Source organism: Pseudomonas putida, from assembly GCF_022627325.1.
GTDB lineage: Bacteria > Pseudomonadota > Gammaproteobacteria > Pseudomonadales > Pseudomonadaceae > Aquipseudomonas > Aquipseudomonas putida_X.
This window is the reverse complement of sequence record NZ_JAETZZ010000005.1, coordinates 1-57671: the sequence shown is the minus strand read 5'-3', so window position 1 is coordinate 57671 and position 57671 is coordinate 1. Positions and strand designations below refer to the sequence as shown.

General features: G+C 66.0%; 28 protein-coding genes (1 of these 28 running past the window's edge). 16 read left to right on the top strand and 12 right to left on the bottom strand.

Features of this window, described 5'->3' with window-relative positions; translation table 11 throughout:
• Positions 1-1106 carry the 5' portion of a cupin-like domain-containing protein gene (locus JNA92_RS09625; protein ID WP_241804472.1) on the bottom strand. It extends 25 nt beyond the left edge of the window, so the window shows 1106 of its 1131 coding nt (coding positions 1-1106); its start codon is at positions 1104-1106; its stop codon lies beyond the left edge, outside the window.
• 180 nt (positions 1107-1286) lie between these two features.
• Here JNA92_RS09625 and JNA92_RS09620 point away from each other — a divergent pair, with 180 nt between their 5' ends.
• The 3 genes from JNA92_RS09620 (at position 1287) to JNA92_RS09610 (ending at position 17546) form a co-directional block, all read left to right on the top strand.
• Entirely contained in the window at positions 1287-11501 is a 10215-nt protein-coding gene (locus JNA92_RS09620; protein ID WP_241804471.1) for a non-ribosomal peptide synthetase, read from the top strand.
• The gene (locus JNA92_RS09615) at positions 11498-14584 is read left to right on the top strand and encodes an amino acid adenylation domain-containing protein (protein ID WP_241804470.1); all 3087 of its coding nucleotides are present in this window, start codon (positions 11498-11500) and stop codon (positions 14582-14584) included. The genes JNA92_RS09620 and JNA92_RS09615 overlap by 4 nt, the downstream gene beginning before the upstream one ends.
• Positions 14585-15014: 430 nt before the next feature.
• The gene (locus JNA92_RS09610; protein ID WP_241804469.1) at positions 15015-17546 is read left to right on the top strand and encodes a TonB-dependent siderophore receptor; all 2532 of its coding nucleotides are present in this window, start codon (positions 15015-15017) and stop codon (positions 17544-17546) included.
• A gap of 167 nt (positions 17547-17713) precedes the next feature.
• On the opposite strand, the gene JNA92_RS09605 is transcribed toward JNA92_RS09610, so the two are convergent.
• The 7 genes from JNA92_RS09605 to pvdM all read right to left on the bottom strand — a co-directional run bounded on the left by JNA92_RS09605 (position 17714) and on the right by pvdM (position 39071).
• On the bottom strand, positions 17714-18661 hold the full coding sequence (locus tag JNA92_RS09605; protein ID WP_241804468.1) for an alpha/beta hydrolase: 948 nt from the start codon (positions 18659-18661) through the stop codon (positions 17714-17716).
• A gap of 60 nt (positions 18662-18721) precedes the next feature.
• Entirely contained in the window at positions 18722-27283 is an 8562-nt protein-coding gene (locus JNA92_RS09600) for a non-ribosomal peptide synthetase (protein ID WP_241804466.1), read from the bottom strand.
• Positions 27283-33693, bottom strand: coding sequence for a non-ribosomal peptide synthetase (locus JNA92_RS09595; RefSeq protein WP_241804465.1), 6411 nt, complete (start codon positions 33691-33693; stop codon positions 27283-27285). The genes JNA92_RS09600 and JNA92_RS09595 overlap by 1 nt, the downstream gene beginning before the upstream one ends.
• A 119-nt stretch (positions 33694-33812) precedes the next feature.
• A complete protein-coding gene (locus tag JNA92_RS09590) occupies positions 33813-35468 on the bottom strand; it encodes a cyclic peptide export ABC transporter (protein WP_241804464.1) in 1656 nt (551 codons plus the stop codon).
• A 74-nt stretch (positions 35469-35542) separates the two neighbouring features.
• Positions 35543-36424: a formylglycine-generating enzyme family protein gene (locus JNA92_RS09585; protein ID WP_241804463.1), complete on the bottom strand. Its 882-nt coding sequence runs from the start codon at positions 36422-36424 to the stop codon at positions 35543-35545.
• A 12-nt stretch (positions 36425-36436) separates the two neighbouring features.
• Positions 36437-37708, bottom strand: a complete 1272-nt coding sequence (locus JNA92_RS09580; RefSeq protein WP_241804461.1) for an aminotransferase class V-fold PLP-dependent enzyme — start codon at positions 37706-37708, stop codon at positions 36437-36439.
• A gap of 16 nt (positions 37709-37724) precedes the next feature.
• Entirely contained in the window at positions 37725-39071 is a 1347-nt protein-coding gene (gene pvdM / locus JNA92_RS09575; protein WP_241804459.1) for a pyoverdine-tailoring dipeptidase-like protein PvdM, read from the bottom strand.
• 214 nt (positions 39072-39285) lie between these two features.
• Between pvdM and JNA92_RS09570 the strand changes: the two genes are divergently transcribed.
• Complete coding sequence (locus tag JNA92_RS09570; RefSeq protein ID WP_241804458.1) at positions 39286-40914, top strand: twin-arginine translocation signal domain-containing protein; 1629 nt, start codon at positions 39286-39288, stop codon at positions 40912-40914.
• A 30-nt stretch (positions 40915-40944) separates the two neighbouring features.
• Here the strand turns inward: JNA92_RS09570 and JNA92_RS09565 are convergent, their stop codons facing one another.
• The 3 genes from JNA92_RS09565 to JNA92_RS09555 are packed head-to-tail and all read right to left on the bottom strand — an operon-like array spanning position 40945 to position 45495.
• The gene (locus tag JNA92_RS09565; protein WP_241804456.1) at positions 40945-42348 is read right to left on the bottom strand and encodes an efflux transporter outer membrane subunit; all 1404 of its coding nucleotides are present in this window, start codon (positions 42346-42348) and stop codon (positions 40945-40947) included.
• A gap of 3 nt (positions 42349-42351) precedes the next feature.
• Positions 42352-44316, bottom strand: coding sequence for a MacB family efflux pump subunit (locus tag JNA92_RS09560; RefSeq protein WP_241804455.1), 1965 nt, complete (start codon positions 44314-44316; stop codon positions 42352-42354).
• On the bottom strand, positions 44317-45495 hold the full coding sequence (locus JNA92_RS09555; protein ID WP_241804454.1) for an efflux RND transporter periplasmic adaptor subunit: 1179 nt from the start codon (positions 45493-45495) through the stop codon (positions 44317-44319). It abuts the gene before it with no gap.
• Positions 45496-45699: 204 nt separating this feature from the next.
• Here JNA92_RS09555 and JNA92_RS09550 point away from each other — a divergent pair, with 204 nt between their 5' ends.
• The 3 genes from JNA92_RS09550 (at position 45700) to JNA92_RS09540 (ending at position 48224) form a co-directional block, all read left to right on the top strand.
• Positions 45700-46176, top strand: a complete 477-nt coding sequence (locus tag JNA92_RS09550; RefSeq protein WP_241804453.1) for a sigma-70 family RNA polymerase sigma factor — start codon at positions 45700-45702, stop codon at positions 46174-46176.
• A gap of 171 nt (positions 46177-46347) precedes the next feature.
• Positions 46348-46827, top strand: coding sequence for a histidine kinase (locus JNA92_RS09545; RefSeq protein ID WP_241804452.1), 480 nt, complete (start codon positions 46348-46350; stop codon positions 46825-46827).
• Positions 46828-46898: 71 nt separating this feature from the next.
• A complete protein-coding gene (locus JNA92_RS09540) occupies positions 46899-48224 on the top strand; it encodes an MFS transporter (RefSeq protein ID WP_241804451.1) in 1326 nt (441 codons plus the stop codon).
• A gap of 90 nt (positions 48225-48314) precedes the next feature.
• Here the strand turns inward: JNA92_RS09540 and JNA92_RS09535 are convergent, their stop codons facing one another.
• Complete coding sequence (locus JNA92_RS09535; protein ID WP_241804450.1) at positions 48315-49979, bottom strand: electron transfer flavoprotein-ubiquinone oxidoreductase; 1665 nt, start codon at positions 49977-49979, stop codon at positions 48315-48317.
• Positions 49980-50535: 556 nt separating this feature from the next.
• Between JNA92_RS09535 and JNA92_RS09530 the strand changes: the two genes are divergently transcribed.
• From JNA92_RS09530 to JNA92_RS09490, 9 genes are all read left to right on the top strand, one after another.
• The gene (locus JNA92_RS09530; protein ID WP_241804449.1) at positions 50536-51285 is read left to right on the top strand and encodes an electron transfer flavoprotein subunit beta/FixA family protein; all 750 of its coding nucleotides are present in this window, start codon (positions 50536-50538) and stop codon (positions 51283-51285) included.
• Positions 51286-52230: an electron transfer flavoprotein subunit alpha/FixB family protein gene (locus JNA92_RS09525; RefSeq protein WP_241804448.1), complete on the top strand. Its 945-nt coding sequence runs from the start codon at positions 51286-51288 to the stop codon at positions 52228-52230. It abuts the gene before it with no gap.
• Between the two features lie 76 nt (positions 52231-52306).
• Positions 52307-53128, top strand: a complete 822-nt coding sequence (locus tag JNA92_RS09520; protein WP_241804447.1) for a substrate-binding periplasmic protein — start codon at positions 52307-52309, stop codon at positions 53126-53128.
• Positions 53129-53137: 9 nt separating this feature from the next.
• Positions 53138-53491, top strand: coding sequence for a DUF4398 domain-containing protein (locus JNA92_RS09515; RefSeq protein WP_241804446.1), 354 nt, complete (start codon positions 53138-53140; stop codon positions 53489-53491).
• Positions 53488-54300 carry an OmpA family protein gene (locus JNA92_RS09510; protein ID WP_241804445.1) on the top strand — a complete coding sequence of 271 codons (813 nt, stop codon included), beginning with the start codon at positions 53488-53490 and terminating at the stop codon, positions 54298-54300. Before JNA92_RS09515 ends, JNA92_RS09510 begins: the two co-directional genes overlap by 4 nt.
• A 184-nt stretch (positions 54301-54484) precedes the next feature.
• Complete coding sequence (locus JNA92_RS09505) at positions 54485-55927, top strand: PLP-dependent aminotransferase family protein (protein WP_241804444.1); 1443 nt, start codon at positions 54485-54487, stop codon at positions 55925-55927.
• 63 nt (positions 55928-55990) lie between these two features.
• Positions 55991-56446 (top strand): hypothetical protein, encoded by a 456-nt coding sequence (locus tag JNA92_RS09500; RefSeq protein WP_241804443.1) that lies wholly within the window; start codon positions 55991-55993, stop codon positions 56444-56446.
• Between the two features lie 121 nt (positions 56447-56567).
• Positions 56568-56822, top strand: a complete 255-nt coding sequence (locus tag JNA92_RS09495) for a YkgJ family cysteine cluster protein (protein ID WP_241804442.1) — start codon at positions 56568-56570, stop codon at positions 56820-56822.
• A gap of 34 nt (positions 56823-56856) precedes the next feature.
• Positions 56857-57462 (top strand): START domain-containing protein, encoded by a 606-nt coding sequence (locus tag JNA92_RS09490; protein WP_241804685.1) that lies wholly within the window; start codon positions 56857-56859, stop codon positions 57460-57462.
• Positions 57463-57671 lie beyond the last annotated feature (209 nt).

Genomic DNA, 57671 nt, shown 5'->3' with positions numbered 1-57671 from the left:
CAGAAGTTCACAGACAGCGATGTCGATACCGACTCCACCTGGTGGAACCAGCCTTCTGGTAGAAACAACAGATCCCCGGCCTGCAGCAGCACCCGCAGGAAGGTAACCCCGCGCGCTTCGGGGAAGCGCTGATAATCCGGTGCATCGGGGTTGAAGTCGCAGCCGTCCAGGCCTCCCTTGGGCGAGGTCGACCAGGTGCCCAGGGCCGGGCGATGGTGGGGCGCCGCCAGGATGAACGACTTGTCCCCCCACACCTGGGCGAACAGGTTGTCGGCATCGTCGCGGTGCAACGGCGTGAGGGTGCCTTTGGGGCCGATCCAGATGCGCGGTGCGATGTACAGCGAGCGCTCGAAGTAGGGCGGGTACTGGATCAGCTCGAGCAACTGCGCAGGCACGATGTTGTTGCCCATGTAAGCCGGTGGCTCGCCGTTGCTGTCACGCGGCTGCGGGTTGTCCAGGGCGTTGATGAAATCTGCCATGGACGTGGCGCGAAAGTCGCGCTCGGTGGAGAAGGTCTTCTTCACGTAGTCGCCATGACGGGTGATGCCCTGCAGTTCGGCGAAGTGCTCCAGCGAAGCCTGGCGGTCGAGGTTGAACAGCTTCCACTCACGCAGGGCGTCACTGATCACCACCGGTGTGCCGTACGGCAAATAGTGGCGCTGGAAACGCTCCACATCCAGTTGCGCGGCGGGGATTCGTTCTACTTCGGTCAACTGCGGCAGGCTGGCCGACACACGTTCGCTGTAGCGCGGTGGCGTGACATGGCGCTGGTTCATGTCAGTCTTCTGCGCCGTCACGCCCTTGCGCGCCAGGTCGATGATTTGCGGCAGCAGCGTGGCCAGGCCGAGGTTGCCGCCGATTTTCAGCCGGCCGCCGGCAAACAGCTCCTCGACGTTGGCGCTGCCGGCCATGATGCCCAGCAGGTCCTGCTGGGTGACTTCGATGGTGACATCCGGCGTTGCATGCCGGCCGGCTTCGGTGCGCGGCCGGGTACCGGCTTCACACCAGTAGGCCTGCTGCGGGCCGAAGATGAATTGGAAGATGCCTTCGACGCCTACGGCACCGGCATTGGCGAACAGCTTGTTCAGCAAAGGTTGCAGTTCCACGGCGCAGCCTCTTCGTGGGGGAGGGGTGTGAGAACGGAACGAAGGGCGGGTGGCGAAATTTAGCGCGCCGCCCAGCGCTGGCCAGGGGGTTGGCGGTGGTAATTTTTTGCAGGTTGTATCCGTTTCGTAGGGATAGCCGGGCACTGCCCGTGGTACCCCACTCGTACGGAAAGCAAGCTGATGAATCTTGAAAAGTCCCTGCAACTGGCCCGCCGTTTCATTGAATTGCCGCTGGAAAAGCGCCGCCTGTTCCTTGAAACCCTGGCCAGAGAGGGCATCGACTTTTCCCAGTTCCCGATTCCGGCCGCAGTGGCGGCCCAGGACCGGCTTGCACCGTCGTTCGCCCAGCAACGCATGTGGGTGCTCTGGCAGCTGGACCCGCAGGGCGGTGCCTATAACCTGCCAGGTGCGGTCCGCCTCAAGGGGGCGCTCGATGAGGCGGCCCTGCAGCAGGCGTTCACGTGCCTGCTCGAACGCCACCAGACCCTGACCTGCGTGTTCCAGCAGCAGGCCGACGAGCGCCTGTGCCAGGTGCACCGCCCGGCCGCGCCGCAGATCCAGCGTCTGGACCTGCGCGAGCTTGGCGAAGACGCCCGCCAGGGCCGGGTACAAGCCGAGATCGAGGCCGAGTCGCTGCGCCCCTTCGACCTGGAGCATGGCCCGTTGCTGCGCATCCGCCTGCTGCAATTGGCTGAGCAGGAACACGTGCTGCTGCTCACGCTGCACCACATCGTCGCTGACGGTTGGTCGATGAACGTGCTGATCGACGAATTCAGCCACTGCTATGACGCCTGCGCCGCTGGCACCCAGCCGCAACTGCCGGCGCTGCCGATCCAGTATGTCGATTACGCGCTCTGGCAGCGGCGCTGGCTCGAAGCTGGCGAGCTCGAACGCCAGCTGGGGTACTGGCAAGCCACCTTGGGTGATGAGCAGCCGGTGCTGGAGTTGCCGCTCGACCGCCCACGCCCGGCCTCGCCAAGTTTTGCAGGCAGCCGCCAGGAACTGGTGGTGGACTCGGCGCTCGCTCAGCAACTGCGTAGTTTTGCGGCGCGGCAAAACCTGACGCTGTTCATGGTGCTGCTCGGTGCTTTCGGCGTGCTGCTGCAGCGCTACACCGGCCAGTGCGACCTGCGCATCGGCAGCCCGGTGGCCAACCGCAACCGTGCTGAAGTCGAGGGGCTGATCGGCCTGTTCGTCAACACCCTGGTATTGCGCCTGCAGCCGGATACCCAAACTGACGCACTGGCCTATCTGCAGGCCGTGCGGCAGACCGTGCTGGGCGCCCAGGCCCACCAGGACCTGCCGTTCGAGCGCCTGGTCGATGCGTTGAAGGTGGAGCGCAACCTGAGCCACGCGCCGTTGTTCCAGGTGATGTACAACCACCAGCCGCAGGTCGCCGACCTGGCAGCGGTCACGTTGGGCTCTGGCCTGGAGCTGTCCGCACTGGAGTGGCGCAGCCGCACCACCCAGTTCGATCTGAGCCTGGACACGTACGAGCAGGGTGGCGTGCTGCGCGCTGCGTTCACGTACGCGACCGACCTGTTCGAGGCAGCGACCATCGAACGCATGGCGGGGCACTGGCTCACCGTGCTGCGTGAGTTGGTGGCGGACCCTGCACGGTCGCTGTGGCAACTGCCCATGCTCGACCAGGCCACCCGCCACCGGGTGCTGCAGGACTGGAACGCCACAGCTGCCAGCTACCCGCTGCAGCCTGGCGTGCATGAGTTGATCGAGGCTCAGGTGCAGCGCACCCCGCACGCGCCGGCATTGCTGTTCGACGATAGCCTGCTCAGCTATGCCGAGCTCGATGCCCGGGCCAATCGCCTGGCCCACTACCTGCGCGGCCAGGGGGTGGGCGCCGACAGCCTGGTCGGTGTCGCGGCGCAGCGCAGCATCGAGATGGTCGTAGCCTTGCTGGGGATCCTCAAGGCCGGTGGCGCCTACGTGCCACTGGACCCGGAGTACCCTGAGGAACGCCTGGCCTACATGATCGAAGACAGCGGTATTGGCCTGCTGCTGACCCAGCAGGCGCTGCTCGACAGCCTGCCGCTGCCGCACGGTGTGCAGTGCGTGGCGCTCGATACCCTGGTGCTGGACGCCATGCCGGACAGCACCCCTGGGCTCAAGGTAGAGCCGACGCAGTTGGCCTATGTCATTTACACCTCGGGCTCCACGGGGCGCCCCAAGGGCGCGGGCAACAGCCACCAGGCGCTGACCAACCGCCTGTGCTGGATGCAACAGGCTTATGGCCTGGACGCCAGCGATACGGTGCTGCAGAAAACCCCGTTCAGCTTCGACGTGTCGGTGTGGGAGTTCTTCTGGCCGTTGATGACCGGCGCCCGTCTGGCCATCGCGGCGCCGGGCGAGCACCGCGACCCGCAACGCCTGATCTGCGCCATCGAGCGCTACCGGGTGACCACCCTGCACTTCGTGCCGTCGATGCTGCAGGCCTTCATTCACGAGCCCGGTGTGCAGGCCTGCAGCACCGTCTCGCGCATCGTCTGCAGCGGCGAAGCGTTGCCGGTGGATGCCCAGCGCCAGGTGTTCGCGCGCTTGCCGGCAGCAAGCCTCTACAACCTGTATGGCCCCACCGAGGCTGCCATCGATGTCACCCACTGGACCTGCGTCGAAGAGGGCAGGGACAGCGTGCCTATCGGCCAGCCGATCGCCAATATCCGCACCTATGTCCTCGACGCCGGTCTTGAACCCGTCCCGGTCGGCGTGGCCGGTGAGTTGTACCTGGGCGGGGTGGGCCTGGCGCGCGGCTACCACCGCCGTCCCGGGCTGACCGCCGAGCGTTTCGTCGCAGCCCCGTTCGTCAGCGGCGAGCGCCTCTACCGTACGGGTGACCGGGTGCGCCAGCGTGGCGACGGTGTGATCGAGTACCTGGGGCGGTTCGATCACCAGGTGAAAATCCGCGGGTTGCGCATCGAGTTGGGTGAGATCGAAGCGCGCCTGGCCGAGCATGCGCTGGTGCGCGAGTGTGTGGTGCTGGCCTTCGATGGCCGCCGCTTGGTCGCCTATTTGGTGCTCAATGCCACGCCTGAGGGCTGGCAAGGGCAGCTCAAGGACTGGCTGCTGCAAAGCCTGCCCGAATTCATGGTGCCCAGCCAGCTGCTGCCACTGGATGGCCTGCCGCTGACACCCAACGGCAAGCTCGATCGCAAGGCCCTGCCCCAGCCCGAGGCCGGGGCACAGGGTGACCATGTTGCCCCTCAGAGCGCGGCCGAACGCGAGCTGGCCAAGGTCTGGAGCGAGGTGCTGGGCACCGCGCAGGTGGGCCTGGATGACAACTTCTTCGAACTCGGCGGCGATTCGATTATTGCCATCCAGGTCGTCAGCCGCGCCCGTCAGGCTGGGCTGGCGCTCAGTCCGCGCGACCTGTTCCAGCACCAGACGCTGCGCGCCCTGGCCCAGGCTGCGGGCAGCGTGGACAGCCGTCAGGCCGACCAGCGCCCGGCTGAGGGCGAGGCACGCCTGACCCCGGTGCAGCTGCAGTTTTTCGACACGCCCATGCCGGTGCGCCAACACTGGAACCAGGCCGTGCTGCTGGTGCCCCGTGAGCCGCTGCAAGCGGCGCAGGTGCAGCAGGCCCTGGCTCAGGTGGTGGCGCAGCACGACGCCTTGCGCCTGCGCTTCACCCAGGCCGATGGCCAATGGCAGCAGCACCACGCGCCGGCCTCTGTTGGCGTGCCGCAGCTCTGGCAGCGCCAGGCAGACAACGAGCAAGCGCTGGCTGCCTTGTGCGATGAGGCCCAGCGCAGCCTGCAGCTCGATCAGGGGCCATTGCTGGCGGCGATGCTGGTGGCCATGGCCGATGGCAGCCAGCGCCTGCTGCTGGTGATCCACCATCTGGTGGTCGATGGTGTTTCCTGGCGCATTCTGCTCGAAGACCTGCAACGTGCCTGCCTGGGCCAGCCGCTGCCTGCCCGGACCAGCAGCTATCAGGCCTGGGCCGAGCGGCTGGCCGGGCATGCCGACGCCTGTGCGGGGCAGCTCGACTACTGGCTGGCGCTTGGCGAGGCCGGGGTGCGGGCGCTGCCACGTGACCGGGCGGTAACACAGACGCGCGTGGCCGATGAGCGCAAGGTACGGGTCAGTTTCCCGCCGGCCTTTACCCAGGCCCTGCTGCAACAGGCGCCGAGTGCCTACCGTACGCAGGTCAACGACCTGCTGCTGGCGGCCCTGGCCCGGGCCCTGTGCAACTGTAGCGGCGAGCAGCAGGTACTGGTGCAGCTCGAGGGGCATGGCCGTGAAGCGCTGTTCGACGATATCGACCTGACCCGTACCGTGGGCTGGTTCACCAGCCTGTATCCGGTCGCCCTGCGCCCGCAAGCACAGCCCGGCGCCTGCATCGCGGCCATCAAGGAACAACTGCGCGCCGTACCCCAGCGTGGCCTGGGCTACGGCGTGCTGCGTTATCTGGGCACACCGGCGCAACGCGAGCAACTGGCGCGCCAGGCGCAGCCGCGGGTGACGTTCAACTACCTGGGCCAGTTCGACAGCCAGTTCGACAAGGGCGCGCTGTGGCAGCCCGACCCTCGCGGGGCCGGGCAGGGGCAGGATAGCGATGCGCCGCTGGCCAACTGGCTGAGCGTGGAAGGGCAGGTCTACCAGGGCGAGCTGGGCATCAGTTTCGGCTACAGCCAAGCGATGTACGACGAGGTCACCATCGACGCCCTGGCCAGCGATTTCGCCACCCAGCTGCGCGCCTTGGTCGATCACTGCCTGCAACCGGGGGTCGCCAGTGCCACGCCGTCTGATTTCCCGCTGAGCGAACTGGACAGCAGCGGGCTCGCCGCTCTGGCAGTGGAGCTCGCTCAGGTGGAGGACATCCTGCCGCTGTCTCCCTTGCAACAGGGCCTGCTGTTCCATTGCCTGCATGCGGCCGCACCCGGCGACTACATCAACCAGTTGCGCCTGGACATCGACCAGCTCGACCCACAACGCTTCCAGGCGGCCTGGCAGGCGGCGCTGGACGCCCACCCGGGGCTGCGTGCCAGCTTTCACTGGCCGGTGGGCGTGCAGCAACCGGTGCAGGTGATCCGCCGCCAGGTGAAGCTGCCGTTCAGCCAACTCGACTGGCGCGACCAGGCCGCGTCGGCCGACCATCTGCACAGCCTCGCCGAGCAGCAGCGCCTGGCCATGACCGCGACGGATCAGGCGCCCTTGCTGGGCATTACCCTGGTGCGCCTGGGCGAGCAGCGCTGGCACATGATCTACACCCATCACCACCTGCTGCTCGATGGCTGGAGCCATGCCCGGTTGCTGGCTGAAGTGATGCAACGCTACAGCGGCCAGACACCCCGCCAGGCACCTGCGCACCCTCGCACCTACCTGGCCTGGCTGGCCGCGCGTGACCGCCAGCAGGACCAGTCGTTCTGGCAGGCGCAACTGCAGGGCATGCAGGCGCCGACACTGCTCGCCAGCCAGCGCCGCAGTGTTGAACCGGCTGCCTACGGCCTGTGGCAGCAACGCCTTGGCAGTGCGGCATCGGCGCAGATCAAGGCGGCGGCGCGGGCGCGCAAGGTTACCGTCAATACCTTGGTGCAGGCGGCCTGGCTGTTGCTGCTGCAACGGCACTGCCGTCAGGACACCGTTTGCGTCGGTGTGTCGGTATCGGGGCGGCCTGCTCAGGTGCCGGGCATCGAGGCGCAACTGGGGCTGTTCATCAACACCGTGCCATTGGTGGCTGCCCCGCGCCTTGAGCAGCGTCTTGATGACTGGCTGCAACAGCTGCAGGCCAGCAACCTGGCACTGCGCGAGCACGAGTACACGCCACTGGCCGACATCCAGCGCTGGGCGGGCAGAGCAGGCGAGGCACTGTTCGACACCTTGCTGGCGTTCGAGAACTACCCCGTTGCCGAGGTGCTGCAAGGTGGCGGTGACGGGCCGCGCTTCGGTGTGCCGGACAGCCACGAGCAACCCCACTACGCCCTGACCCTGTCAGTGGGCATGGGTGAGCAGTTGCAGGTCGACTATCGCGTGCGCCACGACGCCTTCAGCCTGGCCGACGTGCAGCGCCTGGCCGAGCAGTTTGGCCAGCTGCTGCAGGCGCTCGCTGGCGCGGGTAATCCATGCCTGGCTGAGCTCAGCCTGCTGGATGCCGCCAGCCGTCAGCGTTGCCAGGGGCAATGGCAGGCCGCCGACCGCAGTGTTCCGGCATGGGGTGTGCACCAGCTGATCGAGGCCCAGGCGGCGCGCAACCCGCAGGCCGTGGCCTTGGTCGCCGACGACGGCACGCTGGACTACGGCCAGCTCAACGGCTTGGCCAACGCGTGGGCGCACCAGTTGATCGCGCGGGGTATCGGCCCCGAGGACCTGGTAGGCCTGTGCAGCGAGCGAGGCCTGGCGATGGTCGTCGGCCTGCTGGCGATCCTCAAGGCCGGTGCCGGCTACGTGCCGCTGGACCCGCATTACCCGCGTCAGCGCCTGCAGGACATGCTCGACGACAGCGCCGTCAGGCTGGTGCTGGGCACCCGCACCGCCGCGCAGCCACTGGCGCTGGCAGGCGCAGCCGAGTGGTTGTGGCTGGACCAGCCGCTGGCGCCGCTGGACGCCAACCCTGTGCCGCGCGCCAGCGCCGACAACCTGCTGGGGTTGATCTACACCTCCGGCTCCACCGGGCGCCCCAAGGGTGTGGCCCTGACCCATGGCGCCATCGCCGCGCACATCGCGACCATGGTCGGCCAGTACCAGGTGACGGCGCAGGACCGCTTCGTGCACTTCGCTTCGATCAACTTCGACTGGGGCACCGAGCAGTGGTTGCTGCCGCTGAGCCAGGGCGCCTGCTGCATCGTGCGTGGCGATGATATCTGGACTGCAGCCCAGGCCTTCGAGGTGATCGAGCGCGAGCACGCCAGCGTGGTCTACTTCCCAACCCAATACGCCTGTCAGCTGGCCGAGTGGGCGCATCAGCAGGGCCGGGCACTGCCGGTGCGCTGCCTGAACGTAGCCGGGGAGGCACTGCCGCGCGAAGGCTTCGAGCGAATCCAGGCCCACCTGCAGCCCCAGCGTATCGTCAATGGTTACGGCCCTACCGAAACCGTGATCACCCCGCTGCTGTGGCAGGCCGACGGGTTGACCCGCATCGACACTGGCTATGCACCGATCGGAACACCGGTGCCGGGGCGCACCGCTTACCTGCTCGATGCTGCCTTGCAACTGCTCGACACCGGCACTGACGGCGAGCTGTATATCGGCGGCCCTTGCCTGGCGCGTGGTTACTTCGGCCAGGCGGCGCTGACCGCTGAACGCTTCGTGCCCGACCCGTACGACACGGTTGGCGGCGGCCGCCTGTACCGCACGGGTGACCTGGTGCGCCAGCAGGCCAGTGGCGAGCTGGTGTTCATCGGCCGCCTGGACCACCAGGTGAAAATCCGCGGCTTCCGCGTCGAGCCCGGCGAAGTCGAAGCCTGCCTGCTGGCGTTGCCTGAGGTGCGCGAGGCGGTGGTGATGCCGGGCGGTCAAGGTGCCGACCTGTACCTGGCGGCCTGGCTGGTACCGGTCAGCGGTTCGCACGCTGATGCCGGCCTGCGTCAGCGCATCCTCGACGCGTTGCGCGCCGCGCTGCCGCCCTACATGGTGCCGTCACGCCTGCAGCTGCTCGACAGTTTGCCGCTTAACCCCAACGGCAAGGTCGATCGCAAGGCATTGCCGGCGATCGAGGCCGACACCCCTGAAGAAGCGTTCAGTGCACCGCTGGATGCGCTCGAATGCGAGGTCGCCGAGGCCTGGGCCAGTGTGCTGGGCAGACCAGCAGTGGGCCGTTTCGAGCACTTCTTCGAGGCCGGTGGCCACTCACTCTTGGCCACCCAGGTGGTGGCGCGCCTGCACCGCGATGGCCACACCGGCGTCAGTGTGCGCGACCTGTTCAGCGCCCCGCGCTTGTGTGATTTCGCTCAGTGCCTGCGCCAGGCACAGCCGGTAAGCGATGCCGGCCCGCAACTGCGCGCCCTGGGCGACAAGGCCAGTGCACCGCTGTCGCTGGCCCAGCGCCGGTTGTGGATTGCCGAACAGTTTGCCCAGGGAAGCGGGGCGTACGGCATGCCGCTGGGCCTGCGCCTGGACGGGCCGTTGCAGCCCGAATGCCTCAAGCAGGCGTTGCAGGTGCTGGTGCAGCGCCACGAAGTGCTGCGTAGCGCGGTGGGCTGTGACGACGAAGGTGAGCCGCTGCTGCTGATCCAGGCTGCGGTAGACCTGAACCTGCCCGTGGACGACCTGAGCCCGTTGCCTGCCGCCGAGCAGCAGCTGCGCGTGCTTGAAGCGCAACTGGCCAACGTGCATCAGCCGGTGCCCCTGGACCAGGCGCCGATGCTGCGTGCACGCCTGCTGCGCTTGTCCGGTGACGCCCATGTGCTGCTGCTCAACCTGCACCACATCATTTCCGATGGTTGGTCGATGGCGCTGATGGTCAACGAACTGATCGCCAGCTACAGCGCCCTTGCCCGTGGCCAAGCGCCCGCGCTGGCGCCGCTGGCGCTGCAGTACTCCGACTATGCGCTGTGGCAGGCCGAGCGCGAGCGTGCCGGGTTGCTGCAGGCCCCGGCGCAGTGGTGGCGCACGGCGCTGCAAGGCAGCAGCGGGCGCTTGCAGTTGCCCACTGATTTGCCGCGCCCGGCCAAGGCGTCCCAGGCGGGTGAAAACCTGTATCACGACCTGCCGCCGGCTACGGTCGTGGCGGTACGTGAACGCGCCGCACAGCTGAGTGTGACGCCCTACATGCTGCTGCTGGCGGCGTTCCAACTGCTGATGCACCGCGCCAGCGGCCAGCACGATCTACTGCTGGGGGCTGATGTCGCAGGCCGGGAACACCCCGACCTCGAGGCGCTGATCGGCTTCTTCGTCAATGTGCTGCCACTGCGCTCGCAACTGGACGAACGACTGGACTTCGCCGCGTGGCTGGCGCGCACCCGCACCACCTTGCTCGATGCCAGCGAGCAGCAGGCACTGCCGTTCGACCTGATCGTCGAGGCTGCTGGCGCGCCGCGCCACCCCGGCATGAACCCACTGGTACAGGTGCTGTTCGTGATGAACGACATGCCGGTGGCGCACGGCGGCCTGGCCGACCTGAGTGTGCAGGTACTGCCGCAGGCGGGCGGCTATTCGAAATTCGACATGGCGCTGTTCATCGACCCGGTCGCGGACGGCTGGCGCGTCACCTGGCAGTACGCCACGGAGCTGTTCAAGGCAGAACGGGTCCAGGCACTGCTGCGTGGCTGGCTGGGCATCCTGGGCCAGGTGCTGGGCAACCCACACATTCAACTGAGAGAGATCACTATGTCGGTTCACAGTGAAATCGTGGCGGCGCCTGCCGCTGCCGGCGGGCAACCGAAGAAGGACAAGCTGGGCAGCTTCCTCAAGCGCGGCGCCGGCACGCCACCCCGGCCGGCCAGCGCAGTGCGCGAGGCTGCACTGGTACCGGGGCAGGCGTTTCCGTTGTTGATCGAACCGGTCGACCCTGGCGTGAGCCTGACCGACTGGGTGGTCAAGCACCGTGCCGAGGTCGAGCGCAAACTGGTGGCGCATGGCGGCATTCTGTTCCGCGGTTTCGGCTTGCAGACCCCACAGGATTTCGAAGCCTTCGCCGAGGCGGTGCAGCCCGGGCTATACGGCCAGTACGGCGACCTGCCGAAGAAGGAAGGCGGTAAGAACACCTACCGCTCCACGCCGTATCCGGAACAGAAGATGATCCTGTTCCATAACGAAAGTGCCCACCAGGACCGCTGGCCGCGCAAGCAGCTGTTTTTCTGCGAGCTGCCGTCGCCGGTGGGGGGTGCCACCCCGGTGGTCGATTGCCGGCAGATGTACCAGCGCTTGCCCGCGCCCCTGCGCCAGCGTTTCGAGGACAAAGGCCTGCTTTACGTCCGTACGTTCACCGACAAGCTGGACGTGTCCTGGCAGCATTTTTTCAAGACCGACTCGCGTGCCGATGTCGAGCGCCGTTGCCAGGCGTCGGGTATCCAGTGGCGCTGGCTGGACAACGATGAACTGCAGATCCGCACGCCTTGCCCGGCGGTGATCGAGCACCCGGTCAGTGGTGAGAAGAGTTTCTTCAATCAGGTGCAGCTGCACCACGTGTTCTGCCTGGATGCCGACGTGCGCGAGGACCTGTTGGCGCTGTATGGCCTGGAGCGCATGCCGCGTCAGGTCTACTACGGCGATGGCAGCCCGATCGAAGACGCCGACATGGCGTTGATCGGTGAGCTGTACGAGGCCTGTGCGGTGCGTTTCGACTGGCAGGCCGGTGATGTGATCCTGCTCGACAACATGCTGGCGGCACACGCCCGCGACCCGTTCCAGGGGCCACGCAAGATCGTCGTCGCCATGGGCGACATGATGCAACGTGCCGACCTTGAAGCCCTCACCTTGAACCGCACAGGAGTGCAAGCATGAACATCACCGCCGAAACGAGTGGCCTGCCGTTGTTGCCCATGCAGTCGCTCGAGCTGACTGCACTGCCTGCCCGCTGGCAGGACGCGGCGCGCTGCATCACCTTGCAGCTCGACAACGTGCCGGTGCCCGCCGCACTGCGGGCCGCCCTGCAGCAGTGGCAGGGCCAGCATGACGCGCTGCGCCTGCGCTTCGGCCAAGCCGCAGGTTATCGCGGCTTGCGTCAGTTTTTTGAGCGCGAGGCCGCGGGGGTGGAGCTGACGTGGCTGGCGGCGGGCGATAGCGCCGGCCGCCAGGCCTGGTTCGAGCGTGAGGTGGATGTGCAGGCCGGTGCGGGCGTTGCCGTGCTGGTGTGCGAACAGGCCGAGGGGCGCTGCCAGTTGGTGCTGGGTGTACTGGCAGCGCTGGTCGACACTGCCAGCCTGCCGGCGCTGGCTGCAAGCCTTGCGGCGATCTGCCAAGGCGCATTGGAAACAACCGACGATGGCGATTTCGAACAATACCTGCAGTGGCGCAGCGAGGTGGTGGTGGATGAAGACGCCAGCACTGCGCGCAGCTACTGGAACGCGCTGAACGGCAAGCCCGCGAGCGCCCAGCAACTGCCCTGGCGCCCAGCCCCAGGCAGCCCACGGGGTGAGCGCGCGCAGGCCCGCACAGACCTCGACCCGGACGTTTTGACACGCCTGGCCGGGCTTGGCCTGCCCTTGGACAGGGTGCTGCAGGCAGCCTGGTGGCTGCTGCTGGCGCGGCTCGATGGCCAGCCTGCGCAGGTGGTGAACTGGTGCCACGACAGCCGTGGCGACTACGCCTATTTCGCCGGCAGCGCCGGGGTGTACCACAAGCAGTTGCCGGTGCTGCTCGACTATCAGGCCGAGCAGCCACTGCGTACCTGGCTGCACGGCCTGGCTGCGCAGCTGGAGCAGCATGCGGCTTGGCAGGAATACTTCAGCCCCGAGCAGACGCCCGCGCTGGCGCCTGCCGCCATCGGTTTTTGCCTGACCCCCGCCTGCCCGCCGCTCGCCGGTGGTTGGCAGGTGGTGGGCATTGACGCGCCGATGGCGGGCCCCGACCTGCTGCTGCAGGTCGCCAGCGACCGCGCAGCGCCACAGGCGCTGTTGCAGTACTGGGCCGCGTGGCACAGCCCGGCACTGGCGCAGCTCCTGCTCGAACAGTACGCCACGCTGCTGGCAAGCATTGCCCAGACGCCCGACGCGAGCTTGGTCAGCCTGGGCATTGCCGGTGAACGACAGCGTCGTCTGGTGCTTGAGCGAAACGCCCAGGCCGCACTGCCAGCGGTCACCGAACTGCTGCCCGAGCGGGTCGCCCGCTGGGTGCGCGAACAGCCCCAGGCGCTGGCGATCATCGAACAAGGGCAGGGGTGGAGCTGGCAGCAGCTCGACCAGCTGGCCACGGCGTTGGCCGCCCACCTGCAGGCCCAGGGCATTGGCAATGCCAGCGTGGTCGGTCTGGCCCTGCCGCGCTCGGTGCAGTGGCTGGCGGCGGTACTGGCCTGCTGGAAGTGCGGCGCTGCGTACCTGCCGCTCGACCCACTCTGGCCCGCTGCGCGACGTGAGCAGGTCAGCCGCTTGGCCGGCGCGCAGTTGCAGGTCGATGCCACGCTGTTCGAGCAGCTCGCGGACACTTCAGCGTCGTTCGAGGCGCAAGTGCTCACGGCCGATACGGCAGCCTATGTACTGTTTACCTCAGGTTCGACCGGTGAGCCCAAGGGGGTGGTCATCGAGCATGGGCAACTGGCCGGGTACCTGCAGGCCGCTGAGCAGGCTTTGGACCTTTCGGCCTGCAGGCACTTTGCGTTCAGCGCCACGGTGGCGGCCGACCTCGGCCACACCAGCCTGTTCGGCGCCTTGCAGGTGGGCGCCACGTTGCACGTTGCCAGCGACGCCGTGATGCAGGACCCGGCAGCGTTTGCCGCGTTCGTGCGCGACGAAGGTATCGATTGCCTGAAAATCGTGCCGTCGCACCTGGCGGCGCTGCTCGACAGCGCGCAGCCTTGCCTGCCAGCGACCCTGGTCCTGGGCGGCGAAGCGCCGAGTGTGCAGTTGCTGGCGCGCATCGCACGGCTGGCGCCTCAGGCTCGGGTGTTCAACCACTATGGCCCGACCGAAGCCACGGTCGGCGTGCTGGTCCAGCCACTGCGGGCCGACGCGCCGATGGCGAGCCTGGGCCAGGTGCTGGCCGGCAACCGCGTTTACGTGCTGACGCCTGCAGGGCAACTGGCGGGCGTGGGTGAGCTGGGTGAACTGCATGTTGCCGGGCGCCAGCTGTGCCGGGGTTATCTGGGGGGCGAGCAGGGGGCGTCGCGCTTTATCGACAACCCCTTGCAAGCCGGCGAGCGCCTGTACCGCAGCGGTGATCTGGCCCGTTACCAGGCCGATGGCAGCATCCTGCTGCAGGGCCGGCAGGATCATCAGGTGAAGATCCGCGGGTTCCGTGTCGAGTTGGCCGAAGTGGAAGCGCGCCTGCTGGAGGTCGATGGGGTTGCTCAAGGTGCGGTGCTGGCGGTTGAAACCCAGCCCGGGCAGTTGGAGCTGCTGGCTTGCTACGTCGTGCACGGCGAAGGCCATGGGCTCGATGAAGCCTCGCTGCGTGCGCGGCTGGCCGAGTGCCTGCCAGCGGCCATGGTGCCAACCCAGCTGCGTCGCCTGCCGAGCCTGCCGCGCCTGGCCAACGGCAAGCTCGACCGTCGCGCGCTGCTGGAAATGCCGCAGGAGGGCGGCCAGCAGGATGCTCCGCAGGACGCATTGCAGACATTGCTGGCCCAGCGCATGGCGCAGTTGCTCGGGCGCGAAAGCATCGGTATCCACACCGACTTCTTCGCGGCCGGCGGCCATTCGCTGCTGATCATCAAGCTGGTGGCTGGGATCCGTAAGTTGCTGAACTGTGAAGTGGCGCCGGCGCTGGTCTTCGAGCACCCCACCGTGGCGGGGCTGGCCGAGGCGTTGCAGGCCAACGAGGCAAACCGCGGGCAGTTGCTCAAGATTGCCCAGGCGCGCCTGCAACTGGAGCGCATGAGCCCTGAGGAAAAAGAGCAGATGCTGGCCAAGGCGAAGAACGTCACCGCATAGCTCGATCAGCGTTCATAGGGCCGCTTTGCGGCCCAATCGCCGGCAAGCCGGCTCACACCCCCTACCGCGCAGCGCTCAAGAACGGCGGTGTGCCAGGGCAGGCCATCATGGGTTGGACTGTCTTGCTCAACGTCTAAAAGCTGGCGCGATCCCTGTGGCCGGCTTGCCGGCGATGGGCCGCAAAGCGGCCCCAATCGCTCACCTGACCGCCACCAGCCTCCAACTTGCCTCTCATGAGCGCTAGCTCCAGCACCCCGTGCCTGCGAAACCTTGAACGTAAATGAAAAAAGTTATCAGTTTTTTTAACGTTCGTGCGTCTTACCTGTAGGCCGCTGAAAACGTGTCGCTCGAACGCGTAAGGCTCTTATAGAAACGGTACGTCGAGACCGTCACCTACACACTCATAGAACATTCGGAGTCAGTCGCGCACATGAAGTCCAAACGTATGCGAAACAAGGGGGCAGCCTTGGCCGCCGGGCCATCGAAGTGGAGCCTGCGTGCCTCGGCACTGGTGCTGAGCCTGGCCATGGCCCACGCCCATGCCCAGCCGGTGGCGGTGGACATCGCAGCCCAACCGCTGGACCAGGCACTGATCGCCCTTGGCCAGCAGACCGGCCTGCAGATGGTCTACTCGCCCGACCTGGTCAGCGGCAAGCGTGCACCGAAGGTCAGCGGCACCATGGAGCCGGACCAGGCCCTGTCGCAACTGCTGGAAGGCGCAGGCCTTACGTACCGTATCGAGAACAATTCGGTCCTGCTGATCAGCACCGACACCAGTGACGTCGGCGCCGGTGCGCTGGTCATTGGCGAAACCACCATCATGGGCCAGGGCATGGGCCAGGCGACCGAGAACACTGGCTCCTACACGCCGGGCCTGACCAGCGTCGGCTCGAAAAGCCCGACCTCGTTGAAAGAAACCCCACAATCGGTGTCGGTGATCACCCGCCAGGTCATCGAAGACCGCCAGTTCACCGACATCAACGATGCGATGAAGGCCGTGCCGGGTGTGACGGTGCAGAGCAACACCTTCCGTATCCAGGACTTCTACTCGCGCGGCTTCCCGATCCAGAACATCCAGCTCGACGGTGCCGCCCCCATGGCGTTGGGTACCACCGCCGGCAGCTTCTACGCGTCGAACATTTACGACATCGCCGAGTTCGACCACGTGGAAGTACTGCGTGGCGCCAGCGCGCTGTTTGGCGGCACCGGTGACCCGGGCGGTATCATCAACCTGGTGCGCAAGCGCCCGCTGGACTTCTACCAGCTCAAGTTCACCGCCTCGGCGGGCAGCTGGGACAACTACCGCAGCGAGCTGGACGTGACCGGCCCGCTGGGCTTCGATGGCAAGCTGCGCGGCCGCATGGTGGTGGCCTATCAGGACCGCCAGTACTTCGTCGACAACCGTGCCACCGACAAGCCGTTCTTCTATGGCGTGCTTGAAGCCGATGTCACCGACGACACCATGCTCACCGCCGGCTTGCGTTTCAACAAGGTCCACGAGACCGGCACCGCCTCGGCCGTGCCACGCTACAGCGACGGTGCCGACCTTGGCCTGCCGCGCCATACCGGGCTGTCTACCACCTGGGCGTACGCGGACGGCTTTTCCCGCGAGTACTTCGCCAAGGTCGACCATCGCCTGAACGATGACTGGAAGCTCAACCTGAGCTACACCAACATCTACGACACCATCACCACCAACAACGCCACCACGCTGGGCTCGGTGAACCCGGTCACCGGCGTCGGCGTGACCCGCTACGGCACCTACAACACCCAGTGGAGCGAGCAGAACCTCTGGGACGTCAACGTCTCCGGCGACTTCAGCATGTTCGGCCTCGACCACCGCCTGGTGGTGGGGGGTGACTATCAAGAGATCGACAGCCGCTGGCGCGGCACTGGCCGCTTCACCACTGCCGGCGGCCCGGTCAATGTGTTCGACCCGGACTCCACCCCATGGGATGATCCTGGCGCCCGCCCGGCCATCAGCCGCGACTACAAACCCAACAGCCAGACTCAATATGGCTTGTACTCGAGCCTGCGCCTGCAACTGGCCGAGCCGTTGCACCTGATCGTCGGTGCCCGGGCACAGCGCTACAAGTTCGACCAGACCTACCAGACGGCAGACGCCGCCGGGACCTGGACCCAGCAGTCGCGGGTGGACATGCGCGAGCCGACCAAAGTCACCCCGTTTGGTGGCATCGTCTATGACCTGACGGACGAGTGGGCCGCTTATGCCAGCTACGCCGAGATCTTCAAGCCACAGCAGAACCTGCTGGCCGGGCCTGCGACCTCCGGCAGCACGCTGGACCCGATGACCGGCAAAACCTACGAGACCGGTGTCAAGGGCGAGCTGTTTGGCGGCGCGGTCAACACCAGTATCGCGCTGTACTACACCAAGCGTGAAGACCAGGCGGTGCAGGACCCGAACTACCCGTTGAGCCAGGTGGCATTCGGCGGTAACTGCTGTTACGTCAATGGTGGGGAAACCATCAGCAAGGGCATCGACATGGAAATTTCCGGCGAAATCCTGCCGGAATGGATGATGATGGCCAGCTACACCCTGAACATCAACAAGAACCGCGACACTGGCTCTGCGTTGAGCACGGTCACGCCCAAGCACATGGCCAAGCTGTTCACCACCTACCGCCTGCCCGGTGTGTTGAACGACTTCCGCGTCGGGGGTGGTGTGGACATCCAGAGCGCGACCAAGGTCAGCGGTACTGCTGCGACCTATGACGGCCTGGGCAACGTGGTGCAGTCGAATGTGCCTTTCGAATACCAGCAGAGCGGGTATGCGATCTGGAATGCGATGGTCGACTACCGCATCGACGAGCACTGGAATGTGACCCTCAACGGCAACAACCTGTTCGACAAGAAGTACTACCAGACCGTCGGTACCTCGACCTATGGCAACTACTACGGCGATCCGCGCAACTTCATGCTGACGGTACGCGCGACGTACTGATTTCAGCCAGCGTAATCAGGGCTGCCATGCAGCCCATCGCCGGCAAGCCGGGTCCTGCAGGTATAGCGCAAGCCTCAAGAACTGCGCGGATTCTGTGGGCCGGCTTGCCGGCGATGGGCCGCATGGCGGCCCCAGATCGCTTGCCCTACGGGCATCAGGCTTGCTGCTCAAGCCAGCACCTGCTCCAACCAGCATCCTGCAGCCGCATACACCTCGCCAGTCGCCCCGGTGATACCCGACATGCGCAGAAAATCGTGGGTCAACCCCGCCTCGATACGCAGCGTGGTCGGTGTGGCGCTCGCCTCGAGCTTGCGCGCATAGTCCAGGCCTTCATCGAACAACGGGTCGTACTGGGCCAGGTTCACATAGGCCGGCGCCATGGCTGGCAACGCCGGGTGCAGCAGGGGCGAGGCGCGCCAGTCAGTGTGCGCTTGGCTGGCGCCCAGGTAATGCTCGTAGAACCAGTCCAGCGTACCGCTCTCCAGCAGGTAACCCTCGCCATACTGCCGGTGCGAAGCGCGTCGAGTGTTGCTTTCGGCTACCGGGTAGAACAGTAGCTGCGCTTTGACTGCCATGGCCTGGGGGTGTTGCGCGGCTTCGATCGCCAGAACCGTGGCCAGCGTAGCACCCGCGCTGTCGCCGGCCAGCACCAGCGCGCTCGGCAGGCCTAGCTCGGTAGCGTTGTGCTGCAGCCAGAGGGCGGCGTCCTGGCAATCGTGCAGTGCCGTTGGGAACGGCTGCTCGGGCGCCAGCCGGTAGTGCGGAGCGAACACCGCATAGTCACCCAGGCAGGCCAGGCGCCGGCACACGCAGTCATGCGAGTCCAGGCTGCCGACCACATAACCACCGCCATGCAGGTAGAACAGGGTGGCCTTGGGCGTGACGCCCGGGCGCACATAGAGGCGGGCGGGCAACTGCGCACCCTCGCGGCAACTGAACTGCAGGGCGCGCACGTCGACATGGGCGGGAGGGTCGGGGTCGAGCAGACGCGAGGCGTTTTCGAACTCCGCCCGTGCCTGGGCGATGCTCAACTGATGCATGGGCTGGCTCTTGCCCGTCAGGCGGCCGAGTTCGGCCAGTTCCAGGAACGCTTCCAGATCGCAATCCAGGGACATTCGGGTTTCCTTCACAGTGTTGGATAAAGGCCCGGCCGCACAGGGCGGCCGGGCGCAGGTTCACAGGGTGTGTGCGGCCACCGGCTGCAGGCGCTGAAGCACGGTTTCGAGCAGTGCGCCATGGCTGACGATGGCGTAGTGATCAGCGGCCAGGCGCTGGCTGGCGTGGATCGCATGGCGCGCTTCGAAGGCCTGGCAGACGCCCGCTTCGCTGCTCTGTGCCCACCAGCAGTCCAGGCTGGCGCGTACCGCGGGCAGGGCGTGCACTTGCAGCGACAGGGCCTTGAGGGTCATGGCGACGGTAAACGCGCGCGCCAGCTCCTCGCTGCTTTGCAGGCCGTCCCTGGCCTCTGCGCCCAGGCTCTGCTCGATCAGTGCCTGCAACTGCGTGGCATCGGCATTGGCCGCTACCGGGAACAGCGGCAGGCTGTCGGCCGAGCGGCCACTGACCACGGCGAGGAAGGCGCGCAAGTCGCCACCGCAGTCTTCGTCCAGCGCCGCACCTGGCTCACCCGGTACATACGGGTCAACCAGGCCGAGCAGATCGATCTGCTGGCCCTGGCGCTCCAGCTCGCGGGCCACCAGCAGCGCCAGGGTACCGCCCAGCGACCAGCCCAGCAGGCGGTAGGGGCCGTGGGGCTGCTTCTGGCGAATGTACTGGGCGTAGTCGATGGCCATGGCGTCGAGCGACTCGTCCTGCCATTGGCGGTCGAGCAGCATGCGGTTTTGCAGGCCATAGACACTGCAAACGCCGTCCAGCCGCTGAGCCAGTGCGCGGTAGTCGAACACTGTGCCGAAGCCCGCATGCAGGCAGAACAGCGGGGCCTGGCGTTCGATTTTGCGGTTGAGCAGCAGCAGTGGGTCGAGCGCCGCCTGCTCGCCCGCCTCGGCCGGGCACAGTTCGGCGATGGTCGGGCGGGCGATCAGGTCGCGCAGCTTCAGGTTCAGGCCCAGTTGCGGTTGGTTGCGCAAGCGCGAGAGCACCTTGAGCACACTCAGTGAATCGCCCCCCAGTTCGAAGAAGTGATCACTTACCCCGACCTGCTCCAGGCCCAGCACATCGGCCCATATCGCCGCCAGGGCGCGCTGGCGGTCATCCGCCGGGGCCTGGTACTGGCGCTCGCGCAGCAAAGGCTCGGGCAGTGCGCGGCGATCGACCTTGCCATTGGGGGTCAGCGGCAACGCATCGAGCACCATCAGGTGCGCCGGTACCATGTAATCGGGCAGCACCTGGCGCAGGTGCTCGAGCATCGGCGTGACAGCACGCTCGCCGTCGCCACGTACCACGTAACCGACCAGCTGCTTACCGTTGGCACCCTCGCGCGCCACCACCACCGCATCGAGCACGTTGGCGATATCACGCAGGCGCGCCTCGATCTCGCCCAGTTCGATACGAAAACCGCGGACCTTCACCTGATTGTCCAGGCGCCCGAGGTAGTCGAATACCCCGTCCGGGCGCTGGCGTACCAGGTCACCGGTGCGGTACAGGCGCCCACCAGTGGCGCTGAACGGATCGGCGACGAAGCGCTCGGCACTCAGCCCCGGGCGGCGGTGATAGCCGCGGGCAAGGCCCTCGCCACCGATGTACAGCTCCCCGGCCAGGCCTGCCGGCAGCGGGTTGAGGCAATCATCCAGCACATGCAGCGTGCGGTTGCCCACGGCCACGCCAATGGGGGCGTACACCGCTTCGCAGCGCGCCGTCACCGGCACCTTCCACAGCAACGGGGTGACCACGGTTTCGGTAGGGCCGTAGCCGTTGGTGAGGTAGTGCGGTTTGAGCACCTGCTTGACCAGCTCGAAGTTGGCATCGGCCACCGCATCGCCGCCGAAGCAGTAGATGCGCACCGGGGGCGGTGCCGGTTGGGCCTGGCCGTATTCAGCCAGTTGCTGCAGGTAGGCCGGCGGGAAGCAGGCGATGCTGATGGCCTCGGCATGCAGCACGTCCCAGGTCTGCTGCGGGGTCCACAGGGTGTTGCCACGGACCACCAGCAGGCCCCCGCTGATCAGGGTCGACAGCCAGCGCTCCTGAGCACCGTCGAAGGCGAACGACATGAACAGCAGCTCGCGGGTCGACGGGCCCATTTCGTAGCGTTCGATGATCGCCTGGCAGTGCATGCGCAGTGGGCCGCGGGCCACGGCCACGCCCTTGGGGTTACCGGTGGAACCGGAGGTGTAGATCATGTAGCTGAGCTGATCGTCCAGCGCTTGCCGTTGCGGGGCGTGTCGCTGCGCGGACAGCTCGCAGCGGTCCAGGTCCAGGCGGCGCTCGGGGGCCACGCCCAGGCGTTCGCCGATGATGCTGTCGGTCAGCAACAGCGCCACGTCGGCGTCACCGATGATCCACTGCAGGCGTTCGGCGGGGTAGTCGATGTCCAGCGGCACATAGGCCGCGCCAGCTTTCATCACCGCGTAGAAGGCAACGATGGTGCGCACCGAGCGATCCAGGGCGATGCCCACCCGGTCCTCGCGCCCGATACCGCGTTCGAGCAGGGTCCAGGCCAGGCGGTTGGCCTGCTCTTCCAGTTGCCCGTAGGTCAGTTGCACCCCGTCGCAGCGCACCGCCACCTGGTCTGCACGCGCCTGGGCATGACGGCCGATCAGGCTGGCCAGGTCATGCTCAGGGCTCACGCCGGGCTGTGGCTGCGGCTGCGGCTGCGGCTGCGGCTGCGGCTGCACGACGGTGTCGAGCAGGCCAAGCGTGCCGACTGCCGCCTCGGGGTGGCTCAGCAGGCGTTCGAGCAAGGTGTCGAAGTGGCTGCGGATGGCCTCCACCTGCGGCGCCTGGAAATGGTCCTGGCGGTAGAGGAACTCGATGCGCAGACGGGCATTGAGGTGCACCGCCAAGTCCATCGGGTAGTTGGTGACGTCGCGCAGTTGCGCTTCACCGAAACGCAGGCCGGCGGCACCGGCCGATTGCAGGCGTTCATCGATGGGGTAGTTCTCGAACACGATGATGCTGTCGAACAGCGCCTGGCCGTTGCTCTGGGCCCAGCGCTGGATGTCCACCAGCGGGGTGTGCTCGTGGTCGCGCACTTCCAGGTTGCAGGTCTGCAACTGTTGCAGCCAGTCCTGCACCGGTTGAGCCGGGTGCGGGGCCTGGATGATCGGCAAGGTGTTGATGAACAGCCCCAGCAGGTTGTCGGCACCCGGGAGGCTGGCCGGGCGACCGGACACGGTGGCGCCGAAGCACACGGTCTGTTGGCCGGTGTAACGCTGCAACAGCAGCACCCAGGCAGCCTGCACCAAGGTGTTGGGGGTAACGCGCAGGCGTTGGGCCTGCTCGCGCAGCCAGGTGGTGCGCTGCTCGTCCCAGTGCAGGTAGAGCGCGCCGTGGCCTTGCTGGGCGCTGCGGCTACCGGCCACGCCGGCCAGCTGGGTAGGGGCCTGCAGCTCGGCCAGGCGTGGCCGCCAGAACGCCTCGCTCGCCTGTTGCGCCGGCGCCTGCAGCCAGCGGATGTAGTCGCTGTAACGGCCTTGCTGAGCCGGCAACGCCTGGCCGGCGTAGCATTGGAACAGTTCACCGAGCAGGCGTGACTGGCTCCAGCCATCCATGAGGATGTGGTGGCTGGTCAGGATCAGCTGGTGGCGCTCGTCATCCAGGCGCACCAGCAACAGGCGCAGCAAGGGTGGGGCGAGCAAGTCGAACGGGCGACGCCGCTCGGCTTCCGCGGCGGCGGCCAGGCGCGCCGGCTCGACGGCCTGGCCGCGCCAGTCCAGCGTCCTGGCGTCGAGCTGGCCCTGACGCAGCACGACCTGCAGTGGCTCGCTCAGTTGCGGCGCCTGCCAGAAGGCACTGCGCAGCATCTCGTGGCGCTCCACCAACCGGCCCCAGGCAGCGATGAAACGTGGCGCCTCCAGGCCTTGGACCTCGACGCTGGTCTGGTTGATGTAGAAGTCCCCGGCCCCGGCGTCCTGGGTGTGGAACAGCATGCCCTGCTGCACGGTGGACAGCGGGTAGATGTCTTCGACCTGGTCGCAGGCGAAAGGCAACAGGGCCAGTTGCGCCTGGCCAAGCCGGGCCAACGGCACGTCCGAAGGGGTGAGGCCAAGGCGTACGCCCTGGCCGCACAAGGCCACCACCTCACGCAACTCGGCGGCATAGTCGTCGGCCAGGTGCTGCAGTTGAGCCGGCTCGAACATCCGCTGGCTGAAGCTCCAGTTCAAGCGCAGTTCGCCGTCGAACACCTGGCCATTGAGGGCCAGCCAGTTCTGCAACGGCGCATCGGGGCTTTGTTCGCGGCCTTTGTCTGCCGGGATCGGCCGCAACAGCGTGGCGGCATCGTCGTGGCCACTGTCGAACTGGCCCAGGTAGTTGAAGGTGATGCGCGCAGCCGGCAGTGCGGCCAGGGCCTCACGTATGGCCGGGCTGGCGAAACTGCGCAGGGCGCCGAAGAACGCACCTTTGCCCGGCAGGGCGCGCAGCTGTTCCTTGGTCAGCATGATCGCTTCGGCCAGCGAGCTGCCGGCGCTGATGCGGGCCGGGTAGAGGCTGGTCAGCCAACCGACGCTGCGCGTCAGGTCGGCCTCGAAGTCGGCGAAGGCTTCGCGGCCATGGCCTTCGAGTTGCACCAGATGGTCACAGGCGCCGGTCCAGCGTTGCAGCACGCGGGCGAGGGCGGCCAGCAGCAGGTCGTTGATCTGCGTGCGGTAGGCGGCCGGGCAATCCTTGAGCAGGCGCGTGGTGGTCGCGGCATCCAGATGGGTGGTGACGCTGCGGCTGTCGCACAGGCGCAGCGCAGCGTCCGCATCGAGAACCGGCAGGCTGCTGTCGATATCGGCGCACTGGCGTTGCCAGAAGGCGGCTTCCTGCTCCCCGGCCGGGCTCTGTGCGTAGGCTTGCAGGCGCAGGGCCCAGTCCTGCACCGACAGGGTGCGCGGTGGCAGCGCGCAGGCTTGGCCGGCAACCGCCTGGGAATAGGCACTGTGCAGGTCTTCAAGCAGGATGCGCCAGGACACACCGTCCACGGCCAGGTGGTGGATCACCAGCAGCAGGCGCTGCTCACCGTCGACCATCCCCAGCACGGCGCGCAGCAACGGGCCTTGGCCCAGGTCGAGGCTGCCTTGAGCGCGGTCGCACAGGTCCTGCCAGCTGTCGCCCTGGCTTGGCTCGAACAGCCAGAGCAGGTCGTCGTCGGGCGCATGCGGGGCAAAGTGAGCCTGCCACTGGCCTTGCACCTGGCTGAAGCGCAGGCGCAAGGCATCGTGGGTCTCCAGCAGCGCGGCGAGCGCCTGGCGCACGTGGGCCGGGGCCAGCGCCTGGTTGGCCATGAGCATCACCGACTGGTTCCAGCGCTGCGCCTGCGGCACGGCCTGGGCGAAGAACTGCTGCTGCATCGGCAGTAGCAGGCTGGGACCGCTGGCAGGCCGGTACGCGGCCTCGGCCGGTTCGGCCTGGGTCTGGGTGACTTGCGCCAGGGTGCGCACGGTCTGGTGGCTGAACAGGTCTTTGGGGGTGAAGTGCAGGCCGTCGCGTCGTGCCTGGCTCACCAGCTGGATGGACACGATCGAGTCGCCGCCCAGCTCGAAGAAGTTGTCATCGATGCCCACGTGCTCACGCTTGAGCACCCGCTGCCAGACCTGCACCAGGCGTGCCTGCAGTTCATCTTCGGCGGCGCTGTAGCTGGCCTGGGCCTGAGCCAGCCCTGGGGCGGGCAGGGCCTTGCGGTCGAGCTTGCCATTGGGGCTCAGCGGCATGCGCGGCAGGAACAACCACTGGTTGGGCACCATGTAGTCGGGCAGCTGGGCCAGCAGTGCCTGGCTCAGTTGCTCGCGCTCAGGCAGCGGCTCGCCGGCCCTGGCTACCAGGTAGGCGACCAGTTGGTTGTCCACGGCCAGCACGGCGGCCTCGTGGATGGCGGGTTGCTCCATCAGCCGCGCTTCGATCTCACCGAGTTCGATGCGCAGGCCGCGGATCTTCACCTGGTGGTCGATGCGCCCGCAGTACTCGATCACGCCGTCGGCGCGGTAGCGCGCCAGGTCGCCGGTGCGGTACATGCGCGCGCCAGGCTGGAACGGGCAGGCAACGAAACGCTCGGCGGTCAGCGCCGGGCGTTGGTGATACCCGCGGGCCAGGCCCACTCCGCCCAGGTAGAGCTCGCCGATCACGCCAGCGGGTTGCGGCTGCAGGCCGGCATCGAGGATCCAGCAGGCCAGGTTGGCGATCGGTTGACCAATCGGCACACCGGTCTTGCCCTCGTCACGGCAGATCCAGTGGGTGACGTCGATGGCCGCTTCGGTGGGCCCGTACAGGTTGTACAGTTGGGCCTGGGGCAACTGCGCGAACACCTGTTGCTGCGCCTCCACCGGCAGCGCCTCGCCACTGCAGACGATGCGCTGCAGGCTGCTGCAGCGGCTGACCTGGTCGTCGAGCAGGAAGGCCTGCAGCATCGAGGGCACAAAGTGCAGGGTGGTGACCTGATGCTGGACGATCAGTTGCACCAGGCGCGCCGGGTCGCGGTGGTCACCCGGCGCGGCAATGGCCAGGCGGGCGCCGGTGATCAACGGCCAGAAGAACTCCCACACCGACACGTCGAAGCTGAAGGGCGTCTTCTGCAGCACTGTGTCGCTGGCATCCAGGCCGTAGGCCGCCTGCATCCACTGCAGGCGGTTGGCCAGGGCCTGGTGGCTGTTACCTGCGCCTTTCGGGCGGCCGGTGGAGCCGGAGGTGTAGATGACGTAGGCCAGTTGCTCGGGCGTGCACGGCACTTGCGGGTCATGTTCGGGCTGCGCGGCGGGCGCCTGGTCGAGCAGCAGCACCGGCAGCCCGGGCGGCAGCGGCAGACGCTCGCGCAGGTGCGCCTGGGTCAGCAGCAGGCCGATGCCGCTGTCTTCGACCATGTAGCTCAGGCGCTCAGCGGGGTATTCAGGGTCCAGCGGCACGTAGGCGCCGCCGGCCTTGAGGATGGCCAGCAGGCCAACCACCAGCTCCAGGCTGCGCTCGGCGGCGATGCCGACCGGCGCGTCCTGGCGCACGCCTTGGGCAATCAGGGCGTGCGCCAGCTGGTTGGCCTGGCGGTTGAGCTGGGCGTAGCTCAGCGCGCTGTCGCCGAACAGCAGTGCGGTGGCATCGGGCGTGCGCCGTGCCTGGGCTTCGACCAGGGCGTGGATCGACGGCGTGGCCGGGTAGGCGTGGGTAGTGGCGTTCCACTGGGTGAGCAAGCGCTGGCGTTCGTCATCGGCCAGCAGCGTGATCTCGCCCAGCGCCTGCTGCGGGGCCTGCACCACGTGCGCCAGCAGGCGCAGCCAGTGGTCCCCCAGGCGTTGGATGGAGCTGTGGTCGAACAGGGCGGTGGCGTAGGTCAGGCTCGCACTCAGGCCCTGGGCGTCCTCGAAGGTGTTGAGGGTCAGGTCCAGTTGCGCGGTCTCGCCTGCCAGTGGCAGCGGCTCGATGGCCAGGCCGTGGCCCAGGGCCGATTCGTTCGGCTGGGGCGCGCCGACCTGGTGGTTGAACATGACCTGGAACAGTGGGTTGTGGCTGAGGTTGCGCGCTGGCTGCAAAGCCTCGACCAGTTGCTCGAAGGGCAGGTCCTGGTGGGCCTGGGCCTGCAAGGTGGTGGCCTTGACCTGATCGAGCAGTTGCTCGAAGGACAGGGTCGGCTGGCACTGGCCATCGATGACCAGGGTGTTGACGAAGAAGCCGATCAGGTCTTCTGCCTCGACCCGGTTGCGGTTGGCACTGGGCACGCCGACGCGGATGTCCTGCTGGCGGGTGTAGCGGTGCAGCAGGGCCATGAACGCGGCCAGCAGCACCATGAACGGTGTGGCCTGGCGGGCCTGGGCAAGCTGGCGCACGGCCAGGGCCAGGGCCGGTGGGATGGCCAGCGGCAGGCGCGCCCCGTCGAAGCGCTGCACGCTCGGGCGTGGCCGGTCCAACGGCAGTTCCAGCACAGGCACTTCGCTGCCCAGGCGCTGGCGCCAGTAGTCGAGCTGGCGTTCCTGCTCGCCGGCTTCCATCCAGTGGCGTTGCCAGATGGCGTAGTCGGCGTACTGCAGCTGCGGTTCAGGCAACTGGCTGGCCAGGCCCTGGCTGAAGCGCGCATAGCAGTGGGTCAGCTCCTTGACCATCACCTGCATCGAGCGCCCGTCGCTGATGATGTGGTGCTGCACCAGCAGCAGCACATGGTCATCGCTGCCCAGTTGCAGCAACTCGGCACGCAACAAGGGGCCGCAGGCCAGGTCGAACGGTTCACGTACCCGCGCCTGGATATGCGCCTGTAGGGCCTGCTCATCGAGCGTGGTCAGCGTCAGGGCGACGGCGACGGTGGCGTCCACCTGCTGCGCCACGCCGTGCTCGTCTTCGACGAAACGCGTGCGCAGGCTGTCATGGCGATGCACCAGCGCCTCGAGGCTGGCCTGCAGCGCAGCCACGTTCAGTGCGCCACGCAGGCGCAGGGCGCAGGGGATGTGATAGGCGCTGGCCTGGCGGTCGAACTGCCAGAGGAACCATTGGCGTTGCTGGGCGAACGACAACGGCAGGCGGTCGAACGCTTCACGTACCTGAGGGATCGGCAGGCTGGCCATCGACAGGCCTTCCTCGCGCATCTTCATCAGGTACTGCCGGCGCTTTTCCAGCGGCAGCAGGACAAAGCGCTTGGCGATTCTCGAAGCGGCAGTGCTGTCCATCAGTGTTCCTCCATTTCGTCGAGCCAGGCTTCGAGGGTGTCGAGCTTGTTTTCATCGACCGCGGTTGTAGTGGTGTCCAGGTGCAGCGCCAGGGCTTGAAGGGTCGGGTGCTGGAACAGGGCCTGTGGGGTCAGCTCGCGGCCCAGCTCCAGCTGGATGCGCGAGACGACGTTGATCACCAGCAGCGAATGGCCGCCCAGCTCGAAAAAGTCGTCGTCCAGGCCCACCGCCTGCACACCGAGCACCTGTTGCCAGATGCCTGCCAGTTGCACTTGCAACGCTGTGTGGGGCGCGCGGTAGGGGCGTTGGGCAGGGCTGTCGGCCGGTGCCGGCAGGGCGCTGCGGTCGAGCTTGCCGTTGACGGTCAGGGGCAGCTGTTCGAGCCACATGCAGTGGGCCGGGACCATGTAGTCGGGTAGCTGCGCCTTGAGCGCGGCGCGCAGGGTGGCGGTGTCGCCGCCCTGGCCGTGATGCGCTACCAGGTAGGCGAGCAGGCGGGTGCCGGCGGGCCCCTGGTCGGCGATCACCACCGCCTGGGCCACCGCCGGCTGCGCCAGCAGGCTGGCCTCGACTTCGCCCAGTTCGATACGGAAGCCGCGCACCTTCACCTGTTGGTCGATGCGCCCGATGTATTCGAGGGTGCCGTCGCTGCGGCGGCGCGCCAGGTCGCCGGTGCGGTATAGGCGGCTGCCGGGCTGGGAGGAGAACGGGTTGGCGATGAAACGCGTAGCGCTCAGCCCGGCGCGGTTGAGGTAGCCTCGGGCAAGGCCCGCCTGGCCGATGTACAGCTCGCCGATGCAGCCCGCCGGAACCGGTTCGAGCTCGCCGTCGAGCAGGTAGCCGCTGAGGTCGTCGATCAGTTCGCCGATCGGGCTCAGCGTGCGGTTCACATCATCCAGGCCAATTGGTCGATAGGTGACGTGCACCGTGGTTTCGGTGATGCCGTACATGTTCACCAGTTGTGGCCGCTGTGCGCCGAAGCGCTCGAACCAGGGGCGCAGTGCCGCCACGTCGAGCGCTTCGCCGCCGAAGATCACATGACGCAGGGCAAGGTCTGCCGAGGCGGCGCTGCACGCGGCCTGGGTCAGGGGTTTGAATGCCGATGGCGTCTGGTTGAGTACGCTCACACGCTCGTCCACCAGCAGTTGCAGGAACCCCTGCGGGTCGCGGCTCAAGGCGTGCGGCACGATCACCAGGCGGCCTCCATGCAGCAGCGCACCAAAGATCTCCCACACCGAAAAGTCGAAGGCAAAGGAGTGGAACAAGGTCCAGACGTCATCGTGGTCGAAGCGGAACCAGCGATCGCAGGCGCTGAACAGCCTCAGGACATTGCGCTGGCTGAGCAGCGTGCCTTTGGGCAGGCCAGTGGAGCCGGAGGTGTAGATGATGTAGGCGAGGTTGTCGACGCTGCTGCGCGGCGCGGGGTTGTGCACCGGCTGGTCGTCGTAGCCGGCCTCCAGATCCAGGCGCAGCAGCCCATCGTGCGCGGGCAGTTCGGCGAGCAGGCCAGGTTGGTCGAGCAGCACCTCGATGCCGCTGTCGCGGACCACGAAAGCCAGGCGCTCTGCCGGGTGCGCGGGGTCGAGCGGCACGTAGGCGCCGCCGGCCTTGAGGATGGCCAGCATGCCGACGATCAGCGCGAAGCCGCGCTCGGCGGCCAGGCCCACCGACACATCGGCGCCCACGCCCGCCGCGATCAGGCGGTGTGCCAGGCGGTTGGCGCGCTGGTTGAGCTCGGCGTAGCTCAAGGCCTGGCCCTGATAGCGCAGGGCAACGGCCTGCGGCTGGCGTTGTGCCTGGGATTCGATGCGTGCAGCCAGTGCTTGCGTTTGTGGGTGGGCGACCGGGGCGCCGTTCCAGGCCTCTTGGACCTGCAGGCGTTCGGCCGGGTCCATCAGGGCCAGCCGGGCGAGCGGCAGCCCGGGCTGGGCCAAGGCCTGTTCGAGCAGGTTCAGCCAGTGCCTGGCCAGGCGTTGCAGGGTCGTAGCGTCGAACAGCGTACGGTCGTAGGTAAAACTGGCGCTCAGGCCTTGTTCATCCTGGGCTGTGCTTAGCGCCAGGTCGAACTGGGCCTCCTGGGGTTGGCTGTCCAGTGCCTCCAGGCGCAGCGCACCCAGTGGCGTGGCGTCGGCTGCCTGGTGGTGGTTGTACAGCACCTGGAACAAGCCCTGGCGTGGGCCGCGCTGGGGCAGCAGGGCTTCGAGCAGTTGCTCGTAGGGCAGGTCCTGGTGGTCCTGGGCTTCGACCATGGCCTGGCGGGTCTGCGCCAGCAGCCCGGCAAACGACAGGTCGGCCGTGCACTCGGCGCGCATCACCAGCGTGTTGACGAAGAAGCCGATCAATTGCTCGGTTTCCAGGCGGTTGCGGTTGGCCAGCGGTACGCCGATGCGGATGTCCGGCTGGCCGCTGTAGCGGTGCAACAGGGCCTGCCAGGCCGCCAGCAGCACCATCGGCACTGTCGCCTGGTGTGCGCTGGCGAAGCGTTGCACCGCTTCGCCCAGTGCCGTGGGCAATGCCAGATGCAAGCGTGCCGCCGGGCGCTTGGCATCGTCGCGGCGGGGGTGATCGCAGGGCAGCTCGAGCACCGGTTGCTCACCGGCCAGGCGTGTGCGCCAGTAGGCCAGCTGGCGCTCGCGTTCGCCGTCATCCAGCCAGCGACGCTGCCAGGCCGCGAAGTCGGCATATTGCAGAGCCAGTGCGGGCAAGGCCTGGCCTTGATAGAGCGCGCACAGCTCGCGGACCATCACCTGCATCGACCAGGCATCGGAGACGATGTGGTGCTGCACCAGCACCAGCACGTGGTCGTCGGCCGCCAGGCGTGCCAGGCCTACGCGCAGCAGCGGGCCGCTGGCCAGGTCGAAGGGCTGGCCGAGCAGGCCTGTGATGAAGGCCTGGCACTGGCTTTCTTCAAGCGGCACGCCTTGCACGTTCAGCGACCAGGGGGCGAGGATGTGCTGGCGCGGCTGCTCACCTTCGAGGGTGAAGCAGGTACGCAGCGCTTCATGGCGGGCGATCAGTTGGTCGAAGGCTCGGTTCAGGGCGGTGATATCCAGCGGGCCGCGCAGGCGCAGTACGCTGGGAATGTGGTAGGCGCTGCTGTCTGGGGCCAGCTTCCACAGCAGCCACTGGCGCTCCTGGGCGTAAGACAGCGGCAGTTGGTCGCGCGTGGTTTGTACCGGCATGGCCAGCGGGGTGGCCGTTTGCAGCTGCGTCAGGGCCTGGCAGAAGTCGCCCAGGCGCGGCTGGTCGAACAGCAGGCGCAGGGGGAAGTTCAGCGCCAGCTCGTGGCGCAGGCGCGAGACCGCCCGCGCCACCAGCAACGAATGCCCGCCCAGGGCGAAGAAATCATCCTCCAGCCCGACCCGTTCGGCCTTCAACAGCTCGGCCCAGGTAGCCGCAACCTGGCGTTGCAGGTCACTCGCCGGCGCCTGGTAGCGAGCCTGTGCCGGGCTGTCGTCGACCACCGGCAGGGCCTTGCGGTCGAGCTTGCCGTTGGGGGTCAGGGGCATGGCCTGCAACAGGTGCAGGCGTGCTGGCAGCATGTAGCCCGGCAGTTGCTCACGCAGCGGTGCCAGGCAGTGTTCGATGAATGCCTGGCTGTCGGCGGGCGTGCTGGCGGGTACTACATAGCCGACCAGCTGCGCGCCATCGACGCCGTCGCGGGCGACCACTGCCGCTTCACGTACCGCGTCCAGGGTGAGCAGGGCCGATTCGATCTCGCCCAGCTCGATGCGAAAGCCGCGGATCTTCACCTGATGATCGACCCGGCCAAGGAAGTCCAGGCTCCCGCTGGCGTGGCGGCGCGCCAGGTCGCCGGTGCGGTACAGGCGCTCGCCGGGCTTGCCGTAGGGGTGCGGCACGAAGCGTTCGGCGGTCAGGCCGGGGCGCTGGTGGTAACCCTGGGCCAGGCCGTCGCCGCCGATGTACAGGTCGGCCGGTACGCCCTGCGGGCTGGGCAGCAGGTTGCCGTCGAGCAGTAACAGGGCGGTGCGCTCGATCGGCTGGCCCAGTTCGGGGCGGGCGCCGCTGCGGGCCAGTGCGTGGCGCGCCGACCAGATGGTGGTTTCGGTCGGACCGTACAGGTTCCACAGTGCGGCGCAACGGGCCAGCAGCCTTGCCGCCAGGTCATCGCCGAGCGCCTCGCCGCCGCACAGTGCGGTCAGGGCGGGCAGGCGTTGCTCGGGGTCATTGTCGAGCAGCATGCGCCAGGTCGATGGGGTGGCCTGCAGCACGTCGATGCGTTCGCTGATCAGCAGGTCGAGAATTGCCGCCGGGTCCTGCACGGTGTGCTTGTCGGCCAGCACCATGCATGCCCCGGTGCACAGCGGCAGGTACAGCTCCAGGCCGAAAATGTCGAAGGAGCAGGTGGTGATGCTCAGCAGGCGCTGCCCCGGTTGCATGCCGGGCGCCTTGGCCATGGCTGCGACGAAGTTGGACAGTGCGCCATGGGGCACCATCACGCCCTTGGGGTTGCCAGTCGAGCCGGAGGTATACAGCACGTACGCCAGTTGCTGCGGTGGGCAGTCCAGGGCCAGGGGCGGTTCGGGCTGGTGCGCGGCATGCAGGTCGACGTCATCGAGCAGCAGTACCTGTTGGCGTGGCGTTGGCAGGGCAGCCAGCACCGAGGCCTGGCTCAGCAGCAGGGGGGCGCCGCAGTCTTCAAGCATGTAGGCCAGGCGTTCGGCGGGGAACTGGGGGTCCAGCGGGACGTACGCCGCACCGGCCTTGAGGGTGGCCAGCAGGGCGACGATCAGCGGCGCGCCGCGTTCCAGGGCCACCGCGACACGCTCGCCTGGGCCGATGCCGGCGGTGTGCAGGCGCCGGGCGAGGCGCTCGGCAGCGTTGTCGAGGGCGCGGTAGCTTAGCCGCGTGTCGCCGGCCACCAGTGCAACGGCCTCGCCGTGGCGCTGTGCCAGGCGCGCGAACTGCTGGTGCACGGCCAGGCCGTCGAGGGCATCGCCTGCGGGGCCCTGGGCCGCGGCCAACCACTGTTCACGCTGCACGGCAGGCTGCGCATGAAGCTCACCGATGGCGCACTGGGGGTGGTCGAGCATGGCCTGGAGGATGGCCAGCCAGTCCTCACCCAGCCGCTCAGCGGTGGCCGCCTCGAACAGCGTGGCATCGTAGTCGAGGCTGATGCCCAGCCGCTCGCGACCGGCATGAACGTTGAGGCTGAGGTCGAACTTGGCGGCAGTGGGGGCGCTGGGCATCGGCTCGATGTGCAACCCTGGGAAACCGGCCGCGGGCTGCTCGGCATTGTCGCTGGTCCAATTGAACAGGCAGTGGAACAGCACGCCGTTGCTGCCTTGGCGTTGTTCAGCAAGCGCTTGCTCCAGCGGGTAGTCGGCATGCTCCAGGCATGCCAGGGCGTGCTTGCGTACCTGCTCGAGCAGGCTGGCCACGGACTGGCGCGGGTCCAGGCGCGCCCGGTGGATCTGGCTGTTGACGAAAAAGCCGATCAGGTCCTGCACCTGTTCCTGGTTGCGCCCGGCATTGGGCACACCAACGATGAAATCGTCCTGCCGGGCATGGCGGCCGAGTACCAGTTGCCAGGCGGCCAGCAGCACCATGAATGGCGTCAGGCCATGGGCCCGGCAGGCGGCCTGCAGTTGGCTGAACAGCGCGGCGGGCAAGGCCAGGGTGCAGGTCCCGGCGGCCGTGGCGGGACGGCTGTCGCGCGGGTGATCGGTGGGCAGTTCCAGCCGTTGCAGGCCGCCTTGCAGGTATTGGCGCCAGTAGCTGGCGGCGCGCTCGTGGGCCGGGCTGGTCTGGTAGGCGCCGCGCTGCCAGTGGGCGAAGTCCAGGTACTGCACCGCAGGGCGAGGCAACTGGCAGTCACTGCCGGTGCAGACGTTGCCGTAGGCCTGGGAGAGATCGCGCAGCAGCACTGGGTTGGACCAGGCATCACTGACGATGTGGTGGCTGGTCAGGGCCAGTACATGGCGTTGCGCGCCCAGCTGATACAGGCAGGCGCGCAGCAGTGGGGCCTGGGTGAGGTCGAACGGGATGGCGGCCTCGGTCTGCAGCGCCTCGTGCAACACCTGCGGTGGTTGCCCGCGCAGGTCGACGCAGCGCAGGTTCAAGCGCGCCGCGCGGTCGACCTGCTGGCGTGGATGGCCCTGCACCTCGTTGATGCGGGTACGCAGGATGTCGTGACGGTCGATGACCCGGTCCAGCGCCTGTTGCAGGTCTTGAGCCTGCAGCGGGCCCTGGAGCAAAAAGGCGCGCGGCTGGTTGTAGGTGGCGGCATCGGGGTCGAGCTGATCGAGCAGCCACAGCTGCTCTTGGGCGAACGACAGCGGCGCGTGGTCGGCGCCGTGGGCAACGATACCGGCAGGGGCGGCGGTGTCGTCGAGCTCGCAGAGCAGGGCCAGCAGCGCGTCATCGGTGGATTGGTTCTGGGGTGTCATCTCGGTCTCGCCATCACTGGAGAATTAAGCGTACTGAGAGAGACGAAGGGGCAGGGGGGTGATTTAGGCAGGCGGTGAAACAGCTGCACCCGGCGCGCGTGGGGCGCGCCGGGTGGGGTTCAGGCAAGGGCTGGCGTGTGTTCGACGACGACTTTGCCGGCCTGCAGCCGTACCCGCTGGTCGGCGATGTCGAAGTAGCGGTCATCGTGGGAAATGACAATGATGGTCTTGCCCAGGCGCTTGAGGTCCGGCAGCAGCTCGGTGTAGAAGATGCGCCGGAAGGTCGGGTCCTGGTCGGCGGCCCATTCGTCGAACACCAGCACCGGGCGTTCTTCCAGCCACGCGTTGATCAGCGCCAGGCGCTTGCGCTGGCCAGTGGACAGGTCGGTGGTGCTGAACGCACCGTCCTTGACGCTGACCTTGTGGGCGATTTCCAGGCGCTCCAGGTAGCGGTTGGCGTCGTCGGGGATGTGCGTATCGCCCTGCACCACATCATCGAACAGGTAGTAGTCGGCGAACACGGTGGTGAACAATTGCCGGTAGTCGTCGCGCCCCTGTGCGTCGATGGCCTGGCCGTTGAGCAGGATCTGCCCCTGTTGCGGCGGGTACAGGCCCAGCAGCAACTTGATCAGGGTGGTCTTGCCACAGCCGTTTTCACCGACCACGAAGACGATGTCGCCCTGGGCGATGCGCAGGTTCACTGGCCCTACCTGGAAGGGCTGGGCGCCTGGGCTGGCCTGGTAGGCATAGCTCACCTCGCGCAATTCCAGGCTGTCGACCACCACAGGCGGGTTGCCGTGGTCCTCCAGCAGCAGGTGCGGTTCAGGCGAAGAAAACTGCTCGGAAAGCTCGGCGATACGGCGAAAGGCGATTTGCGCGCGGCTGACCACCGGCAAGGTGCCGATCAGGTGTTCCAGCGGGCCTTTCATGTACAGCAGCACCAACACGAAGCCGCTGATGGCCTTGGGGTCGGCGCTTGGCCAGAGGAACTGCAGGGTAAGGCCCAGGCCGATGACCACGAAGAACAGCATGGAGCCGAAGCTCTTGGCGATGACGAACGTGTTGATCGAGCGTACCTGGGTGGCGCAGATCGCATCGGCGGTGTCCTGGATGCCCTGGCGGAACATGCGCTGGCGGCGCGGGCGGTGGATGCGCAGCTCCTTGGCGCCTTCGGCGATGGCGTGGTAGTGCTTCTGCAGCCGGTCTTCGGCGTCGCGGGCGGCCATGAAGCCTTTGATGCCACGGCCTCGGGCGATGTACTGGACGACGCTGCCGATACCGATTGCCACGAGCATCATCAGGAACATCGGCAGTGACAGCGTGGCCAGGTAACCCAGGCAGCCCAGGGTTACGGTCAGCGAAATCGCCAGGGGTGCGAAGGCAAAGGCGAAGTCGCTGATGGTGTCGACGTCATGGGTCAGCACCGGGATCAGGCGGTGGCTGCGAAAGCGCTCGATCTGCTCGATGGGCGCCGACAGCACCTTTTCGCCCAGGGCTTTGCGCAGTTTGGCGATGATGTGCTGGCCGACATAGTTGGTGCCGATGTCGGAGCAGATCGAGCTGGCCAGTGCCAGCGCACAAAGCCCGGCGAAGCCGAGGATCACGCCGTTGCTCAGGCCACCGTCGGCGTGCAGGCCGCTGTTGATGGTGGCCAGCAGGGCGGTAACGCTCAGGCCGCCGACCATGCCCATGACGACCGACAGGGAAACGATCGGCCAGAACGGTTTGAGCAGGGTGAACAGCTCGCTCAGCGCCCCGCGGGTTTTGGAGGTCATGTTGAATTCCTGGATCAGAGGCAGAAGTACATGGTTATGACGAGTGGCCCGCAGGGCAATTTAACCGCGTACCTTCAGAGGTCGCGGACCACCCGGACACCCAGCCAGTCACCCAGGCGCTCCGGGAAATTGGTGTTGCGGTTGCCCGAGCGGGAGAAGATCGGCGCCTCGCCCCAGTCGTTGCCGCGGATGCTGACCACCTTGCAGCTGTCCTTGGCCCGGCTGGCCTGGCCCCAGGCACTGCCGTCGGCCGGTGCGCCTGCGTAGCTGTTGTGGTAGCAGTCTGCGACCCATTCGTAGACATTGCCGTGCATGTCGTACACGCCAAAGGCGTTGGCCGGGTAACTGCCCACGGGCGAGCTGTAGCTGTAGCCATCCTTGGGGCCGTAGACGTTGGCGTGCTGGCTGATTTCCAAGGTGGCGTCTGGGTCGATGGGGAAGGGGTACATGCCGGTGCTGCCACCGCGTGCGGCATATTCACGTTGGGCCTCGCTGACCATGCGGTAGTGCTTGCCGGTCTTTTTCGACAGCCAGGCCACGTAGTCCTGCACGTCGTGGTAGCTCATGCACACTGCCGGTTGCTGCGGGCCCTGTTTGTAACTCGGCTTGCTGGCGGTGCAGCGCCGGCCCGGGCGATCGTCGCCGTCGGCGATGCGCGTGCCCGTGGCCTTGAGGTAGCCATCCCATTGCTCGGCGGTCACCTGGAAGCGGCTGATGGCGAAGGGTTTGGCGAAGGTCACCGCATGCTGTGGGCCTTCGTCATCCTGGCGCCCCATTTCGTCGGGCGGGGTGCCCATGTTGAAGGTGCCGGCGGGCAGCACCACCATCTCCGGGCAGAGCGTGTCGCAGTCACGGAACACCGTGCCCGGGGGTTGGGCGGCTTGTGCTGCCAGGGCCGGCAGGCTGCAGGCGGCCAGCAGGCCGGCCAGGGTCAGGCGATGCATGGAAGCGGTCATGGGGATGCCTTGTCAGAGTTGTTGGGTAATCAGGGCCATGGCCCGGTCGATCTGCTGCTCGTCATTGAGCAGGCTGGGGGCCAGGCGGATCACCGGGCCGACATCGCGATACACCGCGTCGCACATCACCTTGTTGGCGGTGAGGTGGGCGGCGACGGCGTCGGGGTCGCGGTCCTTGATGCGGAAAAACGTGAAACCGGCCGAGTAGCGCTCGCTGCGCGGTGTCACCAGTTGCACCTGGGGGTGCTCGGCGAGGCGCCCCTTGAGCAGGCTGTTGAGTTGGTGGATGCGCTGTTGCACGTCGTCCTTGCCCAGCGCCAGGTGCAGTTTGAAGGCCTCATTGGCGGCCCAGCGGTGCTCGAAGGCGTGGTAGCCGCCCGGGGTCATGATGGTGGCGAAGTCCTCATCGCGGGAGAACGTGGCCATGGTCGGGGTGAGGTGCTCCATGCCGGTGGAGGCCGCGCAGATGATGCCCGTGCCACGCGGGCCGAACATCCACTTGTGGGTGCCGGCGATGAAGTAGTCGCAGTTGAAGTCGGCGAAACGCGCGTTCTCCACGCCGAAGCCGTGCACACCGTCGACCACATAGAGGATGCGCTCGGCTTCGCTGCGGTTGCGGTTGTGCTGGCGCACCAGCGCGCCGATCTCGCCGACCGGCAGCTTGACGCCACTGCCGGAGTGCACCCAGGTCATGCCCAGCACGCGGGTATGCGGCTGGATGGCTTTGTCCAGGGTACTGAGCACCTGGTCGGTGGAGACTGTCCACGGGTCGTCGAACAGGCGGATCTTGCGGGTCAGGGTGCCCTGGCGCTGGGCGCGGAAGGCCAGCGCCTTGTGGGTGGAGTAATGTTCGTGCTCGGTGACCAGGATCTCCTGGTGGGCGCCGACCTTCAGGCCGCCATAGATCATCGCCAGGCCTTCGGTGGTGCTCCCGGTCAGGGCCACCTGGCGCGGTTTGACTTCAAGGTAGCGCCCGGCCCACTCGCGCACTTCATCCTCGCGCTGCCATTCGTACTGGCTTTCCCAGTCCATCAGGGCGGCGGGGTTGCGGTCCAGCGCGGCACGGTGGCGGTCGATCGCTGCCTGTACCGGGCGCGGGTGGGCGGTCACCAGGAAGTTGGCGAAGTGCGCGACTTGTGGGTCGAGCGGGAACAGCGTGCGCAGGTTGCGCCATTTGTCGGGGCCGCTCAGTGGTGCGCTGGCGCCAGCCAGGGCCTGGGGCAGCAGTGGCAGGCTCGCGGCCAGCAGGCCGGCCTGTTTCAGGAAGCTACGGCGGTTGCTCATGGTAGGCAGGCTCGGCTCAACGGTTGGCGACAGGGTGGGCAGCGCGCTGGACTTGCTCCCAGGCGCGCAGGAAATTGCCCGCCCAGAGCTTTGCAATGTCTGTTTCGCTGTAGCCGCGGATCAGCAGTTCGGCGGTGACGTTGCTGATTTCGCTGACGTCCTTCCAGCCCTCCAGGCCGCCACCATCGTTGAAGTCCGAGGCGATGCCGACGTGGTCGATGCCGACCTTTTTCACGGTGTAGTCGATGGCGTCGACGTACTGTTTCAAGGTGGCCTTGGGTTCGTCTTCCAGGATGGCGTACAGCGAGCTTGCATACTCGCCGAAGCGGGCCTCTGGCCAGATGGCAATCACCGCGTCGCCCGGCATCAAGGCATTGGTCAGGCCTTGCAGCGGTTGCAAGTCGAAGCGCGCACGCAGGGCATCGAGCTTGTCCACGACCGGCTGGGTCAGGGGCTTGAGGTACTGACCGAAGCCAACCACCTGAATCACGCCGCCGCTCTCTTTGATCAGTTGCATCTCTTTGTCGGAGAGGTTGCGCGGGATATCCACCATGGCCCGCGGTGCCGAGTGCGAAGCCACGATTGGCGCGCGCGACAGGCGAGCGACATCCTCGAGTGCCAAGGTGGACATCTGAGACACATCGATGATCACGCCCAGGTCGTTCAAGCGTTTCACTGCCTGTTCGCCCAGCGGTGACAAGCCGCCCAGGGCATCGGCGGTGTCGTTGAAGAACGGCAGCGGCCGCGAAGAGTCGGCCCAGTCGTTGTTGCCGACGTAGCTGAAGCCGAACATGCGCATGCCACGTGCCGCCCACAGGTCGAGCTGCGACAGGTCGTGGCCCAGCGGGTAGGCATTGAGCATGCTGATGAAGATGGCGAACTTGCCTTCGCCGTTGAGGCGCCGGAAGTCGTCAGGGGTGTAAGCGATACCGACCTGGTTGGGGAAGTCGCGGACCATGCCGGTGATGATCTTGTAACGCCCTTCCTGTTCTTGCCGGGCGGCATCGACGAAACCGGGGGTAGGGCGGTGCGGAGCGTTCGGGCCGTTCCAGATTTCCGGCCAGCCGAATACGGTCAGGGCGGCACCTGAGAGGCGGCCACGGTTGGCCTTGACCAGGTCGAACTGGCCGGGGCCATCCTTGTCCACTTCGTGCCCCTCGCTGCCCATGCTCAAGGGCACGGTGATATGGCTGTCGAACGAGAGCATGTGCTCGTGCAGCTGCTCAGCCTGTTGCACGATTTTCAGCGGGTAGCCTGCGTGCAGGTGCTGCCAATAGAAGTAGCCAGCGGCACTCGCCAGGGCAACGGTCAGGGCCAGGGGCAGGCCGATGTACAGGGCTTTGCGGGAACGGGTCTTGGTCATTGCCATCTCGTTGCGCGGGTGATCGGGGCGGCTGCCGGCTCAGGGTCTGCGCGGGCAGGGCTTGGGTATCAGGTGGACGAACAACGGCAGGGCAAATTTATCGTTGGCTGCGCCACGGGCGGTCCGCCCGCGGCGGTAAATTTTGCGTGGTGCACAACGTTCTAGCCTTGGACGGGCCGTGTTCCATGGCCGCAATGAATGCTCAGGTAGTGCAATGACGATTTCTCGACGCGGCTTCATCGCCGGTGTGGCATTGACAGGCGTGGCGGTGCCCGCCGCGCTGTACGTGCGGCACGTGCAGCGCCAGCAGTTCGACGAGCAGTTTCCTGAAACCCCGGGCGAAGCCGTGGTCGAACTTGCCGATGCGCCCCTGCAGCAGTTGGGGGACACCTTGCGCGGGTGCTGGCGTTGGACGGCGCAGGGCGCGGACGCAGGGCTGCACGGTTTGCCTGGGGGGGAGCTGGAGCTGTTGCTGGACGTGGCCCACAGTGGGCGTGGCCTGCGTGGTTACCTGGACACGCCCGAGCGCCTGCGGGGTACGCAAGAGCCGCGCTATCGTGTGATGGGCGACCTGCTGGCGGACAAGCCAGGGGCACTGCGCTGGCGGCTGTTTTCGACGCAGCCGGGGCAGGAGCAGGTGAGCTATGAGTGCCAGGTGGTCCTCGACGAAGCCTGGGGCGGGTTCGGCAACGCCGGCCAGGCGACCCTCAATGGCCGCATGCTGCCGCTGGGGCGCGCATTGACCTTGCCCGAGCAGGACAACCGCTTTCTTGCGCTCAAGCGCCCGTTCCCCGAGGCCCGGGAACGGGCGCCCTTGTCACCGGCATTGCTGGCGAGCCTGATCGCGCCGGAGCATCGATTGTTCCACCAGCTCTGGCATGCCTCGCGCGACAAGTGGCACAAGCTGGACAAGGACCAGCAGGCGGCGCTGCGCGGCCTGGGCTGGCAGCCAGGGCCGCGCGGCCATGAGCGCGATGCGCGGGGCCGGCACAAGGACCGCAACGGCTCGGGCGTGGATTTCTTCTTCATGCACCGGCACATGCTGGGTGCAGCCCGGGCCCATCAGGATTTACCCTCCTGGAAGCGTTTTCCACTGCCGCAACCTGAGCTTGAGCGCGACCGCATCGGCTTCGCCCGCTATTTCGACAACCATGATGGCAATGCCTTGCCGCCCACTTGGCTGGCTTCGGGCGATGCCGCGTACACCCAATGGGTGCGCGATATAAAGACGCCCGATACGTTCCACGCCAACTTCCAGGTATGGGAGTCGAAGTACACCGACCCGCACTACCTGAGCACGCTTACGCTGGGGCAGTTCGGTTCGGAAATGGAGCTGGGTTTGCACGACTGGCTGCACATGCGCTGGGCTTCGGTGCCGCGCGACCCCTCCAGTGGCCTGCCGGTGCCGTTCGCACGCAAACCGGAAGATTTTGCCGCACGCTGGTTCCAGGCCGAGAACGACTTCCTCGGCGATCCGTTTTCATCCCATGTAAACCCGGTGTTCTGGCACTTCCACGGCTGGATCGACGACCGTATCGAGGATTGGTTCCGCGCCCATGAGCGGGTGCACCCGGGGCAGGTCAGGCGCCTGGACGTCAACGGTGTGCCGTGGTTTGCGCCTGGGCGCTGGGTCGAAGTGGCCGACCCGTGGCTGGGGCCAGACACCCACGGTTGCTCGACGGTACCGGGGCTGCGGCCCGGGCGCAGTGTGGAGATGGACCCGGAGACCATGAAGCTGGCGTTACGCATCATCTTTGGCGACGATGACCTGTTCGCCAAGCTGCGGCCGAAAGTCCCGCAACGCCCCTGGTACGCGCGCAATCTGAAGTTGGCGCAGCGCTGAAAACATCGGCCGCAAGCCGTCGCGGCCTTTTCAGTGCGGTAGCTGCCAGCCACCCCCAAGTGCCTTGTACAGCGCCACGCTGCCCTGCAGGCGGGCCAGGCGCAACTGCGCCTGCTGGTCTTGGGCCAGGTAAAGCGTGCGCTGGGTCTCCAGTACGCTCAGCAGGGTCTCGGCACCCGCTTCATAGCGCTGTTGTGCCAGGCCGAAGGCCTGGCGTGCCTGCACCACTTCCTCGTCCTGCCACAGCCGTTGACGCTCCACACCCTCGATGGCGTTGAGGGCTTTTTCCACGTCGGCAAAACCGGCCAGGATGCTGCTGCGGTACTGTTCGAGCAATTCGTCCTGCTCGGCTTCGGCCAGCTCGCGTGAGGCGCGCAGCCGGCCGTTGTTGAAGATGGGCGCGACCAGGCCGGCAGTGAGGGTGTAGTAGGAGCTGTCGAGCACCTGGGCAAAGGTGTTCGCGCCCGTGCCCAGGTTGGCGCCAAGCGTCAGCTTCGGCAGCATGGCCGCCCTGGCCACCTGCACATTGGCGTTGGCGGCGGCCAGGCGTGCTTCGGCAGCGGCGATGTCGGGGCGGCGAGTCAGCAGCTCGCTGGGAACGCCGCTGCCGATTGCCGGCCAGTGCAGGGTGGTGATCGGCTGGCGGCTGGCCGGCAAGGCCTGTACCGGGTCGCCGAGCAAGGTGGCGAGGGTGACGCGGCTGTCTTGGCGCTTTTGCTCGAGCAGCGGCACCTGGCGCTCCACAGCCGCCACCAGGCTGCGCTGCTGGGCCAGTTCCAGGCGGGTCGCGGAGCCCGCGCGCTGGCGGGTTTCGACCAGGTTCAGCACCGCCCGTGCATTGCGCAGGTTAAGGCGGGCGATGCGCAGTTGTTCTTCCAGGGCCAGGCCTTGCAGGTAGCTGTCGGCAACGGCGCTGACCAAGGTCAGTTCCACCGTCTGGCGGTCGAAGCGGCTGGCGTCTAGGCCGTGCAGCGCGCTCGCCCGCGCCGCGCGCAGGCCGCCCCAGAAGTCGAGTTCGTAGCTGGCGGTCAGTTGCAGGCCGAAGGCTGTGTAGGTGGGCTCGCTGCTACTGACGTCCAACTGGTCGGACCCTTCGCCGTGCAGCAGGCGTTGCCGGCTGCCATCGAGGCCCCCTTGCACCTCTGGCAACAGCGGCGCGCCAGCGATCACGGCGCGGGCCTGGGCCTGGCGTACGCGGGCCGCGGCTGCGGCGAGGTCATGGGCGTTGTGTTGTGCGCGCTTGACCAGGTGGTCCAGCTCACGGCTGGCGAACGCCTGCCACCAGGGCCCCGATGGCAGTGCGATGGCGGGCGCAGCGGCCTTGCCTTGCCAGTGTTGCGGTGCGCTGATGCCGCTTGAGGGCGCAGGGGGGGTAGTGCAGGCGGTGAGGCCCAGGCACAGGGTCAACAGGCTGATGCGGCTTGGCAATGTCATGGATTATTCGCTGGTAAGGGCTTTGACCGGGTCGAGTCGGGCGGCCTTGCGTGCTGGCATGAAGCCGAACACCACGCCGGTGATGACGGCGCAACTGAAGGCGCCGAGAATGGCGGGCAGGGCGAAGGCCACGGCGACGTCGGCGAGTATCAGCCCGCCGCCGATCAGCAGCGCCAGCACGATGCCGCTCAGCCCGCCGACCATCGACAGCATGACCGCCTCGCTGAGGAACTGGCGCAGGATGTCGCGCTGGCGCGCGCCGGTGGCCATGCGGATACCGATCTCACGGGTACGCTCGCGCACGGTCATGAGCATGATGTTCATCACGCCGATGCCGCCGACCAGCAACGAGATCGCAGCGATCGCCCCGAGCATGAGCGAAAGGCTGTTTTGTGTGCGCGCTTCGGCCTGGATCAAGGCTGCATCGTTGGTCAGCTCGAAATCGTCCTTGCCTTGATGGCGCTTGCGCATCAGGCGCTGGATCGCGGCTTCGGTCTCGGCGATCCGGGCCGAATCGGCGGCGGCGATGATCACGTATTCCGGATCGTGGCTGCCGAACAGGCGCATGGAGGCGGCGGAGTAAGGCACCACGATGCGCTCGTCGCTCTTCTGGTCACCCGAACTTGCGCCCTTGCCGGCGAGTACGCCAACGACCTGGAACGGCACGTTGCCGATCAGCAGGTATTGACCCAGCGCGTCGGTGCCGGGGGCCAGCAGTTTGTCGCGGACTTTCTGGCCGATGACCGCCACGGCAGCGCCACTGCGTTCGTCGGCCTCGCTGAAGAAGCTGCCCTGCACGACCGGCCAGTTGAGGATGGCGGGGAATTCGACGTTGTTGCCGCCCACATAGAACTTCTGGTTGTTGTTGCCGTGGCGCACCATCAGGTCGCCGCCGATGACCGGCATGACGCGCCGAACCAAGGGCAGTTCGGCGATGGCGGCGACGTCATCGAGCGTGACGATGCCACCGGGCTCGCGCAGCGTCGGCGGGCGCCCGTTGAGGTAGAGGATGTTGGAGCCGAACGCGGCCATCTGGGCCATGACCTGGCGTTTGCTGCCTTCGCCCACGGCCAGCATGACCACGACCGAAGCCACGCCAATGACGATGCCAAGCAAGGTCAGGGCGGTGCGGAACCGGTTGATCCACATCACCCGCCAGGCTGCCTGCAGCGCCTCGAGCAGCTCGCCTTGCCACGCACCACGCACGGTCGTACCGCGGTCCAGGCGCTGGCGCAGGTCATCGGCTTGCAGGTTTTGCGGCGCACTGTCTGGAGGTTGGTCGCCGGCCGAGTCGCTGATCATCAGCCCGTCGCGGATTTCCACCACCCGGCGCGCCCGCGCCGCCACCTCGCGGTCGTGGGTGATCAGGATGATCACATGGCCCTGGCTGGCCAGTTCGTCCAGCAGGGCCATGACCTCGGTACCGCTGCGGCTGTCCAGGGCGCCGGTCGGCTCGTCGGCAAGGATGATATGGCCGCCATTCATCAGTGCGCGGGCAATCGACACCCGTTGCTGCTGGCCGCCAGACAATTGATGCGGGCGGTTGCCGGTGCGGCTGGCCAGGCCCAGGCGCTCCAGCAGGGCGGCGGCGCGGGCGTGGCGCTCGGCGGGCGCAGTGCCGGCGTAGATGGCGGGCATCTCGACGTTTTCCTGGGCTGAGCCTGAAGGGATCAGGTGGTAGCCCTGGAACACGAAACCGAAAGCTTCGCGGCGCAGCCAGGCCAGTTCGTCACTGCCCAGCCGGGCCACGTCCTTGCCGGCGAACAGGTAATGGCCCGAGGTGGGGCGGTCGAGGCAGCCGAGGATGTTCATCAGGGTCGACTTGCCCGAGCCCGATGCACCGACGATGGCGATGAATTCGCCAGGGTGGATGCTCAGGCTGATGCCGCGCAGCACGTCGACCTTGGGGGTGTCGATGCCACCGTAGGATTTGCGGATGTCGCGCAGTTCGATCAGGGGAACGGCCATTCAACCTCCGCTGGCCAGGGGCGCACCGATGACCAGGCGCTCGCCTTCGCTGAGGCCATCGAGCACTTGCGCGCGCAGCCGGTCGCTGAGGCCGATGCGCACTGTGCGTTGTTCGACCTTGCCATCCTCGCCCAGTACCTGGGCCATGCGCAGGTCATCAGCCTGGCTGTCGTCCAGTGCCGCCAGTGGCGCGGTGAGTACCTGGCTGGCCTGGCCGGCGACGAAGAACACCTGGGTGGTCATGTCGGCCATCAACGCCCCGTCGGGGTTGTCGACGTCCAGCAGCACGGTGTACTGCACCACCTGGCTGCCTGTGGTACCGGCGATGGCACTGGCAGGGCCGCCGCCGCCCTGGCTGGCGTGCGCCAGCGGCTTGGGCGGGATTGGCAGGATCTGCCGCACGCTGCTGTTCCAGCGGCGTTTGCCGCCGGCCAGGGTGGTGAAATAGGCGCTCATGCCAGGCTTGACCTTGCCAATGTCGGCTTCGGACACCTGGGCCCACACGGTCATCGGCGAGAGCTTGGCGATCCGCAGAATCAGCGGCGTCTGTTGCTGGGCGTTGAGGGTCTGGCCTTCACGGGCATCCACCGCCACCACGGTGCCGTCCATCGGCGCGTAGATACGTGTATAGCCAAGCTCCGCCTCATCGCTGCGCAGGTTGGCCTGGGCCTGGCGGATCTGCGCCTGGATCATGTCGATGCGGGCCTGGGTGACCTTGAGCTGGGCGTCGGCTGCCTGCAGGTCTTGCTCGCGTGTGGCGCCGGCGCCAGCCAGTTCGCGCTGGCGCCGGTACTGCTGGGTGGCCAGCCGGTACTGTGCGCGCTGCTCGGCCAGTTGCGCCTTGAGGTTGTCGATCGAAAAACGCCCGGCGTCCAGCCTGGCTTGTTGGGTAGAGGGGTCGATCTCTACCAGCAGCTGCCCCGTGTGCACCTGATCGCCAGCCTCTACGTGCAGCTTGCGGATCTGCCCGGAGGCTTGGGCGCCGACATCCACATACCTTCGCGGCTGCAGCGTACCCAGGGCGGTGACGCTGCTTTCGATGTCGGCGCGGGTGACCGCGACGGTACTCACGGGCAAGGCGCCCAAAGGAAGCGCCTTCCAGGCCAGCAGGCTGCCAACGGCCAGCAGGCCGAGGCTGCCAGCCAAGAGGTGGCGGCGGGTTTTGGGTATGCGACTCATGCGGACTTCCAGCCAATGGGTGGCCACACGCAGCCAGATCAAGGTGCGCACGGAGGTGCCAGTTAAACGAAGGCGCGCGGGGCGGATTTAGCTGCGCTGGCGCAGGGGAAGTACAGTTGCTGAGAATCATTATAATTTGTAAGATCCCACGCTGATATCACATGACCCTGTCCGAGCCTGTCAGGACGTACACCAGGTGCCGTCGTGGAACACTACTATCGCGAATTGGTGAGCTTCCTCTCTGCGCGCCTGGGCAGCCGCCAGGCGGCTGAAGATGTGGCTCACGATGCTTATCTGCGGGTGCTCGAACGCACCGGTACGCAGCAGATCGAGCATCCGCGCGCGTTCCTTTACCGCACGGCGCTGAACCTGGTGATCGACCGTCATCGACGCCACCTGCTGCGCCAGTCCGAACCGCTGGAAGTGCTGGACCTGGACGAACGCTGGCACAGCCCGGCGCCTACCCAGACCATGCAGTTGGACCAGCGCCTGGCGCTGATGCAGAAGGCACTCGATGAATTGAGCCAGCCCTGCCGTGACAGCTTCCTGTTGCGCAAGCTCGAAGGCCTGTCGCATCAGCAGATCGCCGAGCACCTGGGCATCTCGCGCAGCCTGGTGGAAAAGCACATCGTCAACGCCATGAAGCATTGCCGGGTGCGCATGCGCCAGTGGGAATCCTGAAAAAAAGGTAGTGCATCGGTGAAAATTCTGTGTGCTGGCAACTTGATTTCTAACGGTTTCAAGACAACTATCTAAATTGACCCCGCCAGGCGCCGCCCTGGTGGTTGCCTGTCACTGGCGCTGTTTGGTCAGGGAGCGTGTCCCTATTCACCTGACTGCCCAGGTCCGACAATGACCAACAAGACCCTGCGCATCCTGATCGCCGACGAGCACCCGTCCCAGCGCCTGCAGCTGGAAAGGCTGCTCAATGGCCTGGGCTATTACCGGATTGCCCCGGTGGGCTCCTTCGACGAACTGCAGCGCCTGGTACAGTGCGCGCTGGAGCCGTTCAACCTGCTGCTGGGCAATTTCGAGCTGGCCAGCCATGCGGGTGTCGACCTGGCGCGCTTCTGCCGGGTGAGCACGCAGATTCAGCATGCCTTGCTGTACCACTCGCGGCACCTGAAGGTCCCCAGTGTGCCGCCGAGCGAGCGCCAGGCGGTGAGTGTGAGCCTGCCGCAGGTGCCGGACAACGAGGCCCTTGAGTCCTTCATGGCGCTGATCGATGCGCCGGTGGTGATCGGCAAGCTGGCCTTGCCGTCCGGCCTTTCCAGCAGTGGGCCGCCGGCCTACCCGCGCAGGAACTTCGCCCACACGGTCTTCAGCCGATAGCTGCAGCGGGCAGGGCAAGGCAGCGGGTATTTGTTATCCTCTTGCCCTTTGCCGATCTGCGGACCTGTGCCATGACTGCCATCGATACCGCTCGCCCGCCCCGGTTCAGCCGCGGCGACCACCGGACCCTGGGCCTGGCGGCCCTGGGCGGCGCGCTGGAAATCTATGATTTCATCATCTTCGTGTTCTTCGCCCTGACCCTCAGCCAGCTGTTCTTCCCGCCTGAAATGCCTGAGTGGTTGCGCCTGCTGCAAAGCTTCGGGATTTTCGTCACCGGCTACCTGGCGCGGCCGCTGGGCGGCATCGTCATGGCGCACTTCGCCGATCACCTGGGCCGCAAACGGGTATTTAGCCTGAGCATTCTGATGATGGCGCTGCCGTGCCTGCTGATCGGGGTGATGCCGACCTATGCTGAGATCGGTTACGCGGCGCCGCTGGTCTTGCTGGCGCTGCGCATACTGCAGGGGGCTGCGGTCGGTGGCGAGGTGCCCAGTGCCTGGACATTCGTTGCCGAACACGCACCGCAAGGGCGGCGGGGTTACGCCCTGGGCTTCCTGCAGGCCGGGTTGACCTTTGGCTATTTGCTGGGGGCACTGACTGCGACACTGTTGGCTCAGGTGTTTACCGCCGAGGAAATTCTCGATTACGCCTGGCGTTACCCGTTCCTGCTCGGCGGGGTATTTGGGGTGATCGGCGTGTGGTTGCGCCGTTGGCTGAGTGAAACCCCGGTGTTTCTGGCCTTGCGCGAGCGCAAGGAGCAGCCGGTGAAGTTCCCGCTGCGACGGGTGCTGGGCGAGCATCGTGGGGCGTTGATCCCGGCTGCGCTGCTGACCTGCGTGCTGACCTCGGCGGTGGTGGTGCTGGTGGTGATCACGCCGACGGTCATGCAGCAGCGCTTCGGCATGACCGCCGCGCACACGTTCGCCTTGAGCAGCGTAGGCATCGTCTTTCTCAATATCGGTTGTGTGCTCGCCGGGCTGCTGGTCGATCGCCTGGGCGCATGGCGGGCGCTGATGATCTACAGCGCGCTGCTGCCGCTGGGTATCGGTGCCTTGTATGCGAGCCTGGTGGGGCAGTGGGGCATGACGTGGCTGGCCTACGCGTTGGCCGGGCTGTGCTGTGGTGTGGTGGGGGTGGTGCCGTCGGTAATGGTCGGGCTGTTCCCGGCGCAGATCCGGGTGTCGGGTATTTCCTTCACCTACAATGTGGCCTACGCCTTGTGGGCCAGTACCACGCCGTTGGCGTTGATCGCGTTGATGCCGTGGAGCCCGTGGGTGTGCGTTGGCTTTTGCCTGCTCATGGGCGCGGTGGGGCTGCTCACGGCCCTCTACTTTGGCCGCCGGGAACCTTTGGCATTCGCGGCCGAGCCCATGCCGCTCATGTGCGTCGACAAATGAACGGCTAACGCCCGCTGGGCGCTGCTAGCCTGAACGAAAAAGCCCCCGGGCCGTGAGGCCAGGGGGCTTTTGCTTGCTGCAAGGGCGGGCTTACATGTTCGGGTAGTTCGGCCCACCGGCGCCTTCAGGGGTAACCCAGGTGATGTTCTGGGCCGGGTCCTTGATGTCGCAGGTCTTGCAGTGCACGCAGTTCTGCGCGTTGATCTGGAAGCGCTTGCTGCCGTCTTCCTGGCTGACCACTTCGTACACGCCTGCCGGGCAGTAACGCTGAGCGGGTTCGTCGTACAGCGGCAGGTTGCTGGCGATCGGAATGCTCGGGTCGGTCAGCTTCAGGTGGCAGGGTTGCTCCTCCTCGTGGTTGGTGCTGGAGAGGAATACCGAGCTGAGCTTGTCGAAGCTGAGCTTGCCGTCTGGTTTGGGGTAGTCGATCTTTTTCGAGTGGGCCGCAAGCTTGAGGCAGGCGTAGTCCGGCTTGGTGTCATGCAGGGTGAAAGGCAGCTTGCCACCGAACCAGTTCTGGTCGACATAGTTGAACGCACCACCGAGCAGCGGGCCGAACTTGTGCAGGGCAGGGCCGAAGTTGCGGCTGGCGAACAGTTCTTCGTACAGCCAACTGGCCTTGAACGCGCTGACGTAGCCGTCGAGCAGGTCGCCGCCCTCGCGGCCGGCAGCCAGTGCGTCAGCCACTGCCTCGGCGGCGAGCATGCCGGATTTCATGGCGGTGTGGCTGCCCTTGATCTTGGCAAAGTTCAGGGTGCCCAGGTCGCAACCGATCAGCGCGCCGCCGTTGAACACCATCTTCGGCAGCGAGTTCAGGCCGCCCTTGCAGATGGCACGGGCGCCGTAGCTGATGCGCTTGCCGCCTTCGAGGTACTGCTTCATCACCGGGTGGTGCTTGAGGCGCTGGAATTCGTCGAAAGGCGACAGGTAAGCGTTGCTGTAGGACAGGTCGACGATCAGGCCGACCACCACCTGGTTGTTTTCCAGGTGATAGAGGAACGAGCCGCCGGTGTTTTCAGCGCTCATCACGTCGAGCGGCCAGCCGGCGGTGTGCACCACCAGGCCTTGTTCGTGCTTGGCCGGGTCGATTTCCCAGATTTCCTTCAGGCCGATGCCGTAGTGCTGAACGTCGGCCTCGCTGTCGAGGTTGAAACGCTTGATCAGCTGCTTGCCGATATGGCCACGGCAACCTTCGGCGAACAAGGTGTACTTGGCACGCAGTTCCATGCCTGGGGTGTACAGGCCGTCCTTCGGATTGCCCTCACGGTCGACACCGAGGTCGCCGGTGACGATGCCGCGGACCACGCCGTTTTCATCGAACAGCGCTTCCTGGGCGGCGAAGCCGGGGTAGATCTCCACGCCCAGGTTTTCGGCCTGCTGGGCCAGCCAGCGGCACAGGTTGCCCAGCGAGATGATGTAGTTGCCCTGGTTGTGCATGGTCTTGGGCACGAACAGGTCAGGGACCTTGGTCGAGTTGCCGGCATCCTTGAGCACATAGATGTCGTCACGCTTCACTTCGGTGTTCAGCGGCGCGCCGAGGTCCTTCCAGTCGGGGAACAGTTCGTTCAGGGCGCGGGGTTCGAACACCGCGCCAGAGAGGATGTGGGCGCCGACTTCGGAGCCTTTCTCGACCACGCAGACGCTGATCTCGCTACCGGCTTCGGCGGCCTTCTGCTTCAGGCGGCAGGCGGCTGACAGGCCCGCCGGGCCAGCGCCGACGATGACCACGTCGAATTCCATGTATTCGCGTTCCACTGGTTCTCTCCTACTCATCAAGGCTGGTGCTGTTGCTTTGTCTTATGGGTGTGGGGTGATCATGCGCGCCGCGCTTCACGGGAGCGGAGCTGTAGCGTCACAGAGGATGAACTACACCGTTTTGTCTTGGCCGCGCATTATATCTACACCACTTGGCGGGTCCAATACAAACGTTTGTTTGAATTTGCCGCAGGCCAGTAAAATCAAAGGAGCGCGGCTGGAGGGTGACCGATTTGCCGTATTGACCGGATTGGGTGTTGCGGTCAAGATACGAGCGGTTTTACGTTCGCCGTAGGCTTAACGCCGGGCGCAGGTACACCTCTAAAAACCAGGTGTGGGGTAAGGCTTTCGGGCCAAAACACGGTTTGTAGTGGAGTTTACACGCCACCACAGGAAATGACCCGCGGGTATTTGCCGCAAGAGTCTCAACTGGACTGATTGGTCACCGTGAAGATTGCACCGCGCGTATCGTTTTCAGAGGTGCCCTTGTACCCACGCGCATCGCCGGGCTTAGCCCCAGGCGACTATCTATTCACCGGAGAGTAACGAGGAATCCATGAAGGTTCTTGTAGCTGTCAAACGAGTGGTCGACTACAACGTCAAGGTTCGCGTCAAAGCGGACAACTCCGGCGTCGACCTTGCAAACGTCAAGATGTCCATGAACCCCTTCTGCGAAATCGCCGTGGAAGAAGCTGTGCGCCTGAAAGAGAAGGGCGTGGCAAGCGAGATCGTCGTCGTCTCCGTCGGCCCGACCACCGCTCAGGAGCAGTTGCGTACCGCCCTGGCCCTGGGCGCCGATCGTGCCATCCTGGTCGAAGCTGCCGACGAACTGAATTCCCTGGCCGTGGCCAAGGTGCTCAAAGCCGTTGTCGACAAAGAGCAGCCGCAGCTGGTGATCCTCGGCAAGCAGGCCATCGACAGTGACAACAACCAGACCGGCCAGATGCTGGCCGCGCTGACCGGCTACGCCCAAGGTACCTTCGCCTCCAAGGTTGAAGTGGCTGGCGACAAGCTGAACGTCACCCGTGAAATCGATGGCGGCCTGCAGACCGTAGCGCTGAACCTGCCAGCGATCGTCACCACCGACCTGCGCCTGAACGAGCCGCGCTACGCGTCGCTGCCGAACATCATGAAGGCCAAGAAGAAGCCACTGGAGACCCTGACTCCAGACGCGCTGGGCGTATCGCTCGCCTCCACCAACAAGACCCTGAAAGTCGAAGCGCCTGCTGCCCGCAGCGCGGGTATCAAGGTCAAGTCGGTGGCCGAACTGGTCGAGAAGCTGAAGAACGAAGCGAAGGTAATCTAAATGACTATCCTGGTTGTCGCTGAATACGAGAACGGTGCCGTAGCCCCGTCCACCCTGAACACTGTCGCCGCAGCCGCCAAGATCGGTGGTGATGTGCACGTGCTGGTCGCCGGCCAGAACGTCGGTGGTATCGCTGAATCCGCTGCCAAGATCGCGGGTGTTGGCAAGGTGCTGGTTGCTGACAACGCAGCCTATGCCCACGTCTTGCCAGAAAACGTCGCGCCGCTGATCGTTGCTCTTGTTGAACAAGGCGGGGCCAACGGCTACAGCCACGTGCTGGCCCCGGCCACCACCAACGGTAAGAACATCCTGCCGCGCGTTGCCGCGCTGCTGGACGTCGACCAGCTCTCCGAGATCATTTCCGTTGAATCGGCCGACACCTTCAAGCGCCCGATCTATGCCGGTAACGCCATTGCCACTGTGCAATCGAGCGCTGCTGTGAAAGTGATCACCGTGCGTACCACCGGCTTCGACGCTGTGGCCGCCGAAGGTGGCTCTGCAACTGTCGAAGCGGTAGGCGCTGCGCACGATGCGGGTATTTCCGCCTTTGTCGGCGAAGAGCTGGCCAAGTCCGACCGCCCAGAGCTGACCGCTGCCAAGATCGTCGTTTCCGGCGGCCGTGGCATGGGCAACGGTGACAACTTCAAGCACCTGTACAGCCTGGCCGACAAGCTTGGCGCTGCCGTGGGTGCCTCGCGCGCTGCGGTCGACGCAGGCTTCGTGCCCAACGACATGCAGGTCGGTCAGACCGGCAAGATCGTTGCCCCGCAGCTGTACATCGCCGTCGGTATTTCCGGCGCGATCCAGCACCTGGCCGGCATGAAGGACTCCAAAGTGATCGTTGCGATCAACAAGGACGAAGAGGCGCCGATCTTCCAGGTGGCCGACTACGGCCTGGTCGCTGACCTGTTCGAAGCGGTTCCGGAGCTGGAAAAGCTGGTCTGATCCGCCTGCTTCACTTATAAAGAAGCCCGGCCCTTTCACGAGGGCCGGGTTTTTTTATGCGGGCAAGGAGTGAAGGATGGCGTTGCGTGAAGCAGGCAAGGTGCTGGTGTGCACGATGGCGATGCTTTCACCGCTGGCGATGGCGGCTGGCAAGTGTGAGCGGCTGGTGGCGACCGGCAGCCCGGATGCGCCCCCTTACTCCTGGCAAGACCCGAAGGACCCGAAACACCTGGTCGGCGCCAATGTCGATCTGTTGCGCCAGGTGGCCGGGGAATTGGGGTTGAAAGTGGAAGTCCTCAATGCCGGCAGGCGCGACCAGGCGCTGGAAGAGGTGCGCAGCGGGCGCATGGATGTGTTGCTCGACACCCCCCTGCAGGTGGAGCAGTTGACCGCCCTGGACTACATCCATCCGCCCTTGCAGCTCAATGAATACCTGGTCTGGACCCGCCATGATGCTGAAGTGGAATTCAACGGCCCGGCGGATCTGGCCAGGTACCAGGGTAGCCTGTCGGAGCGTGCCCGTCTGACCCCGGCTTTCAGCGCCTTCGCCAAGGCGCAGTTGAACCTGGTGCCGGCGCAGAACCTGACCCAGGCCTTCCAGAAGCTGGTGCTGGGCCAGGTGGATTACGTACTGGCTGGGCGCTACGCGGGCATGGCCATGACCCAAAGCCTGGGCATGAGCAATGACCTGATCGCCCGCGGCCTGCCGGTCGACCGGCCCGGGCTGTTCTTGGCTGTGTCGCACAACTCGGCATGCAATGACACCTGGTTGCGTGGGCAACTGGCAAAAAAGCTGACAGAATTGCCGATCTCCGGTGCGTCTGAAGCCGTGCTGCAACGTAATGTCGAGCGCTGGAAAGCGCAGATGGATGTGCAGGCGGACGCCCCCAAACAGTAGGAAGAGTGCGTGAGAACCCAATCACTGATCCTCGCCGTGGCCATGCTCGGCCTGGCCGGCTGCGCCAACGACCCGGCGCCCAATGAACAGATGCGTATTTCCGAGCAGGCGCTGGAACAGGCCAGGGCGGTCGGCGCCACCGACCATGTCGAGGAGTTGAAGCTTGCCGAAGACAAGCTCGCCCGCGCCAAGAGCGACATGCTGACCGAGGACTACCGCGACGCCCGTATGCGTGCCGAGCAGGCCGAGCTCGATGCCCGTCTGGCCGAGGCGCGGGTACTCAACCAGAAGAGTGAGGAGCAGCTCGACGTATTGCAGTCGCGGGTCAAGCGCTTGCGCAAGCAACTGGAGATGCAGCCATGAAGTGCTTCAAACCGATGGCGGCGCTGGCATTGCTGGCACTGGCTGGCGGGCTGCAGGGCTGCGCCAGTCAGCGCAGTGCCGCGGCGCTGGACGATGCCTCCGTGGCCTTTCAGAAGGTCAAGGATGACTCCGCTGTACTGCGCAGCGCACCGCGTGATGTGATCCGGGCTGGTGAATCGCTGGCCCGCGCCGAGCGCCTGTCCAGCTACATCGGTACCGGCAGCGACGTGCGCCACTATGCGTATCTGAGCCAGCGTTACAGCGAAATCGCCGGTGAGCACGCGAAGTTGGCGCTGAACCAGGAGCGTTTGGCCAAGCTCGACCTTGAGCGCCAGCGCCTGCAGCTGGCCTTGCGCGAGGCCAAGCTGGCCAGCGTACAGCAGCAGGGTGAATGGGTCGAAGCGCAGATCGCCGCGTTGGCCTCGCAGCAGGCCGATCGCGGGCTGGTGATGACCCTGGGCGATGTCCTGTTCGATACCGGTCGTGCGGATCTCAAGAATTCGGCCAGCCGCACGGTGCTCAAATTGGTCCAGTTCCTTCAGCTCAACCCGCGCCGGGTGGTGCGGATCGAGGGCTACGCCGACAACACCGGGGCGCCGGAAGATAACCTCAAGCTGTCGCGCGACCGGGCGCAGGCCGTGGCCGACATGCTGGTCGACCTGGGTGTCGACGAAAAGCGTCTGCAGGTTGAAGGGTATGGCGACCAGTACCCGATCGAGGCCAATGCCTCGGAGCGGGGCAGGGCGCAGAACCGCCGGGTGGAAATCGTCTTCTCCGATGACAAAGGAAGGCTGGCCCCGGCACGCTGACCGCTGGCGCCTCTTCGTGGCTGGCGAAGAGGCGCGCTGGCTAACCCTTTCGATAGCGGCCACACCACTGTAATGTCGACTATTGTGCAATCTGTCCCAGTACACTTTGCAACTGTTACGGTATCCTCTACCGTAAGTGAGTCGTACAAGAACAATGAGCCCGTCCGCGCGTCGAGATATCGCCATGACCAACCTGCTGCTGTATCAGCGTATCGCCCAGCAACTGGCCGATGACATCCGCCGTGGTGTCTACCAGCCAGGCGAGCGCGTGCCGTCCGTGCGCAAGATGAGCGCCCAGCTCAACGTCAGCCATGCCACGGTGCTGCAGGCCTATGCCAATCTCGAAGACCAAGGGCTGATCCGCGCTCGGCCGCAGTCGGGCTACTACGTGCACCAGACCCCGGCGTTGACTGCGCAGACGCCTGACATTGCCAGGGTCGAGCGCCCCGGCCTGGTCACCCGCGCGAGCATCATCCAGCAGGTTTTGACCGAGGCCCGTCGTGATGGCGTGTTCGCGTTCGGTGCCGCCGTTCCCCATGTCGACTACCTGCCGGTGCGCGCCTTGCATCAGCAGATCGCCAAGGTCACGCGCTTTCACAGCCCGCGAGCTTTCAGCTACATGTTCAGCCCAGGCTTCGAGCCGTTGCGTCGGCAGATTGCGATCCGCATGCGCGATGCGGGTGTGCTGGTCGATCCCAGTGAGGTGATCGTCACCCATGGCTGTGTCGATGCCCTTCAGATGTCGTTGCGCGTGCTGACCCGCCCGGGGGACCTGATCGCTGCCGAGTCGCCCACCTATTACGGCCTGCTGCAGCTGGCTGATTTGCTCGGGCTGAAGGTGATCGAGATCCCCAGCGACCCGTCCACCGGGATCAGTCTGGAGGCGCTGCAATTGGCTGCCAATCAATGGTCGATCAAAGCGCTGGTGCTGACCACGCGTCTGAGCAACCCGCTCGGCGGCACGATTCCCGAAGAGCGGCAGAAGCAGTTGTTGCGCCTGGCTTCGGACTTCGACATCCAGATCGTCGAGGACGACATCTATGGCGAGTTGATGTTCGAGCAGGGCAAGACCAAAGCGCTCAAGGCATTCGACCGGCTGGATCGTGTGATCTACTGCTCGAGCTTTTCCAAGACCTTGTCACCCGGCGTGCGCGTCGGCTGGATGGTGGCGGGGCGATACCAGGAGGAAATCCAGCGGCTGCAGACCTTCACCACTCACTCGGCATGCAGTGTCACGCAGATGGGGGTGGCGGCTTACCTGGAGAACGGCGGCTATGATCGCCACCTGCGCTATATCCGTCAGGAGTACCGCAAGAACCTCAGTGCCTACCAGTTGGCGGTGCAGCAGCACTTCCCTGAGGGTACGCAGATGACCCGGCCCACGGGGGGCTTCATTCTGTGGGTCAGCCTGCCGGGACGGGTCAATACTCAAGAGCTGCATGTGCGTGCGCTGGAGCAGGGGATCAGTATCGCCCCCGGGCTTATCTTCAGTAATACCGAGCAGTTCAACCACTGCATCCGGCTCAACTGTGGCATTCCGTGGAACAAGGAAGCCGAACGGGCGGTGATGACACTGGGTATGCTCGCCCAGCAATTGTGCAGGGAGTCTGTAACTGCGCTTGTGTAACGCTTGCCAGGTGCGGTCGGAACAGAGAGCATACGCACATTTCCAGCCTGCCAGCCGATGTCCATGAAACTGTTGCGTAGCGTTGCCCTGATTTTTTGCCTCGCGCCGCTCTGGGCGCCTTGTGGCCTTGCCCAGGCGGCGCAGCCTGCCGCATCGACGCATCAGGGCGCGGCGGCTGAAAAGGCATCGGCCAAGCAGCCTGCCAAGCCCAAGCCCAAAGCCAAGCGCAAGGTACCGCGCAAGCCAGTGAGCAAAGCTGTGGCCAAACCGGTGCCCAAGGCAAAGCTCGACCTCAGCTTGCCGGCCGGCATGGTCAACGAGCTCGAGCCTGATGTCGGCAGCTCTGCTACCCGGCGCAAACCTTTGCTGCCGGCCATGTTCACCGAAAAGCCTCACAGCGACGATAGCCCGTTTCAGCTCAATGGGCGGTTGATCAGCAACGAAATGCAATTGCAGATGCGCAACGACAGTCGTCGTGATGTGGAAGGGGCGGCCATCGACTTTGAGTTCCGTCAGTAGTCGGGCGCAACTGACTGCTGGGTCACTACAGATTTCATCGGGCCAGCAATTTCAAACGTATGTTTGAGCGGTTAGTATCCGGGGACGTTCGTCCCGTTTTGTTCCAGGGAGTCCTGATTGTATGAAATGCCGTGAGGGTTGCGGTGCCTGCTGCATCGCCCCGTCCATCACTTCAGCCATGCCCCGCATGCCAGATGGCAAGCCGGCTGGCGTGCGCTGCCTGCACCTGACCGTCGACAACCTTTGCGACCTGTTCGGCATGCCCGAGCGGCCGGCGGTGTGTGGTGGGTTCAAGGCGGATATCGAGGTGTGCGGCCATGATCGCGACGAGGCAATCAGGATTCTCGGTTGGTGGGAGCAGATGACGGCGGCGTGACAAAGCTGGCTCTTCGACAACAAGGATAAAGATGATGAGATCGTTCAAGCGTATTGCACTGCTGTGTGGCATGGGTGTCCTGCTGGCGCCTGCCGCCTGGGCGGAAAACTGGCAGGTGGCCAAGGACGAGGAGGGCATCAAGGTGTCCCTCAGCGAAGTGCCGGGCTCCAAGTACAAGGCCTATCGCGGTGTCACCGTGATCAAGGCGCCGCTGGCCAAGGTCGAGGCGCTGCAGGAGGATGTGGCCGGGGCTTGTGCGTGGATTCACGAGTGCAAGTCGCAGAAGTTGCTCAAGCACGAAGGTGATCAGAGTTGGACCTACACCCAGTTCAATACGCCGTGGCCGGTAACGCCGCGCGATTCGGTATTGCTGGTCACTACTGTCAAAGGCGCGGATGGCAGCCTGACGCGTAACCTCAAAGGTGAGCCGTCTTATATCCCTGAAGAGAAGGGCTTTGTAAGGGTGGCGAAAGTCGAAGGCTTCTGGAAATTGGTGCCCAAGGGCGGCAGTACAGAAGTGACCTATCAGGTGCACACCGAGCCGGGTGGCAGTGTGCCGGCCATGGTGGCCAACAAGTTCGTGGTGGATGCGCCGTTCAATACCCTGAAAAGCTTGCGCGAGCGGGCTGAGAAGAATTAAGGCCGGTGCAGGAGGGGGGCAATGAAAAGGCTGCCCGAGGGCTAATGGCAATCAGGTAGTGTTTGGGGCTGCTACGCAGCCCATCGCCGGCAAGCCGGCTTGTATGGTTAGACTTGAAGGGGTGGTGGGACTAAATGCCGGATTCTGACTGTTGACGCAGTACAGACTGTGGGAGACATCGCCCCACCCCTTCCACCAAAGCGCCGATA

Coding starts and splice junctions, on each gene's coding strand:
- JNA92_RS09580 (WP_241804461.1), bottom strand. CDS start 37,708: ATGAGCAACCGCCGTAGCTTCCTGAAACAGGCCGGCCTGCTGGCCGCG.
- JNA92_RS09605 (WP_241804468.1), bottom strand. CDS start 18,661: ATGTCCCTGGATTGCGATCTGGAAGCGTTCCTGGAACTGGCCGAACTC.
- JNA92_RS09565 (WP_241804456.1), bottom strand. CDS start 42,348: ATGACATTGCCAAGCCGCATCAGCCTGTTGACCCTGTGCCTGGGCCTC.
- JNA92_RS09570 (WP_241804458.1), top strand. CDS start 39,286: ATGACGATTTCTCGACGCGGCTTCATCGCCGGTGTGGCATTGACAGGC.
- JNA92_RS09545 (WP_241804452.1), top strand. CDS start 46,348: ATGACCAACAAGACCCTGCGCATCCTGATCGCCGACGAGCACCCGTCC.
- JNA92_RS09590 (WP_241804464.1), bottom strand. CDS start 35,468: ATGACCTCCAAAACCCGCGGGGCGCTGAGCGAGCTGTTCACCCTGCTC.
- pvdM (WP_241804459.1), bottom strand. CDS start 39,071: ATGACCAAGACCCGTTCCCGCAAAGCCCTGTACATCGGCCTGCCCCTG.
- JNA92_RS09620 (WP_241804471.1), top strand. CDS start 1,287: ATGAATCTTGAAAAGTCCCTGCAACTGGCCCGCCGTTTCATTGAATTG.
- JNA92_RS09540 (WP_241804451.1), top strand. CDS start 46,899: ATGACTGCCATCGATACCGCTCGCCCGCCCCGGTTCAGCCGCGGCGAC.
- JNA92_RS09495 (WP_241804442.1), top strand. CDS start 56,568: ATGAAATGCCGTGAGGGTTGCGGTGCCTGCTGCATCGCCCCGTCCATC.
- JNA92_RS09510 (WP_241804445.1), top strand. CDS start 53,488: ATGAAGTGCTTCAAACCGATGGCGGCGCTGGCATTGCTGGCACTGGCT.
- JNA92_RS09500 (WP_241804443.1), top strand. CDS start 55,991: ATGAAACTGTTGCGTAGCGTTGCCCTGATTTTTTGCCTCGCGCCGCTC.
- JNA92_RS09600 (WP_241804466.1), bottom strand. CDS start 27,283: ATGGACAGCACTGCCGCTTCGAGAATCGCCAAGCGCTTTGTCCTGCTG.
- JNA92_RS09585 (WP_241804463.1), bottom strand. CDS start 36,424: ATGACCGCTTCCATGCATCGCCTGACCCTGGCCGGCCTGCTGGCCGCC.
- JNA92_RS09615 (WP_241804470.1), top strand. CDS start 11,498: ATGAACATCACCGCCGAAACGAGTGGCCTGCCGTTGTTGCCCATGCAG.
- JNA92_RS09530 (WP_241804449.1), top strand. CDS start 50,536: ATGAAGGTTCTTGTAGCTGTCAAACGAGTGGTCGACTACAACGTCAAG.
- JNA92_RS09525 (WP_241804448.1), top strand. CDS start 51,286: ATGACTATCCTGGTTGTCGCTGAATACGAGAACGGTGCCGTAGCCCCG.
- JNA92_RS09560 (WP_241804455.1), bottom strand. CDS start 44,316: ATGGCCGTTCCCCTGATCGAACTGCGCGACATCCGCAAATCCTACGGT.
- JNA92_RS09520 (WP_241804447.1), top strand. CDS start 52,307: ATGGCGTTGCGTGAAGCAGGCAAGGTGCTGGTGTGCACGATGGCGATG.
- JNA92_RS09595 (WP_241804465.1), bottom strand. CDS start 33,693: ATGACACCCCAGAACCAATCCACCGATGACGCGCTGCTGGCCCTGCTC.
- JNA92_RS09505 (WP_241804444.1), top strand. CDS start 54,485: ATGACCAACCTGCTGCTGTATCAGCGTATCGCCCAGCAACTGGCCGAT.
- JNA92_RS09490 (WP_241804685.1), top strand. CDS start 56,857: ATGAGATCGTTCAAGCGTATTGCACTGCTGTGTGGCATGGGTGTCCTG.
- JNA92_RS09610 (WP_241804469.1), top strand. CDS start 15,015: ATGAAGTCCAAACGTATGCGAAACAAGGGGGCAGCCTTGGCCGCCGGG.
- JNA92_RS09555 (WP_241804454.1), bottom strand. CDS start 45,495: ATGAGTCGCATACCCAAAACCCGCCGCCACCTCTTGGCTGGCAGCCTC.